The 57,062-nt window shown below is 74.7% G+C and carries 50 protein-coding genes and 1 pseudogene (1 of these 51 running past the window's edge); 20 read left to right on the top strand and 31 right to left on the bottom strand.

The window, feature by feature from the left end; genetic code table 11:
- The 5 genes from nudC to HPT28_RS17400 form a co-directional block, all read right to left on the bottom strand.
- On the bottom strand, window positions 1-799 hold the 5' portion of the coding sequence (gene nudC / locus HPT28_RS17420; RefSeq protein ID WP_219092031.1) for an NAD(+) diphosphatase. Its footprint begins 146 nt before the window's first position; 799 of the gene's 945 nt are visible here — the first part of the coding sequence; its start codon is at window positions 797-799; its stop codon lies beyond the left edge, outside the window.
- On the bottom strand, window positions 796-4,197 hold the full coding sequence (locus HPT28_RS17415; RefSeq protein ID WP_219092030.1) for an ATP-dependent DNA helicase: 3,402 nt from the start codon (window positions 4,195-4,197) through the stop codon (window positions 796-798). Before HPT28_RS17415 ends, nudC begins: the two co-directional genes overlap by 4 nt.
- A gap of 168 nt (window positions 4,198-4,365) precedes the next feature.
- Window positions 4,366-5,163, bottom strand: coding sequence for a hypothetical protein (locus tag HPT28_RS17410; protein ID WP_219092029.1), 798 nt, complete (start codon window positions 5,161-5,163; stop codon window positions 4,366-4,368).
- Between the two features lie 97 nt (window positions 5,164-5,260).
- Window positions 5,261-8,569, bottom strand: coding sequence for an ATP-dependent DNA helicase (locus tag HPT28_RS17405; protein ID WP_219092044.1), 3,309 nt, complete (start codon window positions 8,567-8,569; stop codon window positions 5,261-5,263).
- Window positions 8,570-8,784: 215 nt separating this feature from the next.
- Complete coding sequence (locus HPT28_RS17400) at window positions 8,785-9,366, bottom strand: MGMT family protein (RefSeq protein ID WP_257578798.1); 582 nt, start codon at window positions 9,364-9,366, stop codon at window positions 8,785-8,787.
- Between the two features lie 125 nt (window positions 9,367-9,491).
- On the opposite strand from HPT28_RS17400, the gene HPT28_RS17395 reads away from it, so the two are divergent.
- Window positions 9,492-12,410, top strand: a complete 2,919-nt coding sequence (locus HPT28_RS17395; protein ID WP_308119328.1) for a lysylphosphatidylglycerol synthase transmembrane domain-containing protein — start codon at window positions 9,492-9,494, stop codon at window positions 12,408-12,410.
- A gap of 105 nt (window positions 12,411-12,515) precedes the next feature.
- Window positions 12,516-14,147: an alpha/beta hydrolase gene (locus HPT28_RS17390; protein ID WP_219092027.1), complete on the top strand. Its 1,632-nt coding sequence runs from the start codon at window positions 12,516-12,518 to the stop codon at window positions 14,145-14,147.
- 126 nt (window positions 14,148-14,273) lie between these two features.
- Here HPT28_RS17390 and moeZ read toward each other — a convergent pair whose 3' ends face one another.
- The 7 genes from moeZ to HPT28_RS17355 all read right to left on the bottom strand — a co-directional run bounded on the left by moeZ (window position 14,274) and on the right by HPT28_RS17355 (window position 23,135).
- Complete coding sequence (gene moeZ / locus HPT28_RS17385) at window positions 14,274-15,452, bottom strand: adenylyltransferase/sulfurtransferase MoeZ (protein ID WP_219092026.1); 1,179 nt, start codon at window positions 15,450-15,452, stop codon at window positions 14,274-14,276.
- Between the two features lie 65 nt (window positions 15,453-15,517).
- On the bottom strand, window positions 15,518-16,327 hold the full coding sequence (locus tag HPT28_RS17380; RefSeq protein WP_308119327.1) for a spherulation-specific family 4 protein: 810 nt from the start codon (window positions 16,325-16,327) through the stop codon (window positions 15,518-15,520).
- Window positions 16,315-17,232, bottom strand: coding sequence for an NAD(P)-dependent oxidoreductase (locus HPT28_RS17375; RefSeq protein ID WP_219092025.1), 918 nt, complete (start codon window positions 17,230-17,232; stop codon window positions 16,315-16,317). Before HPT28_RS17375 ends, HPT28_RS17380 begins: the two co-directional genes overlap by 13 nt.
- 49 nt (window positions 17,233-17,281) lie before the next feature.
- A complete protein-coding gene (locus tag HPT28_RS17370) occupies window positions 17,282-18,634 on the bottom strand; it encodes a hypothetical protein (protein ID WP_219092024.1) in 1,353 nt (450 codons plus the stop codon).
- A complete protein-coding gene (locus HPT28_RS17365) occupies window positions 18,631-20,499 on the bottom strand; it encodes a DUF3492 domain-containing protein (protein WP_219092023.1) in 1,869 nt (622 codons plus the stop codon). The genes HPT28_RS17370 and HPT28_RS17365 overlap by 4 nt, the downstream gene beginning before the upstream one ends.
- 181 nt (window positions 20,500-20,680) lie before the next feature.
- Entirely contained in the window at window positions 20,681-21,700 is a 1,020-nt protein-coding gene (locus tag HPT28_RS27645) for a DUF3152 domain-containing protein (protein WP_219092022.1), read from the bottom strand.
- 403 nt (window positions 21,701-22,103) lie between these two features.
- Window positions 22,104-23,135: an alpha/beta fold hydrolase gene (locus HPT28_RS17355; RefSeq protein WP_219092021.1), complete on the bottom strand. Its 1,032-nt coding sequence runs from the start codon at window positions 23,133-23,135 to the stop codon at window positions 22,104-22,106.
- Between the two features lie 147 nt (window positions 23,136-23,282).
- On the opposite strand from HPT28_RS17355, the gene HPT28_RS17350 reads away from it, so the two are divergent.
- From HPT28_RS17350 to HPT28_RS17335, 4 genes are all read left to right on the top strand, one after another.
- Window positions 23,283-23,531, top strand: a complete 249-nt coding sequence (locus HPT28_RS17350; RefSeq protein WP_219092020.1) for a hypothetical protein — start codon at window positions 23,283-23,285, stop codon at window positions 23,529-23,531.
- Between the two features lie 187 nt (window positions 23,532-23,718).
- Window positions 23,719-24,345 (top strand): TetR/AcrR family transcriptional regulator, encoded by a 627-nt coding sequence (locus HPT28_RS17345; protein ID WP_219092019.1) that lies wholly within the window; start codon window positions 23,719-23,721, stop codon window positions 24,343-24,345.
- 185 nt (window positions 24,346-24,530) lie between these two features.
- Complete coding sequence (locus tag HPT28_RS17340) at window positions 24,531-24,758, top strand: DUF3107 domain-containing protein (protein WP_219092018.1); 228 nt, start codon at window positions 24,531-24,533, stop codon at window positions 24,756-24,758.
- Between the two features lie 161 nt (window positions 24,759-24,919).
- Window positions 24,920-25,198 (top strand): hypothetical protein, encoded by a 279-nt coding sequence (locus HPT28_RS17335; protein WP_219092017.1) that lies wholly within the window; start codon window positions 24,920-24,922, stop codon window positions 25,196-25,198.
- A gap of 241 nt (window positions 25,199-25,439) precedes the next feature.
- On the opposite strand, the gene HPT28_RS17330 is transcribed toward HPT28_RS17335, so the two are convergent.
- A complete protein-coding gene (locus HPT28_RS17330; protein ID WP_219092016.1) occupies window positions 25,440-26,177 on the bottom strand; it encodes a ferritin-like fold-containing protein in 738 nt (245 codons plus the stop codon).
- A 419-nt stretch (window positions 26,178-26,596) separates the two neighbouring features.
- On the opposite strand from HPT28_RS17330, the gene HPT28_RS17325 reads away from it, so the two are divergent.
- From HPT28_RS17325 to HPT28_RS17310, 4 genes and pseudogenes are all read left to right on the top strand, one after another.
- Window positions 26,597-28,189, top strand: a complete 1,593-nt coding sequence (locus HPT28_RS17325; RefSeq protein ID WP_219092015.1) for a DEAD/DEAH box helicase — start codon at window positions 26,597-26,599, stop codon at window positions 28,187-28,189.
- Between the two features lie 135 nt (window positions 28,190-28,324).
- Entirely contained in the window at window positions 28,325-29,173 is an 849-nt protein-coding gene (locus HPT28_RS17320; protein ID WP_219092014.1) for an alpha/beta fold hydrolase, read from the top strand.
- Between the two features lie 82 nt (window positions 29,174-29,255).
- Window positions 29,256-30,131, top strand: a complete 876-nt coding sequence (locus HPT28_RS17315) for an alpha/beta fold hydrolase (protein ID WP_219092013.1) — start codon at window positions 29,256-29,258, stop codon at window positions 30,129-30,131.
- A 4-nt stretch (window positions 30,132-30,135) separates the two neighbouring features.
- Window positions 30,136-31,308 (top strand): annotated as a pseudogene (locus HPT28_RS17310) (sulfite oxidase).
- Here HPT28_RS17310 and HPT28_RS17305 read toward each other — a convergent pair.
- From HPT28_RS17305 to HPT28_RS17290, 4 genes are all read right to left on the bottom strand, one after another.
- Window positions 31,277-31,879: a MarC family protein gene (locus HPT28_RS17305; RefSeq protein WP_219092012.1), complete on the bottom strand. Its 603-nt coding sequence runs from the start codon at window positions 31,877-31,879 to the stop codon at window positions 31,277-31,279. The pseudogene HPT28_RS17310 and the gene HPT28_RS17305 overlap by 32 nt on opposite strands.
- 140 nt (window positions 31,880-32,019) lie before the next feature.
- The gene (locus tag HPT28_RS17300) at window positions 32,020-32,865 is read right to left on the bottom strand and encodes a PHP domain-containing protein (protein ID WP_219092041.1); all 846 of its coding nucleotides are present in this window, start codon (window positions 32,863-32,865) and stop codon (window positions 32,020-32,022) included.
- 102 nt (window positions 32,866-32,967) lie between these two features.
- The gene (locus HPT28_RS17295) at window positions 32,968-33,600 is read right to left on the bottom strand and encodes a DUF6758 family protein (protein WP_219092011.1); all 633 of its coding nucleotides are present in this window, start codon (window positions 33,598-33,600) and stop codon (window positions 32,968-32,970) included.
- Window positions 33,601-33,643: 43 nt separating this feature from the next.
- Entirely contained in the window at window positions 33,644-34,282 is a 639-nt protein-coding gene (locus HPT28_RS17290; protein ID WP_219092010.1) for a suppressor of fused domain protein, read from the bottom strand.
- Window positions 34,283-34,699: 417 nt separating this feature from the next.
- Between HPT28_RS17290 and HPT28_RS17285 the strand changes: the two genes are divergently transcribed.
- The gene (locus HPT28_RS17285) at window positions 34,700-35,845 is read left to right on the top strand and encodes a magnesium and cobalt transport protein CorA (RefSeq protein ID WP_219092009.1); all 1,146 of its coding nucleotides are present in this window, start codon (window positions 34,700-34,702) and stop codon (window positions 35,843-35,845) included.
- A 94-nt stretch (window positions 35,846-35,939) separates the two neighbouring features.
- Window positions 35,940-36,497 (top strand): hypothetical protein, encoded by a 558-nt coding sequence (locus tag HPT28_RS17280; RefSeq protein ID WP_219092008.1) that lies wholly within the window; start codon window positions 35,940-35,942, stop codon window positions 36,495-36,497.
- A gap of 96 nt (window positions 36,498-36,593) precedes the next feature.
- Here the strand turns inward: HPT28_RS17280 and HPT28_RS17275 are convergent, their stop codons facing one another.
- The gene (locus tag HPT28_RS17275) at window positions 36,594-37,433 is read right to left on the bottom strand and encodes a hypothetical protein (RefSeq protein ID WP_374226977.1); all 840 of its coding nucleotides are present in this window, start codon (window positions 37,431-37,433) and stop codon (window positions 36,594-36,596) included.
- 104 nt (window positions 37,434-37,537) lie between these two features.
- Between HPT28_RS17275 and HPT28_RS17270 the strand changes: the two genes are divergently transcribed.
- Window positions 37,538-38,695 (top strand): Mrp/NBP35 family ATP-binding protein, encoded by a 1,158-nt coding sequence (locus HPT28_RS17270; protein WP_219092007.1) that lies wholly within the window; start codon window positions 37,538-37,540, stop codon window positions 38,693-38,695.
- Window positions 38,696-38,761: 66 nt separating this feature from the next.
- Here the strand turns inward: HPT28_RS17270 and HPT28_RS17265 are convergent, their stop codons facing one another.
- The 5 genes from HPT28_RS17265 to sigE form a co-directional block, all read right to left on the bottom strand.
- A complete protein-coding gene (locus HPT28_RS17265; protein ID WP_219092006.1) occupies window positions 38,762-39,424 on the bottom strand; it encodes a hypothetical protein in 663 nt (220 codons plus the stop codon).
- Between the two features lie 129 nt (window positions 39,425-39,553).
- Complete coding sequence (locus HPT28_RS17260) at window positions 39,554-40,066, bottom strand: sec-independent translocase (protein WP_219092005.1); 513 nt, start codon at window positions 40,064-40,066, stop codon at window positions 39,554-39,556.
- Window positions 40,067-40,251: 185 nt separating this feature from the next.
- The gene (locus HPT28_RS17255) at window positions 40,252-41,964 is read right to left on the bottom strand and encodes a S1C family serine protease (RefSeq protein ID WP_219092004.1); all 1,713 of its coding nucleotides are present in this window, start codon (window positions 41,962-41,964) and stop codon (window positions 40,252-40,254) included.
- Between the two features lie 158 nt (window positions 41,965-42,122).
- Window positions 42,123-42,980, bottom strand: coding sequence for an anti-sigma factor (locus HPT28_RS17250; protein ID WP_219092003.1), 858 nt, complete (start codon window positions 42,978-42,980; stop codon window positions 42,123-42,125).
- Window positions 42,977-43,753 (bottom strand): RNA polymerase sigma factor SigE, encoded by a 777-nt coding sequence (sigE, locus tag HPT28_RS17245; protein WP_219092002.1) that lies wholly within the window; start codon window positions 43,751-43,753, stop codon window positions 42,977-42,979. The genes HPT28_RS17250 and sigE overlap by 4 nt, the downstream gene beginning before the upstream one ends.
- A gap of 172 nt (window positions 43,754-43,925) precedes the next feature.
- Here sigE and HPT28_RS17240 point away from each other — a divergent pair, with 172 nt between their 5' ends.
- Complete coding sequence (locus HPT28_RS17240; RefSeq protein ID WP_374226978.1) at window positions 43,926-44,558, top strand: O-methyltransferase; 633 nt, start codon at window positions 43,926-43,928, stop codon at window positions 44,556-44,558.
- Between the two features lie 116 nt (window positions 44,559-44,674).
- On the opposite strand, the gene HPT28_RS17235 is transcribed toward HPT28_RS17240, so the two are convergent.
- Complete coding sequence (locus HPT28_RS17235) at window positions 44,675-44,842, bottom strand: DUF3117 domain-containing protein (protein WP_191210935.1); 168 nt, start codon at window positions 44,840-44,842, stop codon at window positions 44,675-44,677.
- 277 nt (window positions 44,843-45,119) lie between these two features.
- Here HPT28_RS17235 and HPT28_RS17230 point away from each other — a divergent pair, with 277 nt between their 5' ends.
- Window positions 45,120-45,908 (top strand): enoyl-CoA hydratase-related protein, encoded by a 789-nt coding sequence (locus tag HPT28_RS17230; protein ID WP_219092000.1) that lies wholly within the window; start codon window positions 45,120-45,122, stop codon window positions 45,906-45,908.
- Between the two features lie 102 nt (window positions 45,909-46,010).
- On the opposite strand, the gene HPT28_RS17225 is transcribed toward HPT28_RS17230, so the two are convergent.
- Window positions 46,011-46,586, bottom strand: coding sequence for a DNA-3-methyladenine glycosylase I (locus tag HPT28_RS17225; protein WP_219091999.1), 576 nt, complete (start codon window positions 46,584-46,586; stop codon window positions 46,011-46,013).
- Complete coding sequence (locus tag HPT28_RS17220) at window positions 46,583-47,059, bottom strand: DivIVA domain-containing protein (protein WP_219091998.1); 477 nt, start codon at window positions 47,057-47,059, stop codon at window positions 46,583-46,585. The genes HPT28_RS17225 and HPT28_RS17220 overlap by 4 nt, the downstream gene beginning before the upstream one ends.
- Before the next feature lie 225 nt (window positions 47,060-47,284).
- Between HPT28_RS17220 and folP the strand changes: the two genes are divergently transcribed.
- Window positions 47,285-48,145 carry a dihydropteroate synthase gene (gene folP, locus HPT28_RS17215; protein WP_219091997.1) on the top strand — a complete coding sequence of 287 codons (861 nt, stop codon included), beginning with the start codon at window positions 47,285-47,287 and terminating at the stop codon, window positions 48,143-48,145.
- A gap of 48 nt (window positions 48,146-48,193) precedes the next feature.
- Here the strand turns inward: folP and HPT28_RS17210 are convergent, their stop codons facing one another.
- A complete protein-coding gene (locus HPT28_RS17210; RefSeq protein WP_219091996.1) occupies window positions 48,194-48,979 on the bottom strand; it encodes a TIGR00730 family Rossman fold protein in 786 nt (261 codons plus the stop codon).
- Between the two features lie 98 nt (window positions 48,980-49,077).
- Window positions 49,078-50,154: a succinyl-diaminopimelate desuccinylase gene (gene dapE, locus HPT28_RS17205; RefSeq protein WP_219091995.1), complete on the bottom strand. Its 1,077-nt coding sequence runs from the start codon at window positions 50,152-50,154 to the stop codon at window positions 49,078-49,080.
- 57 nt (window positions 50,155-50,211) lie between these two features.
- Here dapE and HPT28_RS17200 point away from each other — a divergent pair, with 57 nt between their 5' ends.
- Together HPT28_RS17200 and HPT28_RS17195 are read left to right on the top strand one after the other, a co-directional pair.
- Window positions 50,212-51,126, top strand: a complete 915-nt coding sequence (locus tag HPT28_RS17200; RefSeq protein ID WP_257578795.1) for a heavy metal transporter — start codon at window positions 50,212-50,214, stop codon at window positions 51,124-51,126.
- Window positions 51,127-51,449: 323 nt separating this feature from the next.
- Window positions 51,450-51,890 carry an ATP-binding protein gene (locus HPT28_RS17195; protein ID WP_219091994.1) on the top strand — a complete coding sequence of 147 codons (441 nt, stop codon included), beginning with the start codon at window positions 51,450-51,452 and terminating at the stop codon, window positions 51,888-51,890.
- 118 nt (window positions 51,891-52,008) lie between these two features.
- Here HPT28_RS17195 and dapC read toward each other — a convergent pair whose 3' ends face one another.
- Both dapC and fdxA read right to left on the bottom strand, forming a co-directional pair.
- The gene (dapC, locus tag HPT28_RS17190; protein ID WP_219091993.1) at window positions 52,009-53,106 is read right to left on the bottom strand and encodes a succinyldiaminopimelate transaminase; all 1,098 of its coding nucleotides are present in this window, start codon (window positions 53,104-53,106) and stop codon (window positions 52,009-52,011) included.
- Window positions 53,107-53,290: 184 nt separating this feature from the next.
- Window positions 53,291-53,617, bottom strand: a complete 327-nt coding sequence (gene fdxA / locus HPT28_RS17185) for a ferredoxin (protein WP_211042065.1) — start codon at window positions 53,615-53,617, stop codon at window positions 53,291-53,293.
- A 113-nt stretch (window positions 53,618-53,730) separates the two neighbouring features.
- Between fdxA and HPT28_RS17180 the strand changes: the two genes are divergently transcribed.
- Together HPT28_RS17180 and HPT28_RS17175 are read left to right on the top strand one after the other, a co-directional pair.
- Window positions 53,731-54,744 carry a GNAT family N-acetyltransferase gene (locus HPT28_RS17180; RefSeq protein ID WP_219091992.1) on the top strand — a complete coding sequence of 338 codons (1,014 nt, stop codon included), beginning with the start codon at window positions 53,731-53,733 and terminating at the stop codon, window positions 54,742-54,744.
- Between the two features lie 13 nt (window positions 54,745-54,757).
- Window positions 54,758-55,645: a transglutaminase-like domain-containing protein gene (locus tag HPT28_RS17175; protein WP_219091991.1), complete on the top strand. Its 888-nt coding sequence runs from the start codon at window positions 54,758-54,760 to the stop codon at window positions 55,643-55,645.
- 42 nt (window positions 55,646-55,687) lie between these two features.
- On the opposite strand, the gene HPT28_RS17170 is transcribed toward HPT28_RS17175, so the two are convergent.
- A partial coding sequence (locus HPT28_RS17170; RefSeq protein ID WP_219091990.1) for a hypothetical protein occupies window positions 55,688-57,062 on the bottom strand: 1,375 nt, incomplete at its 5' end.

Here is a 57,062-nt window from a genome sequence, read left to right as displayed (position 1 = left end):
TCTCCTCGCCGTCCACCGTGATCGCCGGGTCCACGGCACGGGCCAAGAAGCCCAGCATGAGGCTGGTGGGGAAAGGCCACGGCTGGCTGGCGACGTACTCCACGGAGCCGACGGTGACCCCGGCCTCCTCCGCGACCTCGCGGATCACCGCGTTCTCCAGCGACTCCCCCGGCTCGACGAAACCGGCCAGGGTGGAGAAGCGGCCCTCGGGCCAGTGCACCTGGCGGCCGAGGAGCGCCCGGTCCTTCTCGTCGGTGACGAGCATGATCACGGCCGGGTCGGTGCGCGGGTAGTGCTCGGCGCCGCAGGCCGGGCAGCGGCGCACGTGTCCGGCGGCGGCGATGACGGTGCGCTCGCCGCAGCGGGAGCAGAAGCGGTGGAGGCGCTGCCAGTTCTCCAGGGCCACCGCGTGCACGAGCAGGGCCGTGTCGCGCTCGCCGAGCAGGGCGCCCGCCTCCCGCAGCCCGGCCGGGCGGGCCAGGTCGTCCATGCGGCCGGGCAGCGCGTCCTTCTGCAGGGCGAAATAGCGCACCCCCTCGGCGTCCACGCCCAGGAAGTAGCGGTGTGACTCGGTGAACGGCGCGTCGAAGGACGGCATGGTCACCAGCTCGGTGCCGCCGTCCTCGGTGTCCACGATCAGGGCCTGGCCGCCGGAGACCACGAAGCAGCGGGTGGTGGGGTGACTCCAGGCCGCCGCCAGCCACGCCTCGTCGAGCCGGTGTCCGGCCGCCCGGTCTATGCCTCCGGTGCCGGCCAGCGTGAGCGGGCGCTCGGTGTACTCCTCGGTCCAGGTCGTCACGGCGGTTCGGTGCTCCTTGTCGACGTCGACAGGTTCGGGCGCTCGGGCGTGCCTGCGAGCTTATCGGTGCCGTCGTGCGGCTGTGTCCCCCTTGCGGAGCCGTCCGCTCCCGGCGGGGTGCCGTCCAGGAGCAGCCGCTCCAGCTCGGCCCGCCCCGGCAGGGCCGCGGGCCGGACCACGCGGCCGCTGCGCACGTGCAGGAACGCCGCCCGCACCGCCTGGGGGTCCAGGCCGTGCTGCTCGGCCCAGGCCAGCCGGTAGAGCGCCAGCTGCAGCGGGTCGGCGGCCTGCCCGCGGCCGGTCTTCCAGTCGATGATCTCGAAGCCGTCCTCGTCCCGGTAGACGGCGTCGATCCGGCCCCGGACGATGCGCCCGCCCAGTTCCAGCTGGAAGGGCGCTTCGACGCGGTACGGGGTGCGCTCGGCGTAGGGGGTGCGGGAGAAGGCGGCCTTGAGGACCTCCAGCTCCCGTTCGTCGGCACGCTCGGCCGCGCCTTCCGGGCCCCCTTCCAGCCCGCCGAGCGGGCCCTCGTCGTCCTCGGCGCCGGGCAGCTCGTCCGGGCCGAGCATGGGCAGGGCCAGCTCCTCGAAGCGCGACTCGACCCAGGCGTGGAAGAGCGTGCCCCTGCGGGCCGCGGCCGGGCGGGGCGGGCGCGGCATCGGACGGGCGAGGTCACGGGCGAACTGCTCCGGGTCCGCGGCGAGGCGCATCAGCTCCGAGGCGGTCAGGCTGGCGGGCAGCGTCACTTCGCGCCGGGTGCGGCGGGCCCGGCGCAGCTCGCCGGCCAGGGCCGTCAGGTCCCGGTCCCAGGAGGCGGCCAGCCGCTCCTCCTCGGGGGTGAGCAGGGACTCCTCCTCCGGCGCCGGCTGCTGGGCGGGGACGGGTGCCTCGGGCCCGCCCAGGGAATCCAGGTGCGCCTGTACGGCCTCGGCGGCGGCGCGACGCCGGGCGAGGGACTCCTCGTCGAGCGGCAGCGGCCAGGCCCGTTCCTCCTCGGGCGCGGCCAGTGCCGGGTTCTCGGCGCCCTCGGGCGGCGCCTCGGCCCAGGACTCCACCTCGCCGTGGGCCGGGTCCGCCTCGACGTGGGCACGGACGGCGTCCAGGAAGAGCGAGGGGCCGCGGGGCTTCTTCTGGCTGGGTCCCCACCAGTGCCCGGAGGCGAGCAGCAGACCGCGGGGGCGCGTGAAGGTGACGTAGCCGAGCCGCAGCTCCTCGGTGGCCTGGTGCTCCTTGGCGGCGGCCTCGTAGGCGGTGCGCGCCCTGGCCGTCCAGCCGCCCAGTTCGGGCAGGGTGGCGGCGTCGCCGCGCAGGGGGTGCGGAAGCACCCTGGGCTGGGTGAGCCAGGAGTCCTGGCCGCGCTCGCTGGGGAACTGGCCGGCGACGAGCCCGGGGACGGCGACGACGTCCCACTCCAGGCCCTTCGACTTGTGGGCCGTCAGCACCTTCACGGTGTTCTCGCCGCCCGGCAGGGAGCTGTCCAGCCCCTTCTCGTAGCGGACGGCGGTGCGCAGGAAGCCGAGGAAGGCGAGCAGCGTCGTCTCGCCGTCGAGCGAGGCGAAGCCGGCGGCCAGGTCGAGGAAGGTGCCCAGCGTCTCCCGGCGGCGGGCGGCCAGTGCCTCGGGGGACGCGGCCAGCTCCACCTCAAGGCCGGTGACGGCGAGGACACGGTGCAGCACGTCCATCAGCGGGTCGGCCAGGGAACGGCGCAGCTCCCGGATCTCGGCCGCCAGCCGGGCGAACCGCACCCGCGCCGCGGCGGAGAACGGCAGCTCGTCCTCGTGCCCGCCGGATTCCAGGAAGGTGTCCAGGGCGTCGGCCAGCGAGACGACCTCGGCCGGGTCGGTGCCTTCCACGGCGGCGGCGAGCCGGGCGTCGGCGTCGGCCTGGTCGAGGGGTGGGGGCGCGGCCAGCAGCCGGGCGCGGCGGCCGAGCAGCGCGAGGTCCCGGGGACCGATGCGCCAGCGGGGCCCCGTCAGGAGCCGGACGAGGGCCGCGTTGGCCGTCGGGTCCTGGAGGACCTCGCAGGTGGCGACGAGGTCGGCGATCTCCGGCAGGTGCAGCAGCCCGGACAGGCCCACGACCTCGACGGGCAGGTCGCGGGCGACGAGGGCGGCGTGGATCTCGGCGAAGTCGGCCGCGCCCCGGCACAGCACCGCGATCTCGCCCGGTGGGGTGCCGGTGCGGACGAGGTGGGCGAGGGAGTCGGCCAGCCACTCCAGCTCCTGGGCGTGCGTCTCCAGCAGCGCGCACCGCACCCGCCCGGCCCGCTCCTCGCCCGGTGCGGCACGCAACGCCTCCACCCCTGCGTGCCGGGCGCGCAGCGGAGCGGCGAGGGTGTTCGCGAGCGCCAGGAGACGGCCGCCGCTGCGCCGGTTCTCGCTGAGCGCGTACCGGGCGGCGGGCGTCCCGCCGGGGCCGGCGAAGTGCCGCGGGAACTCGTCCAGGTTCGCCACCGAGGCGCCGCGCCAGCCGTAGATGGCCTGGCAGGGGTCGCCCACGGCGGTCACGGGATGGCCGGTGCCGGAGCCGAACAGCCCGGCGAGCAGCACCCGCTGGGCGACGGAGGTGTCCTGGTACTCGTCCAGCAGGACGACGGCGTACTGCTCCCGCAGCAGCCGCCCGACCTCCGGGACGTCCCGGGCCAGCCGGGCGGCGAGCGCGATCTGGTCCCCGAAGTCGACGAGGTCGCGCTCGCGCTTGCGGGCCCGGTATTCCTCGACGAGGCCGAGCAGCTCCAGCCGCCCCCGGGCCGTGTGCGGCACCTTGCGCAGAGCGGCGTTGGTCAGCTTGACGGCGCCGCCCTCAAGGTGGGCCGTCAGCTCGGTGTCGTACGCCCTCAGCCGTTCCGGCTCCACGAGATGCTCGGCCAGCTCGCCGTCCAGCGCCAGCAGGTCCTCGACGAGCGCGCCGAGGTTCTTGGTCAACGCGGTGAAGGGTCCCGGCGCCGCCCGCAGCACCGAGGCCGCCAGCTGGAACCGGGTGGCGTCCGCCAGCAGCCGTACGGTGGGCTCGACGCCGAGGCGCAGCCCGTGCTCCGTCAACAGCCGCCCGGCGAAGGCGTGATAGGTGGAGATGTCCGGCTCGCCCGGTTCCTCCTCGGGCTCGGCCGGAGCGGTGTCCAGCACACCGGCGGCCACCAGCGCCCGGCGCACCCGCTCCGCCAGCTCGCCGGCCGCCTTGTTGGTGAACGTGAGCCCCAGCACCCGGTCGGGCGCCACCTGGCCGGTGCCGACCAGCCACACGACCCGGGCCGCCATCACCGTCGTCTTGCCCGACCCGGCGCCCGCGACGATGACCTGCGGGGCGGGCGGCGCCGTGATGCACGCCAGCTGCTCCCCGGTGAAGGGGATGCCGAGCAGCTCCTTGAGCTGCTCCGGGTCGCTGAGCCGTGCCGTCACGGGGCAAGACGCTAACGCGCCCCGCCGACACCGGACGACGCCCCCACCCACGAGGCCCGCGTCACACCCCGTCCGCGAGCAGCTCCACCAGCCTGGTACCGCTTCGCGCCGGGTTCGGCACGAAGCGGTATCCCATCACGGGCCCGTCGGCCGGGGAGAGCCCGGAGGTTACGCCTCGGCACCCTCGGCCAGGGCGTTCAGGTCGACGGCGTCGGCGGGGGCGGTGACCTCGATCGGCTTGTCGAAGTCGGAGAAGGTCATCTTCTCGACCGTCCCGTCCTGGGTCTCGTTGGTCATCTCGAGGATGTAGGGCGCGTCGTCGTCGTTGGCGACCAGGCCCGTCGTCGTCTCGCCCTCTTCCTTCGTGGTGATCGGGATGACCTCGACGCCCTGGTGCTGAGTCTTCTCGCCCTTGGTCGCCGAGGGGTCGGAGCCGGCGTCCGAGGCGTCGCCCATCAGCTCGCCGAGGTCGCAGAACCCGGAGATGTCCTCGTCCTTGCCCATGTCCACCCAGCGGTCGGCGAGGAGGTCGACCATGATGTCCTCGACCTCCTGCGGCTCCTCGGAGTTGGCGCGCCAGAACTTCTCGTCGGCCTTCATGTAGCCGTGCCCCTCGACGCCGATGAACTCGAAACCGCCGGTGGGCTGGGACATGCTGCCCTCGCAGGAGCCGCCCTTGTCCAGGGCGATCTCCATCTCCGTCTCCACACCGTCGAGGTCGACGGTGCCCTTGACGCGCATGCTCTCCGACTGCGTCATGGCCTCCTCGGAGAGTCTCATGATCTCCTGGGCGGTCTTGCGCTCCAGCTCCGTGCCGACGGACTTCTCGACGGTCGGCTCCGGCTGTGGCGACGACGCGGGCGTCTGCGCGCCCCCGGCACTGGTGTCGTCGCCCTCCGACCCGCAGCCGGCGAGACCCAGCACGAGTGCGGCGACGGCCGCCGTGGCACGGATGGTGGTCTTCACGTGTTCGTTCCCCTCCCTGGTTGCCGCGCCTGGACGGCGCGAAGCGGTATCCCATCACAGCGAGGTGGCCGCCCGGCGGGCGGGCCACCGCCCGGCCTCACTCCACGACGTGGCGGCCCTCGGGGCGGGCGCTGCAGGAGGAGCGGAAGGAGCAGTTGGCGCACTGGCGGCCGGGGTTGGGCGTGAAGCGCTCGTCGAGGACGCGACCGGCGGCGGTGGCGAGGAGCTCGCCGACCCACTCGCCCTCCGGCCGTGGGGGCAGGGGCTCCTGGCGCTGGACGGCCGGGAGCGCGTCGCCGCCGTCCCGCTTGGCCGCGGGGAGGCGGAGGTGGACGAGTTCGGCGCCGCCCGCCTCCAGCGCCGGGTCGCCCTCCCGGACGGCGAGCTGGTAGACGGCGAGCTGGGGATGCCGCTCGACGTCGGCGGCCGTGGGCTTGGCCTGGCCGGTCTTGAAGTCGACGACGTAGACGCGGCCTTCGGCGTCCTGCTCCAGCCGGTCGACACTCCCCCGGACCCGGACCCGGACCTCCCCGGCGGTGAGGGTCACGTCGAACGGGTGTTCGGTGCCGATGGTCCGGCGGCCGGAGCGGTCCAGCACGTGCCAGCGAAGGAAGCGTTCTAGGGCCGCCCGGGCGTTCTCCTTCTCCTGGCGGGACTTCCAGGGCGCCTCGAAGGCGAGGGCGTCCCAGACGGAGTCGAGGCGTTCGAGCAGCACGCCCAGGTCCGCCGGCGTGGTGCCGGAGGCGACCTCGTCGGCCAGGACGTGCAGCACGTTCCCGAAGCCCTGGGCGGTGGAGGGCGGGGCGTCGGCCTTCACCTCCCGGCCCAGGAACCACTGGAGGGAGCACTGCGAGGTGAGCTGGCCGAGCGCGCTGCCGGACAGGGCGACGGGCAGTTCCGGATCGCGCAGCGGCACGGCGGAGCGGGTGGGTTCGGCCAGGCCCCACCAGCGCTGGGGGTGGGCCGCCGGAACCAGGGCGTGGCCGTCGTCGTCGCGGAGGGCTGCCAGCCGGGCGAGCCGCCGGGCGGCCGCCTCGCGCAGGGCGGGGCTCGCGGCGGGGTCGACGGTGGTGGCGCGCAGTTCCGCGACGAGTCCGGCCACGGACAGCGGGCGCGGTGGCCGTCCGCCGACGTCGCGCGGTTCGACGCCCAGTTCGGCGAGAAGCCGGGAGGGCTGGTCGGCCTCGTCGGTGGCGCCCTTGACGGCGGTGACGACGAGGCGGTCCTTCGCCCGGGTCGCGGCGACGTAGAAGAGCCGCCTCTCCTCGGCCAGGAGGGCGCCGGGCGGGAGGGGTTCGGCGAGGCCGTCCCGGCCGATGCGGTCGGCCTCCAGGAGGGAGCCGCGCCGGCGCAGGTCGGGCCAGAGCCCTTCCTGGACACCGGCGACGACGACGAGCCGCCACTCCAGCCCCTTGCTGCGGTGGGCGGTCATGAGGCTGACGGCCTCGGGGCGGGCAGCCCGCCGGGCGAGCGTGTCGGCGGCGATGTCCTGGGCGTCCAGCTCGGCGAGGAAGTTGAGCGCGCCGCGGCCGCCGGTGCGCTCCTCGGCACGGGCGGCGGCTGCGAAGAGGGCGCACACGGCGTCGAGGTCGCGGTCGGCGTTGCGGCCCGCGGCACCGCCGCGGCGGGCGGCGCGTTCGAGCCGTGCGGGCCAGGTGGTGCCGTTCCAGAGCTCCCAGAGGGCTTCTTCGGCGGTGCCGCCTCCGGCCAGCAGTTCACGCGCCTTGCGGAGCAGCAGGCCGAGGTTCTGGGCGCCGGACGCGTAGGCGGGGTCGTGGGCGACGAGGCGTTCGGGTTCGGCGAGGGCCAGGGCGAGGAGTTCGTCGGAGGAGCGGGGGACGGCATGTCCCGCGGCACGCTCCTCCTCGCGCAGGGCTCGGCCGAGGCGGCGCAGGTCGGCGCTGTCCAGGCCGCCGAGCGGGGAGGCGAGGAGGGTCAGGGCGGTCTCGGTGTCCAGCCAGGCGGGGGCTACGGACTCCCCGGCGCCATCCGCCCCGGACTCCCCGGCGCCTTCGGGGCCGGCGTCCGAGGCGTCCGAGGCGTCCGAGGCGTCCGAGGCGTCCTCCGCGGGCGCCTCGGCCGCGCTGCCCGCGACCGCGCGCAGGGCGGTGAGCAGGGGCGTGACGGCCGGTTCGCGGCGCAGCGGCAGGTCGTCGCCGGAGACGTCGACGGGGACCCCGGCCGAGGTGAGGGCCCGGCGCAGCACGGGCAGCGAGGCGCCCGCGCGGACGAGGACCGCCATCTCCGTCCAGGGCACGCCGTCCTCCAGATGGGCGCGGCGCAGCAGGTCGGCGATGTTGTCGGTCTCGGCCCCGGCCGTGGGATACGTGTACGCCTCGACGCGCCCTCCGGGGCGCTCGGCCGTCGGTTCGCGGTGGGCCCGGACGGCGTCCGCGGGCAGCTTGGGCAGCGGCATCCGGCGGGTGAGCAGGCGGGTGGCGGTGAGCAGGGCGGCGCCGGAGCGGCGGTTGGCGCGCAGGACGGCGGTGCGCGCGCCCGGGAAGATCTCGGGGAAGTCGAGGATGCCGTTCACGTCGGCGCCCCGGAAGGCGTAGATGGACTGGTCGGGGTCGCCGAAGGCCACCATGGTCCGCCGGGCGGCGGGCGGCCCGGCGAGGGCCCGCAGGAGGCGCACCTGGGCCGGGTCGGTGTCCTGGTACTCGTCGATGTAGACGGCGTCGTAGGCCCCGGCCAGGAACTCGGCGGCGCCCTCGGGCCCGGGGCGCTCGGCGAGGAGGACGGCGCGGTGGACGAGCTCGGCGTAGTCGAGCACGCCCTGGAGGTCCAGGACGTCGAGGTACTCGGCGAGGAACGCGGCGGCGGCCGACCAGTCGGGGCGCCCGGTGCGGGCGGCGAAGGAGGCCAGCTCCTCGGGGGCGAGCCCGAGCTCCCGGGTGCGGGCGAGCACGGCGCGCAGTTCGTCGGCGAAGCCGCGGGTGGTGAGACAGGCGCGCAGCTCGTGGGGCCAGTCGAGGTTCGGAGCGGCGCCTTCCGCATGTCCCCGCAGGAGGTCACGGATGTGAAGGTCCTGTTCGGGACCGGAGAGCAGCCGGATGGGCCGGGCGAAGAGTTCGGCATCCTGGTGGGCGCGCACGAGTGCGTAGCAGTACGAGTGGAACGTGGTCGCCTGGGGGGCGGCCCCGCCCATTCTGGCGGCCATGCGGTCCCGCAGCTCGACGGCCGCCTTACGGCTGAAGGTCACGACGAGGACGCGCTCCGGGTCCGCGCCCCGGCGCACCCTCTCGGCGACGGCCTCGACCAGCGTCGTCGTCTTACCGGTGCCAGGCCCGGCGAGGACGAGCAGGGGGCCCCGGACATGGTCAACCACAGCCCGCTGCCCTGCGTCCAAGGCAGGGAGACTCGCCCGATCCGGCGGCGTGCGCACCAACCGGTAGCCATCGGACATCTGGGGGGAACTCACGTGGATCGCCGGTCCTGGGGTCTGTGCTGGGTGGTGCAGACGGTACGCGACGGGCCTGCCGGGCCGCAGGGCGTCTCAGCGGTACCCCGGACGGCGCGCTCGCCTCTGGAGACGGCGAACGATGACGGAAGCTGGTAAGTGTGAACGGCCTGGAGCACCGCAACCGCGGAACGGCTTGGTACGGCGCCCGCAGCGCCCCGCTAGCGGGAAGCGCCCGGATGGGGGACGCGCGCTGGCGCCCCGGAGTCCTCCGGATGGACGCCCGCGCTGCCGTGCCCGGTGCCGCGTGCGGTGCCGTGCCCGGCGTCGGCTCCCGGGCCGTCGCCCCCCGAGCCGTCCCAGCGGGCACGGGAGAGGTCCAGCCGGGGCGGCCCGCCGGTGGCGGGCTCCCGCAGCGGCGTTCCCTCCGCCCTGTAGTGCGCGAGGGCGCGCTGCTCGTGGCCCGGCAGCAGGGCGCCGTCCGCTCGCACGACACGCCACCACGGGACGCCGCCGCCGTACAGGGCCATCACGCGGCCGACCTGGCGGGGCCCGCCGGTACCCCGGGAACGGGCGGGGCGGGATATCGCGGGGCCCCGGAAGCCGGGGTCCGCGCCGCCGCCCCACGGCTCGGCCGCCGGGCGGGCACGCGCCGCGCCCGGCTCCTCGGCGTCCAGCTCGGCGTCCTCCTCGCGCAGCCACCGCGCCACGTCCCCGTAGGTCAGGACGCGCCCGGGCGGGATCAGCTCGGCGACCTCCAGCACCCGTTCCGCGTATTCAGGCAGCTCTCCCATGGGGGTCATGGTGCCGTACGCCTCGGACACTCCCCGGGTCCCGGATGTCGGGAAGCTCACAGGTCTGCCCGCACCTGCGCCCTGATGCACGCGGCCGAGGCCCGCGCATGCCACCATCATCCGGGCGGTGACGCGTGATACGGGACAGAGACCAGCAGTCGGAGCAGCAGCAGCCGGGTGGGCCCTCCACGGAGAAGGAGGGCGGCCGGGCTGACGTCGCACACCCGCCGGCGGCCCCCGCGCGGGACGACGTGGCCGAAGCCCCCGCCCCGCGGCGGAAACCCGCCCTCCCCACGACCCGCACGACCGGCACCGGCAGCACGAGCAGCACCGAAACCAGCACCGGCACCGGCACCGGCACCAGCACCGGCCACGTCAACGGCACCGCCCGGGCGATGCAGTCCGGCCCCGCGGCCGGGCTGCGGCATCTGCTGCGCCGGGCGGCGGGCTGGCCCCCGCACCCCGAGGGTGACGGCTCCGACCGGCTCGAGAGCGACGAACCGCTGTTGTCGGCGCGGGTGCACCGCCCCTCCGACCTGATGCGGCTGCTGCTCGGCACGGTGGGCATCGCCGTCGTCCTGGCCATCGCCTACTTCGCACATGCGACGACGGCGGGGATCGAGCAGGACATCGACAAGGGTGCGGGCCAGGCTCCCCCCCTGGTCATCAGCATCCTGGGCGTGGTCTCCAGCATCGCGGTGCTGATCGTTCCGGTGGCCTTCGCCATCGAACGGCTGATCAAACGCGACGGGCTGCGGATCGCCGACGGTGTGCTGGCCGCCGTGCTCGCGCACGGGGTCTCGCTCACCGCCGCGCTGTGGATCGCCGAGGCGGCGCCCCTCCCGATCCAGGAGGCCTTCACCAAGCCCGCGCCCGGCGGCGGGATGACCGATCCGGTGCACAACTACCTGGGGCCGGTCATCGCCTACATGACGGCGGTCGGGATGGCCCGCAGGCCGCGCTGGCGGGTGCTGCTGTGGGTGGTGCTACTGGCCGACGCGCTGTCCGTGCTGATCAGCGGCTACACCACGTCGATGGCGATCGTGCTGACGGTACTGATCGGCTGGAGCGTGGCCTACGGCACCGTGTACGCCGTCGGCTCCCCCAACGTGCGTCCGACCGGGCAGAACCTGCTGGCGGGGCTGCGGCGGGTCGGCTTCAGCCCGGTCACGGCGCTGCGCGCGGAGGACGGGTACGGCGACCACGACCGGGGCCGCCGCTACGTCGTCACGATGGAGGAGGGCCCGCCCCTCGACGTCACCATCGTGGATCGCGAGCAGCAGGCTCACGGCTACTTCTACCGGGCCTGGCGGCGGCTGGTCCTGCGCGGCATCGGCCAGCGCCGCAGCCTGCAGTCGCTGCGGCAGGCTCTGGAGCAGGAGGCGCTGCTGGCGTACGCCGCGATCGCGGCCGGGGCCAACGCGCCGAAGCTCATCGCGACCTCGGAGCTGGGCCCGGACGCCGTCATGCTCGTCTACGAGCACATCGGCGGCCGTCCACTCGACGCGCTGCCGGACGACGAGGTCACCGACACCCTCATGGAGGCGTCCTGGCGGCAGGTGCGGGCGCTGCAGTCCCGGCGCATCGCCCACCGCCGGCTCAGCGGGGACGCCCTGCTGGTGGATCGTTCCGGCGCCGTCTTCCTGACCGACCTGCGGGTCGGCGAGATCGCCGCGGGCGACATCAGCCTCCGCATGGACGTGTCCCAGCTGCTGACCACCTTCGGCCTGCGGGTGGGGGCCCAGCGGGCCGTCCGCGCCGCCGTGAACGTCCTCGGGCCGGACACGGTGGCCGACAGCCTGCCGCTGCTCCAGCCGCTCGCCCTAAGCCGCAGCACCCGGCACACCCTGCGCAGGCTCGCCAAGGAGCGGGCCGAGCGGGAGCGGGAGCGGGTGCTGGAGGTCGCGAAGGCGCACCGCGAGGCCCGGGAGGCGCGGTCGAAGGACTCGGGCGAGCCGCAGCTGCCCGAGGAGGCGGCCCGTTCGGAGGCCGCCGAGCACGATCGAGCGGAGGCGGAAGCCGTCGACCGGGCGGTGGAGGAGACCCGGGAGGAGGACCTCCTCTCCCAGATCCGGCAGGAGGTCCTGCTCATAAGGCCGCAGGCCCCGGTGGTCCCCGTCCAGCTCGAACGCATCCGGCCCCGCACCCTGGTGAGCTTCATCGCGGGCGCGCTGGCGGCCTACTTCCTGCTCACGCAGCTCACCCACGGCAGCTTCACCGATCTGGTCTCCGACGCTCACTGGGGCTGGGTGGCGTTCGCCGTCGCCGCCTCGGCCATGAGCTATGTGGGCGCGGCGCTGAGCCTGCTCGGCTTCGTACCGGAGAAGGTGCCGTTCCCGCGCACGGTCGCCGCGCAGGTCGCGGGCTCGTTCGTGAAGCTGGTGGCGCCCGCGGCGATCGGCGGTGTCGCGCTCAACACTCGCTTCCTCCAGCGGGCGGGCGTGCGCCCCGGCTACGCGGTGGCGAGCGTCGGCGCGTCGCAGCTGTTCGCGCTCAGCGTGCACGTCCTCCTGCTGCTGAGCTTCGGCTACATCACCGGCAAGGAGCAGGCGCCGTCCATCCCGCCGTCCCGCACGGTGATCGCCGGTCTGCTGACGGCGGCGGTGCTGGTGCTTGTCGTCTCGGCGATCCCGCCGCTGCGCCGCTTCGTCGTCACCCGGCTGCGGGTGCTGTTCGCGGGCGTGGTGCCGCGCATGCTCGACGTCGTCCAGCGGCCCACGAAGCTGGCCAGCGGCATCGGCGGCATGCTCCTGCTGACCGTGGCCTTCGTGCTGTGCCTGGACGCCTCGGTGCGGGCCTTCGGCGGCGAGGTGAGCTTCGCGATGGTCGCCGTGGTGTTCCTCGCGGGGAACGCACTCGGCTCGGCCGCCCCCACCCCCGGCGGTCTGGGGGCCGTGGAGGGCGCGCTCATCTTCGGCCTCACCACGCTCGGCGGCCTGGGCGAGGGGACGGCGATCTCCGCCGTGCTCCTCTTCCGGCTGCTCACGTTCTGGCTGCCCGTCCTGCCCGGCTGGCTGGCGTTCACCCGGTTGACGGCCCGCAAGGCGCTGTGACGTCCCCGGGTACGGCGGCGCGTCCGCTCACCCGGACGGTCCCGTACAGCAGGCGGGAGCTGCGGTGACGCGCTGACGATGGCATCCCCGACCGAGGGAGCCGCCATGACAGCACGCGTCCGCCGGGGATCGACCGTCGCCGCCGCCATCCTCCTCACCGCCGGCCTGGCCGGCACGTCCGGCTGCGGGGGCGGCTCCGGGGCGCCCGACGGGCGTTCGACGCCGCAGGCCGCCGGGCAGTCGCCGAGTCCGCCGCCGGCTCCGGAGCTGCCGTCCTCCCTGACCGGGCAGCATCTGGACTGGCGGGCGTGCCCGCCCGCCCCGGCGTACGGCGGCGGTGCGGAACCGCGGGAGCCCGAGCCGCTGCCCGACGGCACGGAGTGGCGGTGCGCTTCGATGAAGGCGCCGCTGGACTACGACGACCCCGACGGGGAGACGATCGAGGTCGCCCTGGTCCGGGCCGCCGCCGCGGCCGAGGGTGAGGACCGGATCGGCTCGCTGATCTTCAACTTCGGAGGCCCGGGCGGCTCCGGCGTGGTCACGCTGCCCGTCTCCGGAGCGGAGTTCGCACGGCTCCACGAGCGCTACGACCTGGTGAGCTTCGACCCGCGCGGCGTCGCCCGCACCGCCGGCGTGCGCTGCCTGTCGGACGCGGAGCTGGACGCCTACCACCAGGAGGCCACGCTCCCCACCGGCCCGTCCGAGGAGGAGACGTACCTCGACCAGCAGGCGGACTACGCGCGAGCCTGCGAGAAGAACTCCGGGCCGATCCTGGACCACCTGCGCACGACGGACACCGCCCGCGACCTGGATCTGATGCGGCAGGTCCTCGGGGACGACCGGCTGTACTACTTCGGCATCTCCTACGGCACCGAGCTGGGCGGCGTCTACGCGCACCTGTACCCGCGGAACGTGGGCCGTGCCGTCTTCGACTCCGTCGTGGACCCGACGCTGGACCCGGCCGAGTCCGCGCTGAACCAGACGAAGGGCTTCCAGCTGGCCCTGACCAACTATCTCAAGGCCTGCGACCAGACCGGCGAGTGTCCGGTCGGGGAGACGCCCGCCCAGGGCGAGCAGGAGATCGTGGACCTGCTGGACCAGCTGGAGAAGGACCCGTTGCCGACCAACGACCCCGACGGGCGCGCGCTGAACAGCTCCCTCGCCTCGGCGGGGATCGCACTCTCCCTGTATTCGCAGGAGTTCTGGCCCGTCCTGACCGAAGGGCTGGAGGACGCGCTCAACGACGGCGACGGAACCCTGCTGCTGCGGCTGAGCGATCTGCTGAACGGCCGCCGCGAGGACGGCACGTACGACAACAGCCAGGCGGCGCTGACGGCCATCAGCTGCGCCGACACCAAGCCGCGCTACACCCTGGAGGACGTGCGCGAACGGCTGCCGGAGTTCACGGAGGCCTCACCGGTGTTCGGTGCCTACTCGGCCTGGGGGCTGGTCTCCTGCCACGAGTGGCCGGTGGACGGCGCGTGGGAGCACCCGACGGTGAGCGCCCCGGACGCGGCTCCCATCGTGCTGGTCGGCATCACCGGTGACCCGGCGACCCCGTACGAGGGCGCGGCGCGGATGGCCGACCAGCTGGGCGGGGACGCGGTCGTGCTGACCTACCGGGGCGAGGGGCACGGCGCCTACAACAGCGGCGACCCGTGTGTGCAGCGGCGGGTGAACGAGTACCTGCTGGAGGGCAAGGTGCCGGAGGACGGCGCCGAGTGCGGCGGGGAGTAGGCGCGGCGTGAGGGCCCCGCGCCCCGCCCGGCGGCCACCGGGCGGGGCGGAACGGACGGGGCCGCACGGACGGGCGCGCCCGGGCCGGATCGGTCCGGCACGGGCGCGTTCCGCCAAGCGCCGTGCTCAGTAGACGGGCTTCTCCGGCTCGATCTGGTTCACCCAGCCGATGACGCCGCTGCCGACGTGGACGGCGTCGGAGAACCCGGCGTTCTTCAGCACCGCGAGGACTTCCGCGGACCGGACACCCGTCTTGCAGTGCAAGACGATCTTCTTGTCCTGCGGAAGGTCCTGGAGGGCGTTGCCCATGAGGAAGTCGTTCTTCGGGACGAGCCGGGCGCCCGGGATCGAGACGATCTCGTACTCGTTCGGCTCGCGCACGTCGATGATGTCGATGCTCTCGCCCTCGTCGATCCAGGCCTTGAGCTGCTTCGGCGTGATCGTCGAACCGGCCGCGGCCTCCTGGGCCTCGTCGGAGACGACACCGCAGAACGCCTCGTAGTCGATCAGCTCGGTGACGGTCGGGTTCTCACCGCACACCGCGCAGTCCGGGTCCTTGCGAACCTTGACCTGGCGGTAGGTCATCTCCAGGGCGTCATAGATCATCAGCCGACCGACCAGCGGGTCGCCGATGCCGGCGAGCAGCTTGATGGCCTCGTTGACCTGGATCGAACCGATGGAGGCGCACAGCACGCCCAGCACGCCGCCCTCGGCGCAGGAGGGGACCATGCCCGGCGGCGGGGGCTCGGGGTAGAGGCAGCGGTAGCACGGGCCGTGCTCGCTCCAGAACACCGACGCCTGGCCGTCGAAGCGGTAGATCGAGCCCCACACGTACGGCTTGTTCAGCAGCACGCAGGCGTCGTTGACCAGGTAGCGGGTGGCGAAGTTGTCGGTGCCGTCGACGATCAGGTCGTACTGGGCGAACAGCTCCATGACGTTCGTCGAGTCGAGCCGCTCCTTGTGCAGGTTGACCTGCACGTGGGGGTTGATCCCGAGCACCGTGTCCTTGGCGGACTCGGCCTTGGAGCGGCCGATGTCGGCCTGGCTGTGGATGATCTGGCGCTGGAGGTTCGACTCGTCGACCTCGTCGAACTCCACGATGCCCAGCGTGCCCACGCCCGCGGCGGCGAGGTACATCAGGGCGGGCGAGCCGAGACCGCCGGCGCCCACGCACAGCACCTTGGCGTTCTTCAGCCGCTTCTGCCCCTCCATCCCGACGTCCGGGATGATCAGATGGCGGGAGTACCGGCGGACCTCGTCGACGGTGAGCTCGGCAGCCGGCTCGACCAGCGGTGGCAGCGACACGGAGACCTCAGCTTGGGTGGTCGGAACGTACGGTTGTTCTGTCCGTAACACTGCCACGCGCGATCTCATTCCGAGATGGCTGTTCCGGTCCGCGAGATGATTTCGTCCCAGTAGCCGGGCAGCGTCTCGAACGGGTCAGTGCCGGAGCTCCTGGATCCGGACGATACGCCGGGAATCGGACGCCGTGGCCGATCCGTGGCGTCCGTCACGTAGACGGTCCCGGCGCCCTGCCAGCGCGCGATCCGCAGCGCCTCCTCCAGATGCCCGCGCGGCACCCCGTGGACGAGATGGCAGAAGCGCGACGGCGGGTGGTCCGCCGTCCACGCCGCCGCCTCGGACCAGCGGTATTCGGCCCAGGACCCCCGGAAGGCGACGAGCTGCTCGACGAGGTCCAGATAGCCAGGGTGCGGATAGGCGTCCGTGCCCAGCACCACGTGGAGCGGCGGGTGGCCGTGCTCGGCGGCGACCGAGCGCAGCGCGCCGACGGCGGCGGCGGTCGCCGGGAGCGCGGCGAGGGCGGCCGGGGCGCGGTCGACGTAGAAGCCGCCGACCCCGTACCAGTCCAGGAACCGGCCCGCCTCCGTCAGCAACTCCGCGCCCGGACGGCTGCCGCGCCGGAAGTCGAGATGGCCCAGGAGCGGCACCCCGGCCGAGCGCAGCCGCGCCGCCGCCGTCAGGCAGTACGGGTCGGGACGCGCCCCGGCACCGCCGGTCACCGGCACCTTGAGGACCGCCCAGTGCACCGGCGCGCCCGGCCGGGCCAACTCCGCCCACTCCACCGGGGCGACCATCGGGTGCGCGTACCCCGGCACCCCGACGCCGAGCCGGCCCGCACAGCGGCCCGGGGGCGCCGGGACCGGTCTCAGATCCGACACGCCGCCTCCATCCAGATGTCGGCCAGCGACTCCTCCAGCCCGATGCGGGGACGCCAGCCGAGCCGGTCCCGCGCGGTGCGCACGTCGGCCTGCTGCCACGCGCCGCAGCCGTCGGGGTAGGGGGGCTGCGCGTGCCCGGGACCCAGGTGCGGCTCGTCCAGCTCCAGGACGGAGCCGGTGTACCCGGCCACCCGCACGAGCGTCCCGGCGGCCTCCCGCAGCCGTACCGCCCGCCCGGTACCGATGTTGACGATGCCCTGGGCGGCCGACAGCGAGGCCGCGTGCACGGCCCGGGCGACGTCCCGGACGTCCACGAAATCCCGCTGGACGCCGAGCCCCGCCAGCTTGAACTCGTGGTCGCCGTGCTGCATGGCCCGGCGCATCGCCTCGGCCAGGCGGCCGAGCGGCGAGCCCGCCGGGGTGCCCGGTCCGGCCGGGGAGAAGACGCGCAGCACGATGGCGTCCAGGCCCGAGCCGAGGACCAGTTCCGTCGCGGCGAGCTTGCTGACGCCGTAGTGGCCGCCCGGCCGCGGCACGGCGTCCTCGGCCGTGGACGAGCCGGACGGGGACGGCCCGTACTCGGCGGCACAGCCCACGTGCACCAGCCGGGCGGTGCAGCCGCTGCGCCGCAGCGCCTCGCACACGGTGGCGGTGCCGACGGTGTTGTGGCGCAGCAGGTCGCGGGCGGTGCCCCGGATGGCTCCGGCGCAGTTGATGACGACGCCGGGGTGGACGGCGTCCAGGAAGCGGGTGAGCGCGCCCGGGCTGCCGTTGGACAGGTCGAAGCGGACGTCGGAGTCGTCCCGGCGGCCGAGCGCCGTGAGCTGCACGGCCGGGTCGGCGAGGAGTCGGTCGGCCACGAAACGGCCGAGGAAGCCGTTGGCCCCGAGCAGCAGCACCCTCATCGTGCTTCCTCCCCCGGGAGGCGGAAGACGCCGGCGGCGTACGACACGGTCATCGGTTGGGCTCCTTGCTGGTGCTGGTGGTGAGCGGGTGGTGGGCGGGAGCAGACGGATGGTGGCCCGGAGACGGCATCCGGCCGGCGGCGGGCCGCGCGTGGCCCGGTGGCCCGGGGACGACGAACCCGGGCGCGCCCCCCGCCGAGGCGGGTCGGTGAGCGGAGGCGCCGGTCAGGGCGGTGGCGGCATAGCCGAGCAGGGCCAGGCAGGCCAGGGCGCAGGCGAGCGCCGGGACCGTGGCGGGCCCGGGCCCTGCGACGACCCACCGCAGCGGTGCCGCCATCGCGTCGAGCCCGGGCAGTCGGGCTGCGGCGGCGATGCCGAGGGTCAGGCACTCGACGGCGCAGGCGGCGCCGAGCCCCAGGGCGGCGACGCGCGGGAAACCGTGCGCGGCCAGCAGCAGCACGGCGAGGAAGAGCAGCCCGAGCGCGGTGACGGCCGCGACCCGCGCGTCCAGCGCGCCCGGGCCGACGGGGACGCCGGTGAGGGCGGACCGCGCTCCGGCCTGGACGGCGAGGAGGGCGAGGGCGCACAGGGCGACGGAGGCGGCCAGGGCGGGGCGGACGCGGGCCGCGAAGTCGCCCAGGCTGCGGCTGGCGGCGAGCCGGCGCCGGGCCGAGGAGGCGAACCGCTGGGCGCACCCGGCCGCCGGGGCGACGGCGCAGGCCAGGGACAGCGCGACCCAGGCCGGGGCCGGCCCCGGCCTGGTGCCGGGTTCGAGGAGGGCGCGCAGGAGCCCGTCGCCGAAGAGGGCGTAGCCGGTGAGCCAGCAGCCGGTCAGCACGGTGGGCGCCCCGAGCGGCACGCGGCGCAGGCACAGCCGCAGGGCACCGGCGCAGAGCAGCGCCCCGGCGAGGAGGACGAGCCAGCGCGGGGCCGCGGGCACGGGCACGGTGAGGACCAGGGCGGCCAGGAGGCCGGGCAGCAGCCAGGGCAGCCCGCGCACAGCCGCGCGGGTCCGCTCGGGCGGGGAACCGGCAGGACGTCGGCCGTCCGCCGCCCCGTCCGCGTCCCCGTCCGGGCCGGCGGCCCCGGGGGCGCGGGCGAACATCTCCTCCGCGAGCGCGAAGACGTCCCGGTGCCGGTAGCGGGCGGCCGCGCGGTCGTTGATGCCGTGGGCCTCCAGAGCGGCGGCGATTTCCAGGGGGTGGACGGCCCGTTCGCACAGTTTCCGGTGCTGGTGGAGCAGGGCTCGCACCGGGTCGGCGGGCCCGTGTCGGGCCGGGGCCGGTCTGCTCCTGTCCCGCTGCGGCGCGGCGGCCGCGGTGCCGCGCAGGGCGGCCGACGAGCGGTCGTCCCAGGCTCCGGGGCTGCGGGGGGCACGCGGCTCGTACTCCACGGCGCTCACCCCCCGTTCTCCGGCTCGGCGATACCGGCCACGACGGGCACCGCGGTACACGCCGGCACCGGGCCACGCTCCGGCACCGGCTCGCGGCCGGGCACCGGCTCGCCCGCGGCGCGGGCCCAACTCGGGACCTGGGCCTGGCCCTGAGACTGGACCTGCGCGTGGGCCGGGGACGTCGGGGACGTCGGGGACGTCGGGGAGGCCGGGGGCGCGGGACGTGCCGGAGCGCGGCGGCCCGCCGCCCAACGGCCCGGCACCTGCCCTTCCGCCGTCCGCCCGAAGGGATGGGCCGAGGGGGCGGCGAGCGGTTCCCCGGCGCGGCGGCCCGCGATCAGCTCCAGGTACATGCCGTGGAAGGCCTGCAGGTTCTGTTCGACGGTGAACAGCTCCAGCGCCCGGGCCCGGCCCGCCGCTCCGAGCCGGGCCCGGCGGGCGGGGTCGCGCAGGAGTTGCAGGCACGCCTCGGCCAGGGCCCGCGGGTTGCGCGGCGGGACGATGAGACCGGTGCCGCCGATGACCTCGCAGACGGCGCCCGCGTCCGTGGAGACGGTGGCCCGACCGCTGAACATCGCCTCGACGAGCGAGACCGGGAAGCCCTCGACCACGCTGGACAGGACGACGACGGTGGCCCCCGCGTAGGCGTCGGCCGGCCGGGGCACGGCGGGGCTGCCCACCTCCGTGAAGGTGACGGGGTTCGAGCCGACGCTGCGCGGGTCGGCGGCCTCGTCGGGGAAGAGCTGAGCGGCCAGGGCCCGGCAGTGTGCGGCGTAGCCCTCGTCGGCCCGCCCGCCGGTGTCGACGAGGAGCAGCCGGGCGCGCGGTTCGGCGCGGCGGACCTCCGCGAACGCGTGCAGCAGGGCCACGAGGTCCTTCGCCGGTGCGAGGGGCCCGGTCCACACGAGCGTCGGGTCCGGGTCGGGTGCGCCGTCGTCCTCGTCGACGGCGGCGAAGGGGTGGGCGTCCATGCCCGGGTAGACGGTGCGCTGGCGGTCACGGTCGGCGCCGCAGCGCTCCTGCCAACGCCGGGCGTGGGCGTTGCCCGGGGTGATGATCTCGGCACACCGGTAGGCCTCGCCCGCCAGCCGGGTCTGGAAGGAGGCGAGCAGGGCCCGCACGGGTGCCGCCGCAGCGGCGGGCGCCACGGCGCGCGCGGCTCCGCCGAGGAACTGCTCACGCACGCGGACGCCGTACTCGGTCAGCAGGAGCGGCACGCCGAAGCGTCGCCGGGCGAGGAGTCCGGGCAGCACGCCGGGACCGCCGCCGACGGCGTGGCACAGGTCGGCGGTGGACAGGCCGGGGTCGCCCTCGCCGCCGTCGGCCGGCGCGTCGTACCAGTCGAACGACAGCGGTCGCAGGGCACGTTCGAGGCGCTCCATGACGGCGAGCAGGTCGGCGACGCTCGCCGAGCGGACGGCCCGCAGTGCTTCCGGCGCCCGGCAGGCGGCCTCCAGGACGCGGACGGCCCGCTCGGAGCACAGAGCGGCGGAGAGTCGCCCCGGTTCGGTCCCGGCGAGGTCGGCGAGGCCGTAGAGCCCGTTGGCGAAACGGTCCGCCTGTGGCGCCTCGGCGCAGACCGCGCCCGTCAACTCGGCGAAGTGCTCCTCGAACAGCGCCCGGACCCGGCGGCCGTAGCCACGGCGTTCGCCCGGCCCGCCGCCGTCCGGCGGCCCCCACAGCCGGGCGGTGCGCACACCGCGCACCTGTGGGGGCAGCGCGAGCCGCTCTCCCTCGGCCTGCCGACGGCTGCGGCTGAGCGCGTACACGGTGAACTCGTGACCGGCCAGCCCGTGAACCAGCCGTTCGCACCAGTGGACGGACTCGCCCCGGACGTACGGATATCCGCCCTCGGTGAGGAGTGCGATCCGCACGGCGTCACCCCCGATCTTCTCCTGTTCCGGCGCAACGGGATGACGCTATGCGGGGGATACGGGGGGATGATGGACGGTTGTCCGCTCTACCACCGGAAGGGGTGAACTACCGTGACCTTCCGCTCCCTTCGGCGTTCCGCTCGGGTAGGACACGGGCGGGAGCGGCCGGCGGGCGCCCGGCTCACGCCCCGGGGTGCGGCCAGGCGTTGGGACGGCAGGTGCGGTCGCCCGTGGTGAGGGTCTTCGTCTGCTGCATCATGACCGGGGCGAGCGCGCCGTCCTCCGGGCAGAACTCGTGCCCGAGCCCGATGCGGTGCCCGACCTCGTGGTTGATCAGCATCTCCCGGTACTGGCGGATCAGATCGGGCCCGAACGTCGGGGAGCCGTGGCCCCAGCGGTAGGCGTTGATCATGATGCGCTCCGTCGCCGCCGAGTCGCACGAGACGTTGTCGACCGTCGTGTCCAGGCCGGACTTGGCGCACCACTCCGCCGTCGTCACCGGGCTGGCCAGCGTCAGCACGAAGTCGGCGGGCCCGGAGTCGACCCGCTCGAAGCTGTAGGCGTTGTCGTGACTCCAACTGCGTTCGTCACTCAGGGTGGTGTGGACGGCCCGCGCGAACTTCGCGGCGTCCACGCCGACCTCGTCCTCGACCTCGACCCGGTAGGTCAGGCGGGTGGCGCCCTCGCCCCCTCCGCCCTGCCGGCCGGGGACGACGGTGAAGGTTCCGGGCCCGTCCAGATCCGGGTCGACGTCCTGGGCGGCCGCCAGCCACTCCGCGTAGGTCGGTTCCGGCTCCTCGGAGTCCGGCGGACTCTCCGACAGCTCCGACGCGGGCGGCTCCTCCCCGGACGGGGCTTCGCCGCCGGGCTGTTCGCCGGCCCCGGCCAGGTCCTCGGTGCCACCGCCGACCGTGGCGCCCTGGCCGACGACCAGCAGCGTCAGTCCGGCGGTGACGGCCGCCGCGCAGAGCCCGGTGAAGAGGCGCAGCCGCCCGCCCGGTCCCCCGCCCGGCCCGGCCTCGGGAGCCCGGTCGCCGGGGACGTCACCTCCGTCCGGGCCGGAGTCCGGCGCCGCCTGAGGCGTTCCCCCGGGCGGCGGGACCGGCGGGTCCGACGGGCCGTCGAAGGCGCTCAGGTACTCGGGGTGCGGCCCGTTGGGCGCGTCGGGGGTGCGGGGCCGCGGTACGGCCGCCGGTGACACGGGGCCCGGAGGTCCGGGCCTCGGCGTCCCCTGGCCGTACCCCGGCGGCCGACCGTGACCGGGCGGCGGGGGCTGGCCGTGACCGGGCCGCGGGCGCGGGTCCTGGCCGGGCCGCGCGGGCTGCCCCTGCCCGGGAACGGGGCGTGCCCCCTGGACGGGACCGCGCGGCCGACCCTGCCCACGAGCGGGCGCCGGGCCCTCGGCACGGCCCGGCGGCGGACCCTGGACGGAACCCGGCGGCGGGCCGTCGGCTCCGCCCTGAGACGGCCGGCCCTCGGCACCGGTCGGAAGCTGGTCGGCGGAGGAGCGCGGCTGCGGGACGTCCGGCCGGGCGGGCGGCGGGGTGGACGTCGCCCCGCCGAGCGGGGCACGTCGGGGTCGGCTGTGACGTCCCACGTTCCCCTCAGCTCCCGTTCGGCTCGACTGCGTTCTCCCCGGCGTCTCCGCCGGCGCTCCGCGCGCGCTCCCCGCTCTCGGCCAGCAGCCGGCGGAAGGCCGCCGCCACCTCCCGCGGATACTCCATCATGGCCACGTGCCCGGCCTCGGGCAGGGTCACCAGCCGGGAGTCGCGGAAGGCTCGGCTCGCCCTGCGCGACATGCGGTAGGAGACGAGCTGGTCACGACGGCCGTAGATCAGCAGTGTCGGCGCGAGGACGCGTTCGGCCTGCCGCCACAACGAGTGCTGCCCGCCGAGCGTGTAGGCGTCGACGACCCCGCGCGCGGATCGGGCGAGGCTATCCCAGAAGTGCGGCAGCCGCAGCCGCCGCTCGAATTCGAGAGCCGCCTCGGCCAGGCTCTCCTCCGTGACCCGGCTCGGGTCGCCGTAGCAGAGCTTCAGCAGTGCGCGGGTGTGCTGCTCCCCCGTCATACCCCGGGCCAGCCTGCGGTACGCCTGGACGACGCCGGGAACCGCGAGCAGGGCCGTGGGCAGCGCGGTGCGCTGCGGGAGCAGTTCCGGCAGGGCCGGGGAGACGAGCGTCAGGGTGCGCACGAGGTCGGGCCGGGCGGCGGCTACCCGGGTGGTGACGGCACCGCCGAGGGAGTTGCCGAAGAGGTGCACCGGACCGCGCCGGGCGGAGTCGAGGTGCCGGATGACGGCACGGGCGTGCGCGGCGACCGTGTACCGCCCGTCCTCGGGGGGAGGCGACCAGCCGAAGCCCGGGAGGTCGAGCGCCTCGCCGTCCACCGCGTCCGACAGCTCCTCCATCAGGGCCGTCCAGTTCAGCGAGGAGCCGCCCAGGCCGTGGACGAAGAGCGCGGGCGGCGCACCGTCCGGCACCCGCCCCGGCATGTCGCGGACGGCCAGGGTGAGACCGGGCAGGGACACCGTGCGCGGGGGGTGCAGCAGGGGGCTGCCACCGGCCGCGGGCGCGGATTCCGACGGCCCACGGCGCTGTGCTGCGGTCCGCACGTGGGGAGGGTCGGTAGAAGCCATGCCTGGCATGTTACGGCTTGATCACGCGGGCGATCACGGGAGCGCTCGCGTGTTCGGGGTCACACACCACCTCGCGCGCCGATGCGGCGGCCCATAGGCTCGTGTGAGGAGGCGGGCGTCTGGGTAAGGGGTGGCGTTATGCCCGTCATGCCAGGAGATCAGACCGATCCGGACACCTTCGAGGAGATCGTGAACGACGACAAGCGGCGCCCCGCCGCCGAGGAACCGGGAACAGAGACGCCGGAGGCCCCCGAGGCCGACGTGGCGGAACAGCACACCGAGCTCGTGGAGCCGCAGGAGGAGGCCCTGCCCGGCCCGACCCGGGACGATGTCGACCCCGCCGACGCGGCGGACCAGGCGCGCGTCGTGGAGATGAACGAGGACGAGTACCGGTGACGACCGGAGGTGCGTCCGGCATACCCGCCGCACACCCGGCACCGGGCCCGGACAGAACGCCACGAGCCGGGCGTCACGCTGTCCGGAAAGTGAAAAACTGCGGCCGGAGCGCGCGGGTACCGGTTACCCGAAAGTACGATGACGGGTGCGGCGCACCTTCGCGCCCGGAACGAACCAGGGAGGCGGCGTGACAGCCATCGAGCAGACCGAGGCACGTCCGCGGGGCACGCGCCTGCCGCGGCGGGCGCGGCGCAACCAGTTGCTGGGAGCCGCGCAGGAGGTCTTCGTAGCCCAGGGCTACCACGCGGCGGCGATGGACGACATCGCCGACCGGGCAGGCGTCAGCAAGCCGGTGCTCTACCAGCACTTCCCGGGGAAGCTCGACCTCTACATGGCCCTGCTCGACCAGCACTGCGAGGCGCTCCTCCAGGCCGTGCGCACGGCTCTGGAGACGACGACCGACAACAAGCAGCGCGTGGCGGCCACGATGGACGCCTACTTCCGGTTCGTGGAGAACGAGGGCGGCGCCTTCCGGCTCGTCTTCGAGTCGGATCTGACGAACGAGCCGGCTGTCCGTGAGCGGGTGGACAAGGTGAGCCTGGAGTGCGCGGAGGCGGTCAGCGCCGTCATCGCCGAGGACACCAAGCAGCCGCAGGAGCAGTCGATGCTGCTGGCCGTCGGGCTGTGCGGCCTGGCCCAGATCACCGCGCGCTACTGGCTGGGAGCGGGCCAGCCCATCCCCAAGGACGCGGCCGCCTCCCTGATCTCCTCCCTCGCCTGGCGCGGGATCGCCGGCTTCCCGCTGCACGACTGACGAGCCGGTACGCCACTCCCCCGGAGTCGGGGGCGCCGCGCCCGCGCCCGCCACGCGGCCCGCGTGTTCGCCACGGGCGTGGCGGGCGGGCGGATGGGGGCACTCCGGCCGGGCTAGGGTGAGGACACAGTGCGCGGTCGACCGCGCAGTCAGTGAGCGTGTCGGAAGGGTCGAAGGGACATAGCGTGGAGGTCAGGATCGGCGTGCTGCACACGCCTCGCGAGATCACCCTGGAGAGCCGGCAGAGCGCGGAGGAGATCGAGAGCACCGTGGCGGACGCGCTGGCCGGCAAGTCGGGGCTGCTGAGCCTGGAGGACGAGCACGGCCGCAAGGTGCTGGTGCCGTCCGACCGGCTCGCGTACGTGGACATCGGTGACCCGTCGGCCCGTCGCGTGGGCTTCGGCGCCGTCTGAGCCACCGCGGAGCGCCGTTCGGGTGAACCCCGAGCACGGCGCCCACGGGGTAGGACGCATACGGCGGCGGTCGGGGGAGTTCCTCCCGGCCGCCGTTTGACGTGTGCCGCCTCCCGGGTAGGAAGCGGACGGTCCCGTTCGCCACCGGCTCGGAGGTACTCATGCTCGGGGAAGCGCTCGGCTCCGCTCTACTCGGTCTCGCCGTCGCCTGTGCGGCTCTGTGGTCGTTCCCCAGCCGGTTCGGGAACCCACCGCTCGTCCTGGCGACCGGCACGATCGCCGCCGCCCTGGGCGGCCTCGTCACCCGCGCCGTCCTCGGCCCGGGCCATCTGGGCGTCTCGCTCCTGCTGGCGGTCGCGGTCGCCTCGGCGCTGGTGTCCCTGCTGCTCGACGGCCGCCGCCGCGCCTACTCCCGGCCCTCCTGGGGCCACCACCGCTAAGGGGTCCGCCGGGGCACACCGAACGACGCCGGGGGGCCGTGCGGCCGGGCCCTGGTGCGTGGTCGGACTCGCCCCGGCGGCCGGACGAAAGCGGCGGCCGCGCACGGCACCGGGGAACCTGCCAGCGGCCACACGGAAGAGGCGAGAGTCCGGCCGCGACGGCACGGAACCACGGCGGCGAGAGCCGGCCACAGCCCCGGCCACCCCCGGCCGCGCGTGCGGCTGACCGGCCGGAAAGGCCCTAGGCGGCCAGGCCGAGAGCGGCCATCCGCTTCGTGTGCGCCTCCGTGATCCGGGAGAACATCCGGCCCACCTCCGCCAGGTCGAAGCCCTCGGCGACCCCGCCGACCAGCATGGTCGAGAGCGAGTCGCGCTCGGCCACGACCCGCTGGGCCTGCGAGAGCGCCTCGCCCATCAGCCGCCGCGCCCACAGGGCCAGCCGGCCGCTCACCCGCTGGTCGGCCTCGATGGCGGCTCGCACCCGCTCCACGGCGAAGCTGGAGTGGCCCGTGTCGTCCAGCACTCCGAGGACGAGGGCCCGGGTGTCGGAGTCCAGCCGGACGGCGACCTCCCGGTAGAAGTCGGAGGCGATCGAGTCTCCGACGTACGCCTTGATGAGGCCCTCCAGCCAGTCCGAGGGCGCGGTGAGGCGGTGGAACTCGTCCAGGGAGGAGACGAACGGCGCCATGGCCTCCGTCGGGTCCGCGTCGATGTGGGTCAGCCGCTCGCGCAGGGTGTCGAAGTGGTGGAACTCGGCCGCGGCCATGGCGGCCAGCCTGCCTTTGTCCTCAAGGGTCGGAGCCAGCTTGGCGTCCTCGGCGAGCCGCTCGAAGGCGGCCAGCTCGCCGTAGGCCAGCGCCCCCAGCAGGTCGACGACGGCCGCCCGGTACTGGGGATCGGCGGATGCCTGCGCCCAGTCCTGCGCGGCGATACCGGTCTCGGGTTGCGGAGAGGTGGCAGAGGTCTCAGACGTTCCCATGCGGGGCACAATAGCCCTCCCGACCTGCTGCGCAGGCGGCCAGGGCACATCGCGTCCGAGGTCCGGACGACCGTCCCCGGAGATCGGGCCGGTGCGGATGCGCGGTTTGGCTGTACAGTGATACGGAGCCCGCCGAGTATTCGACGGGCGCATGCATGAGCGCACACGTGCCCGACGGTGGGCCACGGCCTGTGAGACGGTCCGTGTGAGAGCTCGTGTGAACGTTTATGTGTGAACAACGCATGATCCGGGAAGCTCCCGGAAAGCGGATGCCCGGTCGGTAGCACGATCGGCTCCGACCAGACCGCCCTCCGCACAGTGAGGGACCGCTCGCGCGAGACGAGCGCTTGAGCGAGAGCTCGTGGTCCCGCGCCGCGCGCGATCAACGACGTGCACGCGGTACGACCCGCCTCGCCGCCTTGTGTCGCGTCTCATGGAAGAGGCACACCCTGTCCACCACGACTTTCCGCGAACTCGGCATCCTGGCCGAGACGGCCGAGGCCCTGGAGGCCGTCGGCATCGTCAATCCCTTCCCCATCCAGGAGATGACCCTTCCCGTCGCCCTCTCCGGCGGTGACGTCATCGGCCAGGCCAAGACCGGCACCGGCAAGACCCTGGGCTTCGGTCTGCCGCTCCTGGAGACCGTCACCGTCCCCGCCGACGTCGAGGCGGGCCGGGCCACGGCCGAGCAGCTCACCGACGCGCCGCAGGCGCTCGTGGTCGTCCCGACCCGCGAGCTCTGCCAGCAGGTGACCAACGACCTGCTCACCGCCGGCAAGGTGCGCAACGTGCGCGTCCTGTCCATCTACGGCGGCCGGGCCTACGAGCCTCAGGTCGAGGCCCTGCGCAAGGGCGTCGACATCGTGGTCGGCACCCCCGGCCGGCTGCTGGACCTGGCCGGGCAGCGCAAGCTCGACCTGAAGCAGGTGCGGGCCCTCGTCCTGGACGAGGCCGACGAGATGCTGGACCTGGGCTTCCTGCCCGACGTCGAGAAGATCATCCAGCAGCTCCCGGTGAAGCGGCAGACCATGCTCTTCTCCGCCACGATGCCGGGGCAGGTCATCTCGCTGGCCCGCCGCTACATGTCGCAGCCCACGCACATCCGCGCCACCGCGCCGGACGACGAGGGCGCCACCGTGGCGAACACCACGCAGCACGTCTTCCGGGCCCACTCCATGGACAAGGTGGAGATGGTGGCCCGCATCCTCCAGGCCGAGGGCCGCGGGCTGGCGATGATCTTCACCCGGACGAAGCGCACCGCGGCCGACGTCTCCGAGCAGCTCACCCGCCGCGGCTTCGCCGCCGGAGCCGTCCACGGCGACCTCGGCCAGGGCGCCCGCGAGCAGGCGCTGCGCGCCTTCCGCAACGGCAAGGTGGACGTGCTCGTCTGCACCGACGTGGCCGCGCGCGGCATCGATGTCGAGGGTGTGACGCACGTCATCAACTACCAGACGCCCGAGGACGAGAAGACCTACCTGCACCGCATCGGCCGCACCGGCCGCGCGGGCGCCTCCGGCACGGCCGTCACCCTCGTCGACTGGGACGACATCCCGCGCTGGCAGCTGATCAACAAGGCGCTGGAGCTGAGCTTCCCGGACCCGCAGGAGACGTACTCCACGTCGCCGCACCTCTACGAGTCGCTGGGCATCCCGGAGGGCACGAAGGGCGTCCTGCCGCGGGCCGAGCGCACGCGCGCCGGGCTGGCCGCCGAGGAGGTCGAGGACCTGGGCGAGCCGGGCGGACGCCGCGGTCGCGGGGCGAAGGCCGCCGCGCCCACGGAGGAGCGCCCGCGCCGGACCCGCACCCGCACCCGTCGCCGCACCCGCGGCGGTGTCTCCGTGGAGGGCTCCACCGCGGACGCGACCTCCGGCTCCGCCGCCGGTTCGGCCGCCGGGAAGCCCGAGTCGGGTGACGCGGCGGCTCCCGCCGCCACGGAGGGCACGGCGGCCCGCAAGCCGCGCCGTCGTCGCCGTCGCACGCGCTCGTCCGCGGCGGAGTCGAAGGCGGAGTGACGCGCGGGGGTCCGCCCCCGCTCCCCAGGAGCCGCGGACCACGGCACCGGAGCACCGGCTCCGCTGTCGCGGTCCGCGGCTCCTGTCGTCTGCCCCGGTCGCCGCGTCCACCACGGCGGACGCTAGCGTCGGCGCATGAGCAAGCCGCCGTTCCTGAAGCTGCCGCCCGGAGGCCGCGCGTACCGGCTCCACACCTCCCGGGGCGCGTTCGCCGTCCACGACGCGGGGACGCCCCGGCTGGGTACCGCCCTGCTGCTGCCCGGCTTCACCGGGAGCAAGGAGGACTTCGTCGCGCTGCTCGGCCCACTCGCCGACGCCGGCTTCCGGGTCGTCGCGGTGGACGGCCGGGGCCAGTACGAGTCCGACGGCCCGGACGACGAGGACGCCTACACCCTGTCGGAGCTGGCCGCGGACGTCCTGGCCCAGACCGAGGCGCTCGGCGCCGGCCCCCTGCATCTCCTCGGCCACTCGCTCGGCGGCCTCATCGCCCGGGCCGCCGTGCTGCGCGACGCCGCGCCCTTCCGCTCGCTCACGCTCATGAGCAGCGGCCCCGAGGCCACCTCGCCCCTCCAGCAGGACCGGATCAGGATGCTGACCGAGGCGCTGCGGACGTTCACGATGGCGGAGGTCTGGGAACACATGCGCGCCCTGGACCCACCGGAGGCCGCCGACGCCGCCACCCCGCCTGAGGTGGAGGAGTTCCTGCGCGACCGCTGGCTCACCACCGTCCCCGCCCAGCTCGTCGCCACCGGCCGCATCCTGACCGGCGAGCCCGACCGCGTCGCGGAGCTGGCGGCCGTCCCGCTGCCCCGGCACGTCGTGTCCGGCGCCACCGACTACGCCTGGCCGGTCCCGCTGATGGCCGAGATGGCCCGTCGGCTCGACGCCCCGCACACCGTCATCGACGGCGCCGACCACTCCCCCAACGCCGACCGGCCCACGGAGACGGCCGCCGCCCTCGTGAGGTTCTGGGCGGCCCACTGACGCCCCGCTGACGGTCTTCGCACCCCCGGCCGAGGCGCCGCCGAACCCGGACCTCACTACGCTGGTGAGTGCGAGGACGACCATGTCCGTGACCGTGCGCACCGTGACGCTCCCCGGGGGTCTGACCCTCCCGTACGCCGAGCGGGGGCGACGCGACGGGATACCCGTCGTCCTCGTGCACGGCTACGTGGACTCGTGGCGGGCGTTCGAGCCGCTGCTGCACCGCCTTCCCCTCTCGCTGCACGCGTTCGCGCCCACGCAGCGCGGCCACGGTGACGCCGGCAAGCCGCCCGGTGGCTACCTACCCCGGGACTTCGCGGCGGACCTCTCCGCCTTCCTGGACCGCCTGGAGCTCGAGCACGCCGTGCTCGTCGGCGGCTCCAGCGGCGGCGTCCAGGCCCGGATGGCGGCGGCGCGGCTCCCCCACCGGGTGACCGGGCTGGTGCTGCTCGGCGTCCCGGCCGCTCTCGCGGACAAACCGGGGGCCGAGGAGCTGTGGGCGACGGTGGCGGAGCTGCGGGACCCGATCGCCCCGGACTTCGTCGAGCGGTTCGCCAGCGGATTGACCGCGGCGCCCCTCGACCCCGCCTTCCTGCGGACCGTGGTGCGGGAGAACCTCAAGGCCCCCGCCCGGGTGTGGCGGGACACCCTGCGCGGGCTGCTGGACACGGACCTGCGGGCGACGCTCCCGCACGTCCGGGTGCCGACGCTGGTGGTGTGGGGGGACCGCGACACCGTCCTCAGCCGCGCGGACCAGGAGTCGATCGTCGACGCGGTGCCGGACGCCCGGCTGGTCGTGTACGAGGGGGCCGGGCACGTCGTGTACTGGGACAGCCCGGAGCGCGCGGCGCGGGACGTCGCCGAGTTCGCCGAGCGGGTCACCGCCTCCCACGCCGCGCGGGAGGCGGGGGCCCGCTCCCGCCCGGGTGGTGGGCCGGGCCGCCCCGCAGGACCATGAGCCCATGGGGCGACGACTTGCGGACATCAGCACCCCGGCGCGGCTGGCGGACGCGGGCGAGGGGATCAGCCACGCGGAGCTCGGGCTGGCCACGCGCAACCACGGGCTTCCGCTGGAGGCTCTGCGCTACGACGTCACCCCGCCCGGGCTGCACTACGTGCTCGTCCACTACGACATCCCCGCGGCGGACGACGCCGGGTGGGAGGTGACGGTCGGCGGCCTGGTGCGCCGCCCGCTGCGGCTGACCGTGGCCGGCCTCCGCTCCCGTCCCGCCGTCACCCGGCGCGTGACGATGGAGTGCGCGGGCAACGGGCGGGCACTGCTGACCCCGCGACCGGTCAGCCAGCCCTGGCTCGTCGAGGCCGTCGGGACCGCGGACTGGACGGGCGTCCCGCTGCGGACGCTGCTCGCCGAGGCGGGCGTGGAACCCGGTGCCGTGGACGTCGTGTTCACCGGTGCGGACCACGGCGTCGAGCGCGGGGTCGAGCAGGACTACCAGCGCGGCCTGCCCCTGGCGGTGGCCCGGGGCGAGGACCCCGAGGTGCTGGTGGCCTACGCGATGAACGGGGGTCCGCTGCCGCCGCAGCACGGCCACCCGGTGCGGCTGGTCGTGCCCGGCTGGTACGGGATGGCCCAGGTGAAGTGGCTGCGCGACATCACCGTCGTGGACGCCGCGTTCACCGGCTTCCAGCAGACGGTCGCCTACCGCCTGCGGCAGGACGCCGAGGAGGAGGGCGAGCCCGTCACCCGGATCGCTCCGCGGGCCCTGCTGATCCCGCCCGGCTTCCCGGACTTCCTCTCCCGCACGCGGGTCGTCCGCCCTGGCCCGGTGCGGCTGGAGGGCCGCGCCTGGTCGGGGCGGGCACCGGTGCGGGGCGTCTAGGTCAGCACGGACGACGGGGCGACCTGGGGCCGGGCCGAGCTGGACCCCGCACCCGGCGACGCGGCGGGCCGCTGGGCCTGGCGGCGCTGGCGGTACACGTGGCACGCCGAGCCCGGCGGCCACGTGCTCGGTGCGCGGGCGAGCGACGCGGAGGGCGGCGCGCAGCCGTTGCACCAGCCCTGGAACCTCGGCGGCTTCGCGAACAACGCGGTGCAGCGGGTGCCGGTCCTGTGCACGGACGAGGCGGCCGGGCCGGGACCGCTCAGCCCTGGATCACCTGGCGGACGCCGTTGATGATCTGCTGGACGGCGATGGCGGAGAGCAGCATGCCGGACAGCCGGGTCACGAGGACGACGCCGCCCTCCCGGATCAGCCGGACGATCCCCAACGAGTAGCGCATGGTCAGCCAGAGCACCACGTGCATGGCCACGATCGCGCTCCACACCGACACCTGGCCCCCGAGCCCGTCCGCGCGCTGGACGGCGATGATCACGGCGACGATGGCGCCGGGGCCGGCGAGCAGCGGCATCCCGAGCGGCACGAGGGCGACGTTGACCTCCTTCGTCTGCTGCGGCTCGTCCGTCTTGCCGGTCAGCAGATCCAGCGCGACGAGGAGCAGCAGCAGCCCTCCCGCGATCATCAGCGCGGGCGTGGAGACGTGCAGGTAGTCGAGGATCTGCCGGCCGCAGAGGCCGAAGACGGTGATGACGGCGAGCGCGACGGCCGCGGCCTGCCAGGCCATCCTGCGCTGGACCTTGACCGGGCGCCCGGAGGTGAGCGCGAGGAAGATCGGCGTGATGCCGGGCGGGTCCATGATGACGAAGAGGGTGAGGAAGAGGGAGCCGAAGACTGCGGCGTCGAACATGGGGGTGCCTCGGAACGGGTCGTACGGGAGGGAGGGGGGAGGGGAAGGTCAGGGAAGCGGAGAGGGGCCCGTCTGCCCGGGAGCTCGGGAGCCGGCTCGGCCGGACCGGGCGCGCCGCCCCGCCGGCCGACGCCGAGGGGTCAGGCCGTGACCGGCCGGGCTCCGGAGCCGCGGTCGGCGATCTCGGCGTAGACGTCGGGGGCCGTCAGGTGCTCACCGAGGCGGCAGGTCTTGCGGCTGCCGTGGTAGTCGCTGGAGCCGGTGGCGAGCAGACCGAGATCGGCGGCGAGGCCGTGCAGGCGGGCCCGGGTGGCCGGGTCGTGGTCCATGTGGTCGGCCTCGATCCCGTCGAGACCGGCGGCGGCGAGCTCGGCGATGGCGCTCTCCGGGACGCACTGGCCGCGTTTGAGGGCGAGCGGGTGGGCGAAGACGGCGACGCCGCCCGCTCCCTTGACGAGGCGGATCGCCTCGAAGGGGTCCAGCTCGTGCTTCTCCACGTAGGCCCGGCCGTCGTTCGCGAGCCAGTCGGAGGTGAAGGCCGCCGACACGTCGGGCACGACGCCGAGTTCCACGAGGGCCGACGCGATGTGCGGGCGGCCGACGGCGCCGTCGCCCGCGATCCGGCCGACCTGCTCCCAGGTGACGGGGACGCCCAGCTCCTGGAGCTTCGCGACCATGGCCCGGGCGCGCGGCACGCGGTCGTCGCGGACCAGTTCGCGCTCCCGGGCCAGCTCGGGTTCGCGGGGGTCGAAGAGGTAGGCCAGCATGTGCAGGCTCACACCGTCGAGGCGGCAGGACAGCTCGGCCCCGGTGACCAGGGTCAGCCCGGCGGGCAGGGCCGCGGTGGCCTCCGCGTGCCCGGCGACCGTGTCGTGGTCGGTGAGGGCGACGACGTCGAGCCCGGCCCGGGCGGCGTTGCGTACCAGCTCGGCCGGGGTGTCCGTGCCGTCGGACGCGGTGGAGTGGGTGTGCAGGTCGATCCGCACAGGCACGCTCCAACGCTCGACGGGACGGGGTCGGCACCAGTCTAGCGGCGTGCCGCCGGCGCCCGGGCCGCCGCGTCGGTCGAGCGTGGTCGGTCGAGCGCGTCAGTCGAGGAGGCGCGGGGAGAGCGCCCCGCAGGGCACCATCTCCACCTCGGCTCCGACGTCCCGCATGTCGGCGAGGACGAGGTCGTCGTAGAGGAGCATGCCCGCCTGTTCCGGCCAGCCGACGACCCACAGCCACAGCCCGCGGGCCTCACCGGCGAACACCGCGCGGTCGTCCGGGGTCTGGGCGACGTGCCACAGCGGGGTGGGCCGCCCGGCGGCCACGACCTTGGCCTGCGGGGGCCCGGAGACGTCCAGCCCCGGATCGAGACCGGGGACTTTGGCGTAGCGGGCGCCGAGGCCGAGCCCCAGATCCTCGGCGACGAGGACGATCTCGCCGACCCCGCCCACGGGGCCGGGGCCGGTGCAGGCGACGGCGGTGGCCCGCCCGCCGCTGCGGTCGTCACCGGCGCTGGCGACGCCGGTGAACAACCAGCCGAGCGGCAGCGGCCAGGGCATCCACACCGGGACCTGGGCCCGTTTGATCGCGACGCTGAGCGCTTCGACGCTGGGTGGGACCACGGGCTGGACCGGCTGTACGGCGCCGTGCGCGTCGCACTGCCAGGAGTCGGAGAAGAGACCGGGTGCCCTCACGCGGCCACCACACTTCGGGCAACTGGGTTCGCCCCTCATGGGCATCCACGGTGCTCCCCCCGACGGGCTTCGTCAAGGACGATCACCCGGTCAGGGGTACCGCGCGGCGCAGCGGGTCGCGCAGGTCCGTGCCGTGCTCGAGCCAGCGTTCCCGGAGGGCCTGGGCGCCGTGCACGCGCTTCCAGGCCGCCTCGGTCGGCGTCATGGGCAGCAGCGGCAGGAAGCGGACGGGCTCGCGCGGCGCGTCGAGCTCCAGGTCCTCGACGAGGCCGCCCGGCTCGGCCACCAGCACGGAGCTGAAGGGCGCGCCGGGCCACAGCGGCTCGCCGACGTCGAGCGAGGCGCCGGGCGCCACGACGACACCCTCGACCTGGGGGGACGCGGCGAGCACGGCGAGCGGGCGCAGCACCTTGTCGGTGTCGACGATCCCGGCCCTGACCGAGAGCAGCAGCTCGGCGCGCGGCCCGCGCTCGGGGTCGGCGAGGGCGGCGGTCGGGTCGCTCATGGGCGCCGCCGACATGCCGAGGGTCGCGTAGCGGACCACCGGCGCCCGGGTGTCGCCCGTGGCCGGGCCGTCGTCCGGGGTGGGTCCGCCGACCGGGTCGACGAAGCGCAGGACCGTGATCCGGTCGGTTCCGAGAAAGGTGATCGCCGCGCGGGCGTCCGGTTCGCCGAGCGCCGAGCACAGCCGTGCCTCGACCAGTTCGAGAAGATCGGTCATGCGGCGAGTTTAGGGCGCGTGTTGATTGGGAAAAGAAGCGGCGCTTTTCAGCCTCTCGAACCGGGGAAGTGGCCCGCCGGATGCTACCGTTGTGCCGCCCGTCGCCGCCTGTTTCCGCCCTTCAGGGCCCGGCGGCCGGGGCATCCAGCGATTCCCCCCAGGGGGCCGACCGGAGGAGGTGGGCGGACGTGGATCCCAGTCGACCGTGCAGTTGCAGCCCGTCTCCCCTCCGCCAGCGGCCCTGCTGACGCTCACTCCAGGCACTCCACGGCTTTGGGAACGCCCTCCCCGCCTTCCCCGCTCCGCCGTACCCGCTGCCCGGCCCTCCCGGCCGGACCGTCGTGCCCGTGGTGGCCAGCCGAAGACGACAGCGCCGCTGACGGCTCGTTGCGCGTGACACCCGCGAAGGAGCCCAGCATGTCGATGATCCGTGACCTGCGTGCCGCCGTACGGCCCGCCCGCCGCCCCTTCCGCCGCGGCCTGGTGGTCGGCTCCTACGAGCCGGGCCCGGGGCCCGCGCCGTCCAGCGCCGTGATCGACTGCGCCGTCTACCAGGACGGCCGCCGTCGCGCCGACAGCCTGACGCCCGCCGAGGCGCTCGCGGCCGTCCGCGGCGGGGTCCGGCCCGACGGCGCCCGAGGCTTCGTGTGGATCGGGCTGCACGAGCCGACGGAGGAGGAGTTCGCCGGGCTCGCACAGGTCTTCGGGCTGCACCCGCTCGCGGTGGAGGACGCCGTCCACGCCCACCAGCGCCCCAAGCTGGAGCGCTACGACGACTCGCTGTTCACCGTCATCAAGACGATCCACTACCGCCCGCGCGCCGAGCGCTCCGCCGGCAGCCAGGTCGTGGAGACCGGCGAGGTCATGTGCTTCACCGGCGCCGACTACATCATCACCGTCCGGCACGGCGCCGAGGGCTCGCTGCGCTCCCTGAGGCACCGGCTGGAGGACGACCCGGAGCTGCTGGCCAAGGGGCCGTCGGCCGTCCTGCACGCCATCGCCGACCAGGCGGTCGACGGCTATCTGGCCGTCTCGGACGCGGTGCAGGTCGAGATCGACGACGTGGAGATCGACGTCTTCTCGCAGCAGACCGGCGGCAACCGCGCCAAGCAGCGGGCCGGGGGCGAGGCGGGCCGCATCTACCAGCTCAAGCGGGAGGTGCTGGGCCTCAAGCGGGCGGTGTCCCCGCTGCTGCGCCCCATGCAGCAGCTCAGCGAGCGGCCGATGCGCGTCATCGACCCGGACATCCAGAAGTACTTCCGGGACGTCGCCGACCACCTCGCCCGGGTGAGCGAGCAGGTGCTCGCCTTCGACGACCTGCTCAACTCGATCCTTCAGGCCAATCTGGCGCAGGCCACCGTGGCGCAGAACGAGGACATGCGCAAGATCACCTCCTGGGCGGCGATCTTCGCGGTGCCGACGATGATCGCCGGTGTCTACGGCATGAACTTCTCCTATATGCCCGAGACCGACTGGAAGTACGGCTACCCGGCCGTCATGCTCCTGATCACCGGCATCTGCTTCGCCATGCACCGCGGGTTCAAGCGAAACGGCTGGTTGTAGCCGTGCGCCGCGTGTTCTCGCCCCGCGTGGGGCCCGTCCTCCCGGCCTCCCCGCGGCGCCACGGCGCCCGCCGCACGCACGGTAGGGTCGGGGCATGACCGAGACCACAGCCCCCGACGGCGCTGGGGCCCTGTTCGGACGGGCCCTCGTGGAGGAAGCCGCGAAGAAGTCCGCCCTCGTGTGGGTGCGCGGTCCGCAGGGCGGCCCGGCGCGGGCGCTGTGGCACGTGTGGCACGAGGGCGCGGTCTGCGTCGTCGGCGACGGTCCCGGCGAACAGCCCCTGGCGGGCCTCGGGCTGACGGACGGCGCCACCACCACGGTCAGCGTCCGCAGCAAGGACAAGGGCGGCCGGCTCGTCGTCTGGCCCGCCCGGGTCGTCACGCTGCGGCCGGACGGCGAGGCGTGGCCGGCCACGGCCGAGGAACTCAAGGGCAAGCGCCTGAACGCCCCCGACGCCGACACCCTCCTGGACCGCTGGGCGCGTGAGTGCCGGGTGCTGCGGCTGGAGCCCGCCGGAGAGCCGGTGGAGCAGCCGGGCGCGATGCCCTCGGGCACGACCGCCGCGCCCCCGGTGGAGTCCCCGGCCACGACGCGGCACCCCGTTCCGGCCGGTCTGCCCCGGCTGATGTTCCGCAGGCGCCGCGACGGCTGAGGTCCCGGCGCCGGGCGGGCCACGGGCCCCCACCACGCCGCCGCGCCGGGCGTCCGCCCCGGCCAGGCCGCTCACGCCGGGGATGCGGAGCCGGCGTCACCCCTCGGATCCGGAGTCCGACCCGGCCTCCTGCTCGGCGAAGATGTCCTTGCCGTAGTCCAGGACCTGCTCCTCCTTGGGGGCGCGCAGCGAGAACCGCTTGTCCCAGTCGGACATCGTGATCACGCCCGCGTCCCCGGCCCGCTCCAGCCGCAGCGGGTACGGGGTGTCGATGAGCGAGACGTCCATCACACCCCCCGCGCCGCCCGCCGCGGTGACCCGGATCGTGCGGACGCCGTCCACCTCGCCGCGCTCACCGGTGGCCCGCTTCCCGTCCATGGCGAGAACGCCGTCCAGCAGGACGTCCATGGTCGTGAAGCCGCTGAGCTGGTCGTAGGCCGGGTCCTCGGCCGGGACCTTCACGTACTTGCCGTCGAGCTTCCCCGCGGCCTCGCGGTCGGCCTCGGTCGGCTCCTCACCGCCGTGCTCCTGGTGGACCCAGAACTCCGCGTCGGCCTTCAGGAAAAGCTGCTCGCCGACGCGCAGCAGCTCGAAGCGGTTGCCGCCCTGCGCGGAGACCTCGCCGATCCCGCCGTCGTCCTTCAGCCGCATGTCGAGCCGGTAGGTGCGGCCCTTGGTCACGAGCGTGCCGGTCAGCCGGACGGCGTCCGCCGCGTCCGCCGCGTCCCTGGCCTTCTTCTCGATGCGCTCGGCGGTGAGCTTGCCGACGCCGTTGGTGCCCGCGTCCGGGTCCTTCTTCTCCTCCGCGCAGCCCGTGAGCCCGGTGGCGAGCCCCGCAGCGAGGCCGATCGCGAGCACCGCCCGCAGCCCGGGACCGGCGGCCCCCCGCGGTGTCCTCCTGCCGATGCGGAACCATGCGGGGCGTGCTGCGGACACTGCGGCTCTTCCTCCGGTGACGTCGGCGTGGGGAACCGCACACTACCCGCATCGGCGCCACCTGGCGGTGACGGTCCGGCGGAGGGCGCCGTACCATCGGGCGTATGGCTACCGACACGTACGGAGCGGCTCCCACCGACGAGGCGGTGCGCGCCGCCCTCGCCACGGTGAACGACCCGGAGATCAACCGTCCGATCACCGACCTGGGCATGGTCAAGTCCGTCGACATCGCCGCTGACGGCTCGGTGGCCGTCGCCGTCTATCTCACCGTCTCGGGCTGTCCGATGCGTGAGACGATCATCGCGCGGGTGACCGACGCGGTGCGCGGCGTCGCGGGCGTCACGGACGTCCAGGTCGAGCTGGACGTGATGAGCGACGAGCAGCGCCGCGAACTGGCGGAGAACCTGCGCGGCGGCAAGGCCGAGCGCGAGGTGCCGTTCGCCCAGCCGAACTCGCTGACCCGCGTGTACTGCGTGGCCTCCGGCAAGGGCGGCGTCGGCAAGTCCTCGGTGACGGTGAACCTCGCCGCCGCCATGGCCGCGGACGGGCTGAAGGTCGGCGTCGTGGACGCGGACATCTACGGCCACTCCGTGCCGCGCATGCTCGGCGCCGAGGGGCGTCCCACCCAGGTCGAGGACATGATCATGCCGCCCGCGGCGCATGGCGTGAAGGTCATCTCGATCGGCATGTTCACCCCGGGCAACGCCCCCGTCGTCTGGCGCGGGCCGATGCTGCACCGCGCGCTGCAGCAGTTCCTCGCCGACGTCTACTGGGGCGACCTGGACGTGCTGCTCCTGGACCTGCCCCCGGGCACCGGCGACATCGCCATCTCGGTCGCGCAGCTCGTCCCGAACGCGGAGATCCTCGTCGTCACCACCCCGCAGCAGGCCGCCGCCGAGGTGGCCGAGCGGGCGGGGTCGATCGCGGTCCAGACGCACCAGAAGATCGTCGGCGTGGTGGAGAACATGTCCGGGCTGCCCTGCCCGCACTGCGACGAGATGGTGGACGTCTTCGGCACCGGCGGCGGCGAGCGGGTCGCCGAGGGCCTGTCGCGGACGACGGGCACGACGGTGCCGGTGCTCGGCTCCATCCCCATCGACGTGCGGCTGCGCGAGGGCGGGGACGAGGGCAGGCCCGTGGTGCTGAGCGACCCGGACTCCCCCGCCGGGGCGGCGATCCGCTCCGTGGCGGGCAAGCTGGGCGGCCGGCAGCGCGGCCTGGCCGGGATGTCGCTGGGCATCACGCCCCGCAACAAGTTCTGAGACGCACCGGCACACAGGGGCGGGTCCGGCTGCCGGGCCCGCCCTGTGCGTTGCCGCGCGCGGCACTCAGGAGCCGTCGGAGGCGGCCCGGTAGCCGGTGATGTCCTGGATGACGCTGAAGCCGAGGCCGTAGGCGCTCATGCCGCGGCCGTAGGCGCCGATGTGGACGTCGTTGCCCGCGGTTCCGGCCAGCACCCAGCCGTACTCGGAGTCCCGGTAGTGGAACGGCGTGGGCACACCGTCGACGGGCAGGTTGAGCGTGGCCCAGCCCTCCCCGCCGAGGTGGTCGGCCAGGTCCCAGGCGATGGCGGTCTGCTGGTCCAGCCAGTCCTGCCGCAGCGCCCGCTCCATGTGCGTGGGCCAGGTGCACGACAGCAGCCCCGAACCGGCCAGCCAGGCGGCCGAGGACACGGAGGTGGCCTCCAGCATCCCCGTACCGTCCGCGCTGCGCCGCAGCGGACGGCTCGCCACGGTGACGACGACGGCGAACCGCTGCTCGTCCGGGCTGGTCTCCACCCGCAGTGACGGCTCGTCGCCGTGCCCGGTGGACCCGTGCTCGACGGTGCCGTCGGCCGCCGCCCCGACCTGCATCAGCCAGCGCGGGCCGGTGAACGCCTCGTCCAGCCCGTACCAGGGAAACGCGGCCATCAGGTATCCGTCCACGCTGCGGTGCGCGGCCCGAGCCGGGGCGAACACGGATGACTGGACCGCCCGTCTGGTGCTCTCCATCTGCGCGAAGCCTCCTCGCCGGTGACACCCGGGCTTACTGCCCCGGACACAGGGAGGATAACGACCGGGACGCGCCGTGTCCGATCAGGGGATCAGTTGATCAGGTGATGAATCCGACGTGTACTGCTTTCACGTGGCGTCCGCGTCGAAGGGCGTCGGTGTCCCTCCGGAGCCCACGTCCTTCTTCCGCAGCAGGTCAGGGACGGTGGAGGCGGATTCGGAACCGGCCGCTCCGGCCGCCGGGGCGGTGACCCCCGCGTCCGTCGCCCGGACCGGGCCCGGCGTGCCGCGGCCGTTGATCAGGTCCGTGGTCTCCGTGAGTTCCTTGCGGACGTCCAGGGCACGCAGGTCCTCTCGCACGTCCAGGCTCTCGCGCAGCTCCTTCAGGCCCAAGGCGTCGTCGTCACTCATCAGATGCTTCTGGGCGAAGCGCTTGGGGTGCAGGTCCTGGAACTCGAAGTCCTGGTACTCGGGGCCCAGTTCCTTGCGGATGTCGTCCCTGGCGCTGTCGGAGAACTGCCGGACCTTGCGGATGAAACCAGCGGCGTCCTGGATCAGCCTGGGCAGCTTGTCCGGACCGAAGATCAGCACCGCGAGGATGAACAGCACCGCGAACTCGAGGGCCCCTATGTCCATGAACACTGTGCCACTCCTCCAAGGCTGCGACGGTCCGGGCTTCCGGTCCCTCGGTCACGGTACCCGCCCGGGGGTACGCGACGGGAGTCGGTCGGCGCCGACACGTCACGGTTAGGGGCCGCCCGTGCCGTGCACCGCCGCGGCCGCTCCCCGGCTCACGGCGGCGTCCGGCTCGGCCCGCGGGACGCACCTCAGTCGCCGCGGGCCGTGTCCAGGGTCACGACGACGGTGTCCTCCTCGCCGTCCCGTCGGACCGTCAGCTCCAACTCGTCGCCCGGGCGGTGGCTGCGGATCTTCACGATCAGCTCCTCGCCGGTGCGGACGACGTCACCGTCGACGGCCGTGATGACGTCGCCCTCCTGGATGCCCGCCCGGTCGGCCGGACCGTCCTCGACGACCGCCGGGCGCCCCTCCTCGGCCACCCCGACCAGGGCGCCGTCACCGCTGTAGGACATGTCCACCCGCACCCCGATCACCGGGTGCGTGGCGTGGCCGGTGTTGATCAGCTCCTCGGCGACCCGCTTGGCCTGGTTGATCGGTATGGCGAAGCCGAGGCCGATCGAGCCGCCCTGGCTCTCCCCCACCGCGCCCTCGGCGGAGCGGATGGCGCTGTTGACGCCGATCACCCGGCCCTCGACGTCCACCAGTGGGCCGCCGGAGTTGCCCGGGTTGATGGGCGCGTCGGTCTGCAGGGCGTCGACGTAGCTGATGTCGCTCGCGTCCTCGCCGCCGGCCGTGATGGGCCGCTCCTTGGCGCTGATGATGCCCGACGTGACCGTCCCGGCCAGGTCGAACGGGGCGCCGATCGCCACGACCGGGTCACCCACCTGCACCGAGTCGGAGTTGCCGAGCGGCAGTGGCCTGAGGTTCTGAACGCCGTCGACCTTCACCACGGCCAGGTCGTAGCCGCCGTCGCCGCCGACGAGCCGGGCGCTGGCCGTGTGCCCGCTGCTGAACGTCACCTGTATCCGGCCGTCCTGCCCGGCGGGGCTGACCACGTGGTGGTTGGTGAGGATGTGCCCGCGGTCGTCGAGGACGAAGCCGGTGCCGGTGCCCTGGGCTCCGCCACCGCGGACGTGGATGGTCACCACCCCGGGCAGCGTGGCCGCGGCGATCCCCGCGACGCTGTCCGCCGGACGCTCGGGGCCGCCCGGCGGGGACTGCGGCAGCGTCACCGAGCCGAAGTCCCCGTTGCGCTCCAGATACGCGCCCGCGAAGCCGCCCGCCACAGCGGCGACCAGCACACAGGCGAGGACGGCGGCGAGGAGCCGGCCGCGCCGCCCGCCCCCGGGCTTCGGCCGCTCGGGCTGAGCGGGGCCGCTCGGGGAAGGCTGCGACCACGGGTCGTAGCCGCGCCAGCCGACCTCCGGAGCGGCGCCGGTGGCGGGTGCGGCCGTACCGGTGGACGGAGCGGGGGCGTGCCCGCCGGTCTCGGCGTAGGCGTCGGCCGGGGCGGGAGCCACAGCTGCCGCCGGCACCGGGGTTCCGGCGGCCGGAGTGCCGCCCGGGGCCGTCCCGGCGATGGCGGTCCCGGCCGCGGGAGTGGTACGCGCGGGGGTGCCCGCAGCGGGGGTGGCGCCCGCCGGGGCGCTCGCCACGGCCGTGCCGGCGGGTGGGGTGGGTGCCGAGGGTGCTGTGGGCTGCGACGGCGCGAGCGGGGTGCCGCCGGGCGGTGTCGCGCCCGGGTGCTGGACCAGCGGGGCGGGAGACCACGGGCCGGGGCCACCGTAGGGCGGGGTTGAGTACGGGTCCTCGCCGTGCCGCGGCACCGGCCCGGCCTCCTCGGCCGTCCCCCGGCCGCCCTGCCGCCCGGCCCCCTCCGTGCGGCGGGCCTGCGGAGCGGGCACCGGGCTCGGGCGGCTCCACCACTGCGGCGTCGTCCGGGATTCCCTCGCCTCGTCCATCTGATCCCCACTCACCTCGTCCCGCCCGGCGGGACCGACTCCGGCGGTCACCCTACGTCGTCACGGCGACGCTCGACCCCGACGGGCCGGAAATCCTACAAGATCAGACGCCCGTGGCCGGGCGCGCCCACGCGAGCGCTCCCGGCCGGGGGGCGCCGTCAACGCCCGGAGACCGCCAGGGGCGCCGCACCGGGTGCGGGCACGGGCGCGGGCCGCTCCAGGTGCGGCGCGCGCAACGACGGCGGCGGCATGGCGACGTAGGGGACGCCGGGTGCGTGCACCCACGGCGTCTCCGGGGAGCGGGAGGGCAGACCGCCGCTGCGCACGGTGGGCGTCGGCCGCGGTGCCGCCGCCGCGGCGGAGGGCTCACCGGAGGCCGCCAGGCCCCGGAAGCCCTGCCGGATGGGCGTGACGGCCTGGCCCGCCTCCTCGTTGCGGCGTTCCGCCGGGCGCTCCACGGCGGACGTCGGCCGCGGCGGGGCCGTTCCGGTGCCGCTGGACGAGGCGGTGGGCCCGCCGGAGGGCCCGGACGAGGCGAAGGCGCCGCTCAGGGCCACGGCTGCCAGCGAGAAGGCCCCGGCGGCGGCGAACGCGAACCGGCGACGCCCACGGCCGGCCGAACCCCGAACGGACTGGACGGGCCGGTGCACGGGGAAGCCGCCCCGCGGGTCGAGCAGCGAGGCGGCGTTGCTCCCTCCGGCCAGGAGGGAGAAGGAGGGGGAGGCCGCCCCCGCCCCACCGGGGGGCGGGGGGTCGTCGTCGGCTTCGCTCTCCACGCTGACGGGCAGCCCCTGGAGGCGGGCCAGCAGCCCGGCGGAGGGCGGCGGCGGAGCCGTGTCCGCGAACACGCTCTTCAGCTGCCGCTGGGCGTCGGCCTCGGCCTTACAGCCGTGGCACGTGGCCAGGTGCGCGAGGACCCGCTCCCGGGCGTCGTGCCCCAGCTCGCCGTCGACGAGCGCCGCCAGGCTGTCCCCGAGGTGGTGTTCGGCCCGCGTGGGCCCGGGGGTTTCGCTCATCCGGCGCCCCCCTCCGCTCCGACGGGGATCGCGGCCGCGCGGCGGGCGCCGCGCCGCGTGGGCGAGCGGTGGTGCAGCGCCTTGCGCAGGTGGGAGCGGCCCCGGTGGATGCGGCTGCGCACGGTGCCGAGCTTCACGCCGAGCGTCGCGGCGATCTCCTCGTAGGACAACCCCTCAATGTCGCACAGGACGACGGCGGCGCGGAACTCGGGCGCCAGGGTGTCGAGCGCGTGCTGCACGTCCGCGTCGAAGTGGGTGTCGTTGAAGTGCTGCTGGGGTGAGGGCTCCCGGCTCGGGAGGCGCTCGGCGGCGTCGTCCGCCAGGGCGTCGAAGCGGATGCGCTGCTTGCGCCGCACCATGTCCAGGAACAGGTTGGTGGTGATGCGGTGCAGCCAGCCCTCGAAGGTGCCCGGGGTGTACGTCGACAGCGAGCGGAAGACGCGGACGAAGACCTCCTGCGTCAGGTCCTCCGCGTCGTGCTGGTTGCCGGTGAGGCGGTAGGCGAGGCGGTACACCCGTGCGCTGTGGGTGCTGACGATCTCCTCCCAGGAAGGGGGAGCCCATGCCTGGCTGTCCGCGTCGGTGGCGAACGTGGCCCGGGCGGCGGGCGCCGCGGCCGGTGCGGAGTCGGGAGCCTGGCGGTGGTCAGCGGTGTCGGTCACGGATGGTGGCTCGGCGGTGGACCGTCGGAAGTACCGCAGCACCCCGCGGTCACGGCGATGAGCCGCACCTCCCCTTGTGGCTCTGGTGGTGTCCAGTGGAGCCCCTACCATAGCCACCTCGCCCGTTAGCTCCGGATAAACATCTTTGCCCGGCTTATCTCGCCGGCGCTCCCTGTCATCCCCCTCAACGTGTGGTCCCATCAGCGGGTTCCCGGAGCAACGGATACAGTCGCCGTTGGGTGATTCACGGGGACAGGAGACGGCAATTACCGGCAACCGGCTGATGAGCTGGGCGTTCGCCGATGCGTATGGCGGTGAGCCCGCCGACAGCACGGTGCACGTCGCGCTGTCCTGGGCCCGGGACCGGGCCGAGGACGCCGGGCTGCGGCCGGTATCCGACGGTACGGGCGCGGCGCTGCGGCTACTGGCTGCCGCGACCGACGCCAAGGCGGTCGCGGAGATCGGTACCGGAACCGGCGTCTCCGGCATCCACCTGCTGCACGGCATGCGGCCCGACGGCGTGCTGACGACGGTCGACATCGAGCCGGAGCGGCAGCAGTTCGCGCGCGAGGCGTTCCGCGCGGCCGGCTTCGCGGGAAACCGGGCCCGCTTCATCCCCGGGCGGGCCCTGGACGTCCTGCCCCGGCTGGCGGACGGCGGCTACGACCTCGTCTTCTGCGACGGCGACCGCACCGAGTACCCCCGGTATCTGGACGAGTCGTTGCGGCTGCTGCGGCACGGTGGGCTGATCTGCTTCGAGGGCGTCTTCGCCGACGGCCGCACCGTCGACTCCGGCGCTCAGCCGCAGGAGGTGCTGGCCGTACGGGAGCTGCTCCGCGACGTGCGGGACAGCAGCGCGCTGCTGCCCTCGCTGCTTCCGGTGGGCGACGGCCTCCTGTGCGCCGTGCGCCGGTGAGCCGCCGACCCGCGCCGGCCGGGCCCCGGGCGAAGCCCCCAGCGACGGCCGCCGCCCCCTGCCACGCGGCGGCGTGGCAGGGGGCGGCGGAAGATCAAGCGGTGCCGGAGCCGAGGTCAGTCGCAGACCTTCTTCAGTTCCTCGCCGAGAGCGACCGCTTCGTCCGGGGTCAGTTCGACGACGAGTCGCCCACCGCCCTCGAGCGGAACGCGCATGATGATGCCCCGCCCCTCCTTGGTCACCTCGAGCGGGCCATCGCCCGTCCGCGGCTTCATGGCCGCCATGCTCGTTCCCCTTCCTGAAACCAGCTCATCGTCAGCCGACGGCCCGGCATAGGCACGTGTCACCGGCATCGAACACATTGCTTCCCGGCCATTATCCCGCATCTCAGGACCCGATGACCAACATCGGTGAACAACTCCTCGGCATCGCCCCGGCGCAAAACCCCCCAATGTGGCGATCACTCCGCAATCCCGCGCGCATGACCCCGGCGGCCGGTTTGACGCAGGTCACACCCGAGTCCATATGTCGGAGCCGGATGATCTCCGCCATGCTGTGCGCATGGCCGACACCGTGCTCTATGACATGTCCGAGGGTCTCGCGACGATCACCCTGAACCGCCCCGACGCGATGAACGCTCTCGATACCGAACTGAAGAACGCCCTGCGGGACGCGCTGCGCCAGGCCGCGGACGACGCCGACGTACGGGCGGTCCTGCTCACCGGCGAGGGCCGGGCCTTCTGTGTGGGCCAGGACCTCAAGGAGCACGTGAGCGCGCTCGACGAGCACGGCGGCGAGGCGCTCACCACGGTCGAGGAGCACTACAACCCGATCACCCTGGCGATCGCGTCCATGCCGAAGCCGGTGGTCGTGGCCGTCAACGGCGTGGCCGCGGGCGCCGGAGCCGGATTCGCCTTCGCCGGCGACTACCGGATGCTCGCCGACACCGCGGCCTTCAACACCTCCTTCGCCGGGGTCGCGCTGTCCACCGACTCGGGCATGGCCTGGACACTGCCCCGGCTCGTGGGCCCCGGCCGCGCGACCGAGCTGCTGCTCTTTCCCCGGACCGTGAAGGCCGAAGAGGCCCTGGAGCTCGGCCTCGCCCACCGCGTCGTCCCGGCCGACGAGCTCGCTGCCGAGGCCGCGTCCGTCGCCCGCCGGCTGGCGGACGGGCCCACCCTCGCCTACGCGGCGATGAAGGAGGCCATGGCCTTCGGGGCGGCCCACTCGCTGGCCGAGACCCTCGACAAGGAGGCGGAGCTCCAGCTCCGGGCCGGGGGCTCCGCGGACCACCGCATCGCCGTCGACGCGTTCGTGAACAAGGAGCGGCCGCGCTTCACGGGCCGCTGACCCCCCCGCTCCGGAAGGGCCGGGAGGCCGCCCCACCCGAACGCCGGGGGCGGCCTGCCTGCGCCTTCCGCCGGCCCGCGTGAGCCGTCCTGCCGGCCCGCCTCAGCCGTCCCTGCGGAAGGCGCAGCCCCGCAGGTGGTCGTTGACGAGGCCGCAGGCCTGCATGGCCGCGTACGCCGTCGTCGGACCGACGAAACGCAGGCCGCGCCGCTTGAGCTCCCTGGCCAGCGCCGTGGACTGCGGGGTGCTGGCCGGGACGTCGGCGAGGGTGGCCGGGGCAGGGCGGGGCGCGGGGGCGAAGGACCACAGGAGCGTGTCCAGCTCACCCGGCGCCCAGCCGGCCAGCACCCGGGCGTTGGCCAGCGTGGCATCGATCTTGGCGCGGTTGCGGATGATGCCGGCGTCGGCGAGCAGCCGCTCCCGGTCGGCCTCGGTGAACCGGGCCACCTCGGCGATGCGGAACCCGGCGAAGGCCTGACGGAAGCCCTCCCGGCGGCGCAGGATCGTCAGCCAGGACAGCCCGGACTGGAAGGCCTCCAGACACAGCCGCTCGAACAGGGCGTCGTCCCCGTGCACCGGGCGGCCCCACTCCTCGTCGTGGTAGGCCGTGTAGTCCTCCGGCTTCGCGCCCCACGGGCAGCGCGGCCGGCCGTCCGGCCCGGCGATCGCGTCCGTCATCGGCTCTCCCCCTCGTCCCCCTCGCCGCCCGGGCCACCCGGCTTGCCGGGGCCGCCCGGGCCTCCCGCCTCCTGGCCGAGGCCCGCCCCCGCGTCCGGCCCGCCGAGCCCGTCCGGCCCGCCGGGGCCGTCGAACAGCTCCGTGCCGCTGAGCGCGGTGGCCTGGGTACCGGCCAGCGCGGACTCCAGCTCGGCGATCCGCGCGTCCCGCTCGGCCAGCTCCGCCCCGAGGCGGTCCAGGACGTCGTCCACCTCGGCCATGCGGTAGCCGCGCACCGCGAGTGGCAGCCGCAGCCCCGTCACGTCCGCCCGGCCCAGCGGACGGTCGTGGGGCAGCGGCACGGGCAGCCGGTCCGGCGCCGGGTCCGTCAGCCCGCCGCGCACCGTGTGCCCCGTGCCGTCCGCGCCCCCGACGACGGCGAGGGTGACCGTGCCGACGACCACGAGCATGGCGAGCAGCAGAAACCAGAACACGCGATCTCCCGGACCGTCGGAAAGCCTTCGGGACCGATCGTGCCATGCCCGTGTGACACCCCGGTCCCGGCGGGGAGATCCCGGCCGGGCGCTTCCCGGCGTGACCTGCCCCCAGCGGTCGGCCGGAGGCGGCGTCGGGCCGCGCCGCCGTGGCCTAGGGTCTGGGTGGACGTCGGTGATCGGGGAAGCCCCGCTGGTCGGGAGAGTTCGGAAAGGGGAGGCCGGATGCTGCGGCTGGGACGGCGGGAGTTCGGGGAGCGCGAACCGGTGATCATGGCGATCGTCAACCGGACGCCCGACTCGTTCTACGACCAGGGGGCCACCTTCCGCGACGAACCGGCTCTGGCCCGCGTGGAGCAGGCCGTGGCCGAGGGCGCCGCCATCGTGGACATCGGCGGGGTCAAGGCCGGGCCGGGCGAGGAGGTCGGGGTCGAGGAGGAGATCCGGCGTACGGCCTCCTTCGTCGCCGAGGTCCGCAGGCGGTATCCCGACGTGGTGATCAGCGTGGACACCTGGCGCCACGAGGTGGGCGAAGCCGTGTGCGAGGCGGGGGCCGACCTCCTGAACGACGCCTGGGGCGGGGTGGACCCGGCCCTCGCCGAGGTCGCCGCCCGCCACGGCGCGGGGCTGGTGTGCACGCACGCGGGCGGAGCCCGGCCGCGGACCCGGCCGCACCGGGTCGCCTACGAGGACGTGATGGCCGACATCCTCCGCACCACGGTGGGCCTCGCCGAGCGGGCCGTCTCGCTCGGCGTCCCCCGGGAGGGCGTCCTCATCGACCCGGGCCACGACTTCGGGAAGAACACCCGGCACTCGCTGGAGGCCACCCGGCGGCTGGACGAGATGGCGGCGACGGGCTGGCCGGTCCTGGTGTCGCTGTCCAACAAGGACTTCGTGGGCGAGACGCTGGACCGGCCGGTGAAGGAGCGGCTCCTCGGCACGCTGGCCACGACGGCGGTGTCGGCGTGGCTCGGCGCCCGGGTGTACCGCGTGCACGAGGTGGCGGAGACGCGGCAGGTGCTGGACATGGTGGCCGCCATCGCCGGACACCGTCAGCCCGCCGTGGCCCGCCGCGGCCTGGCGTGACGCCCCCGAGATCGTCGGCCGGCCCCGGCACGGCGGGCTCCCGCGCGGCTACTGCGTGACGAGGGTGACGACTTCCTCGACGTCGTCCGTCAGGTGGATCAGGTCGAGGTCCCCGGCCGAGACCTTGCCCTCGCCGACGACGCGTTCGCGCAGCCAGCCGAGCAGGCCCTCCCAGTACGCCGAGCCGTACAGCACGATCGGGAAGCGCGTCACCTTGCGCGTCTGGACGAGGGTGAGGGCCTCGAACAGCTCGTCCAGCGTGCCCATGCCGCCGGGCAGGACGACGAAGCCCTGGGAGTACTTGACGAAGCAGGTCTTGCGGACGAAGAAGTACCGGAAGTTGACGCCGAGGTCCACGTACGGGTTGAGGCCCTGCTCGAAGGGCAGTTCGATGCCGAGGCCGACGGAGGTGCCGCCCGCCTCGGAGGCGCCGCGGTTGGCCGCCTCCATGGCGCCCGGGCCGCCGCCGGTGATCACCGCGTAGCCGGCCTGGGCCAGGGCCCGGCCGATGGCCTGGCCGGCGGCGTACTCGGGCGATCCCTCGTGTGTGCGGGCGGAGCCGAAGACGCTGATGCCGGGACCGATCTCGGCCAGCGCGCCGAAGCCCTCCACGAACTCCGACTGGATCCGCAGGACCCGCCAGGAGTCGCGGTGGATGAAGTCGGTGGGCCCGCCCGACTCCAGGAGCCGCTGGTCCGTCGTCCCGGTGAGCGTCTGTCCACGGCGGCGCACCACGGGGCCGAGGTGCTGCTCGCGGGCTTCGGGGCGCCCGTTCGACCGCCGCTGCCCCGCTCCGCCGGGCTGCGGGCCGCGCTCCTCCGCCGCTTCCGTCATGTCGTGCTCCCTCCGGGTGTGCTCAAGAACGTGAGAGTAGGCAGGCGCAGATGACGTGCGCCGGAATACCGGGCGTACGGGCCCCCACGTGTGGGCGCTCAGGCGAGCCAGGCGCGCAGCCGCTCCTCGCAGCGCAGGATCAGGGCCTCCTCGACGCGTTCGTCGACCTTGTGGGCCAGATTGGGCTCGCCCGGGCCGTAGTTGACGGCCGGGACGCCCAGGGCGCTGAACCGCGAGACGTCCGTCCAGCCGAACTTGGGGCGCGGGGCGCCGCCCACGGCCGCGACGAAGGCCGCGGCGGCCGGGTGGGAGAGCCCGGGGAGGGCGCCGCCGGAGTGGTCGTCGACGAGGAGTTCGGCGATGTCGCAGCCCTCGAACACCTCGCGCACGTGGGCGAGGGCCTCCTCCTCGGTGAGGTCGGGCGCGTAACGGTAGTTGACGGTGACGGTGCACGCGTCGGGGATCACGTTGCCCGCGACCCCGCCCTCGACGGCGACGGCGTTGAGCCCCTCGCGGTACTCCAGTCCGTCGATCTCGACGCGCCGCGGCTCGTAGGCGGCGAGCCGGGCGAGGATCGGGGCGGCGCGGTGGATCGCGTTGTCGCCGAGCCAGCCGCGGGCCGAGTGCGCGCGGGTGCCGGAGGTGCGCAGTTTCACCCGCAGCGTGCCCTGGCAGCCGCCCTCGACCTGGCCGCTGGACGGTTCGAGGAGGACGGCGAAGTCCCCCGCGAGCCAGTCGGGGTGGGCCTCGGCGACGTGCCCGAGGCCGTTGAGGTGGGCGGCGACCTCCTCGTTGTCGTAGAAGACGAAGGTGAGGTCCCGGTTGGGTTCGGGCACGGTCGCGGCGATCCTGAGCTGGACGGCCACGCCGGACTTCATGTCGGAGGTGCCGCAGCCCCACAGGAAGCCGTCCTCGTCCCGCCGCGAGGGCAGGTTGTCCGCGACGGGCACGGTGTCGATGTGCCCGGCCAGCACGACGCGTTCGGGACGGCCGAGGTGCGTGCGCGCCACGATGTTGTTGCCGTGACGGTCGACCGTGAGGTGGCCGAGGCCGGACAGGGCCTGCTCGATCGCGTCGGCGAGCGCCTTCTCGTCCCCGCTCACGGAGGGGAAGTCGACGAGTTGCGCGGTCAGCCGCGCCGCGTCCTGGTGCAGGTCCAGCTTCGATACGGCCATGGCCCGACCCTACCGTTGCCCGGGAGCGCCGCGGATACGCCCGTTAGGCTGACGCCCATGGGCGAGGCCGGAGGGGTTCGACGACGTGAGGGCAGGCGGTGGCCGCGGACGGCCGCCGCCGCTCTGGTGCTGCTCGCCGTGGCGGGGTACGCGATCGTGCAGTACGTGTCGACGGGCGGGGGCGCGCCCCGCTGCGTCGTACGCGGCGCGCAGGGCGAGGAGTCCTTCGAGCTGGACCCGGAGATGGCCCGCAACGCGGCGACGATCTCCGCGGTGGCCACGGCCCGCGGGCTGCCCGAGCGGGCGGTGACGATAGGGCTGGCCACGGCCATGCAGGAGTCCGGGCTGCGCAACATCGACTACGGCGACCGGGATTCGGTCGGCCTGTTCCAGCAGCGGCCCTCGCAGGGCTGGGGCGACGCGGAGCAGATCATGGACCCGGTGTACGCGGCCGGGAAGTTCTACGACCACCTGGTCGAGGTGCCCGGCTACACCGAGCTGCCGCTCACGGTGGCCGCGCAGCGGGTGCAGCGCAGCGCCTACCCGGACGCGTACGCCAAGCACGAGCCGCGGGCCGGGCGGCTCACGGAGGCGCTGACCGGGAAGCGCGCGGCGGCCCTGTACTGCACGGGCATCGCCGCGACGAAGGCGGGGGACGCGGGCGCGGTGCGGAGCAAGCTCCTCAGGGAGTTCGGCCCCGACGCGGCGGTCCCGGTGGACACCGGCGGCGGCCGCAGCGCCCCGGCCGGGCAGGTCGTGCTGCCGGTGCCGGAGGGTTCGCGGCGCGGCTGGGAGTTGGCGCACTGGGCGCTCGCGAACGCCGCGGAGCTCGGCGTCGAGCGGGTGGCCCACGGGGGCCGGGTGTGGGACGTGGCGGAGTCCGGCGAGGGCTGGCGGAGCACTGACGCCCCCGGCGTCCACGCGGACGAGGTCCGTATCACGCTCGTCCCCGGCGCCGCGGACGCGGGCTGAGCGCCCGACGGGCTCACCCGGACGGGTCAGCCACGGAGTACGTCGGCTGACGGCCGGGCGGGCTCGGCCGTCAGAGGGCTCGCGGTCGGCGCAGCCCGGGCGTCAGGCGGTGATCTCCGTGGGTCGGGCGTGTCAACGGGTCGGCACGGCAGGGGTATTGCCCGGTTTGCCCCACCCATATGATGCGACGCATTGCCAATCCTTTACCCGGGCCGACCGCAACCAAAAGCGCGGCGGAGGCGATAGGCACAGCGTCCACCGGGGCAGCCCGGCGGACCACTGAGCACGAGCCCGAAGACCATCACCTCCGTCAAAGGAGCATCATGTCCCTCACGCGCCGGATCGCCCAGAGCGCACTGCTGACGGCCGCGGGCGCGGCCTCCGTCGTCGGTGCCGCCGCCGGCTCGGCCCAGGCCGTCTCACTGCCCGGCACGCCCGACCTCGGGACGCTGAGCAACCTCGACAGCCTGGATGGCCAGGACCTCGGCGGCGGAGTCGACGGGGCGGCGCGCAATGTCACCGAGCTGGCCGGTGCCGCCGGCAGCGAGGCCGTGGAGGAGGGTGTCCCGGCCGCCGGGCGCACCGTCGGCTCCCTCGGCAAGTCGGTGCTGCCGGCCGCCGACGACGTGGCCACCGAGGGCCCGGTCGGCCGCTCCGTCACCTCCGTCGCCGAGGGCGGGCTGCCGACCGACGGACTGCCGACCGACCAGCTCACCAGCGGGCTTCCGCTCGGCAAGGGCTCCCTGGCGGGCCTCCCCCTCTGAGCCCCCTTCAGGCTCCTCCCGCACCCCGGTGAAAGGCCCGGGGGCCACGGACCTCTCCCGAGGTTCACGTGGCCCCCGGGCCTCGCCGCGTCCGGCCGGCGCCGCGGCGCGCGGGATGTCAGGAGGAGAGACGGCGGACGGCCTCGGCGACCCGTTCGTCGGTGGCGGTGAACGCCACCCGCACGAACCGCTCCCCGGCCGGCCCGTAGAACGCGCCGGGGGCCACGAGGACGCCGCGCCCGGCCAGCGCCGCGACCGTGTCCCAGCAGGGCTCGTCGCGGGTGGCCCACAGGTACAGCGACGCCTCGCTGTGCTCGACGCGGAAGCCGGACCGCTCCAGAGCCCCGCGCAGGGCGGCCCGGCGGGCGGCGTACCGCTCCCGCTGCTCGGCCACGTGCGCGTCGTCGCCGAGCGCCGCCACGGTGGCGGCCTGCACCGGAGCGGGCACCATCATGCCCCCGTGCTTGCGGATCTGGAGCAGCTCGCCCAGCACCGCCGCGTCCCCGGCGAGGAACGCGGCCCGGTACCCGGCGAGGTTCGAACGCTTGGAGAGCGAGTGCACGGCGACCACGCCCGCGTGCGTGTCACCGCAGACGTCGGGGCGCAGGACCGAGACGGGCTCGGCCTCCCAGCCCAGCTCGAGGTAGCACTCGTCGCTCAGCACCAGCACGCCGTGCTCCCGGGCCCAGGCGACGGTCGCGCGCAGCTCCTCGGCGTCCAGCACCCGTCCGGTGGGGTTGGACGGCGAGTTCAGCCACAGCAGCCTGAGCCCCTCGGGATCGAGCTCGCGGGGGTCGTCGTAGGCGACCGGTTCGGCGCCCGCCATCCGGGCGCCGACCTCGTAGGTCGGGTAGGCGAGCCGCGGGAACGCCACCCGGTCCCCGGGCCCGAGGCCCAGCTGGACGGGCAGCCAGGCCACCAGCTCCTTGGAGCCGACGACCGGCAGCACGCCCTCGTGGCCGAGCCCGCGCGCCCCGAGCCGACGCTCGCACCAGCCGGTGATCGCGTCCCGCAGCGCGGCCGTCCCCCACACCGTCGGGTAGCCGGGGCGGTCGCTCGCGTCGGCGAGGGCCCGCTGGATCACCCGGGGTACGGGGTCGACGGGGGTCCCGACCGACAGGTCGACGATCCCCCCGGGGTGGGCGGCGGCTGTGGCCTTGTAGGGCTCCAGACGGTCCCAGGGGAAGACCGGCAGCCGGGACGACAGGGTGGGCACGTGCGGGGCTCTCTTTCTCTACGGGCGGGTACGGCACGTACCGGGGCGCCGCGCCGGCACTCCGGTACGACGCACGCCGCGGTCCCGTACGGCGGGTGCCGTACGGGACCGCGGCGTGCGGGGCGCGCCCGGGCGCGCTGGGGCACCCGTCACGCGGAGCGGGCGCCCGGCGCACCCCGTCGTTTCACTCGTCGTGTTCCTGCGGCGGCAGGGCGGCGATGACCGGGTGGTCCCGGTCGATCAGGCCGAGCTTGCTGGCGCCGCCGGGCGAACCGAGCTCGTCGAAGAACTCGACGTTCGCCTTGTAGAAGTCCTGCCACTCCTCCGGGGTGTCGTCCTCGTAGAAGATCGCCTCCACCGGGCAGACCGGCTCACAGGCCCCGCAGTCGACGCATTCGTCCGGGTGGATGTACAAGGACCGCTTGCCCTCGTAGATGCAGTCGACGGGGCACTCCTCGATGCACGCCTTGTCCTTCAGGTCGACACAAGGCTGCGCGATGACGTAGGTCACGCTGTCGTTCCTCCTCGATAGGGCCATATCGCGCGGGAGCGCGGCGTCGTCGATGCCCGCATCTAGTATCGCCGTTCCCGGGCAGGAGACGAACAAGAGGGTCTGAGAGAGCAGTGGAATTCACCATGAGCGGACGTCTCGAAGTGCGCATTACACCAGATGACGTGGGAAAACGCGTCTCGGTGCGCAGCGTGGCGGACCCCGGGGAACGGGCGGGAACCCTGACCGACACCGTCGGTGTTCTCACTTCCTGGACGGCTGAAGTGGTACACATCACACGCCGCGACGGCGAAACCGTCCGCATCCCGGAGGGGCGGATCGTGGCGGCGAAAGTCGTGCCGGCCGCCCCCGCACGCCGTCGCGGGCTTCCGGCCGCCGGTTTCACCGAGCTGGCGCGGGCCGCCGCCCGCGGGTGGCCGCCGGTGGAGAGCGCCCGACTGGGCGACTGGGAGCTGCGCGCGTCGGGCGGCTTCACCCGCCGCGCCAACTCCGTCCTGCCCCTCGGCGACCCCGGGCTGCCGCTCGACGCCGCCCTGGAGCACGTCGTCGACTGGTACACGCGCCGCGGGCTGCCCCCTTTCATGCAGGTGTCCACGGGCGCCGAGGGCACCGACGAGCAGCTCGCCGCCGCCCTGGACGAGCGGGGGTGGCGCCGGGAGGTGTCGGCCGAGGTGTGGATCGCGGGGCTCGCCCCCGCCGCCGACGCGGCCGAGCAGGCGGCCGTCCCGGCCGCGGTGACGCTCGACCGCGCACCGGGCCCGGCCTGGCTGCGCCGCTACGGGCGAGCCGGGGACCCGGTGCCGGACGCCGTCAAGGTGCTGGCCGGCGGGCCCTCGGTGTGGTTCGCGACGGTGGCGGGCGAGGACGACGTCCCCGCCGCCATCGGCCGCTGCGCGGTCGACGGCCGCTGGGCCGGCTTCACCTGTGTGGAGGTGGCCCCGGAGCGCCGCCGCGAGGGTCTGGCCACCGCCGTCATGGCCGCCCTCGCCCAGCGCGCGCTCGACGAGGGCGCCTCGGCGGCCTACCTCCAGGTCGAGAGCGACAACGCCGCCGCCCTCACGCTCTACGACCGGCTGGGCTTCGCCCGGCACCACGGCTACCACCACTACCGGGCCCCCCGGGGCTGAGGGGACGGCCGCGATGGACCCGATCGTGCGGGAGCGGTTCGCCGAGGCGGCCCGCTCCGAGCGCCCCGACCTGGCGACGCTGTGTCTCCTCGTCGACGCGGCGGCCGAGCCGGAGGCCACCGCGGCCTCCTCCGAGGCGCGCGAGAGCCTGCTGCTCTCCACGCCCGAGGGCCGGGTGGACGCCGTCGTGGACGGCGGGCAGATCGAGCTCGACAGGCTGGCCGGCGCGCTGCCCTACGCCCCCCGGCGCACGCCCGCGCAGTGGGCCCGCGACCTGGCCGGGCTGCTGGGCGCGCGGGAGGGCTACCACGGCACCGACCGCGACTACGAGCGGCTGGAGTCCTCCCTGCTGGGGCACGTCCTGCGGCGTCGGCGGGGGCTCCCGATCCTGCTGTCGGTGGTGTGGCTGGAGGTGGCCCGCCGCGCCGGGGCACCGGTGCACGGGGTGGCGCTGCCGGGCCACTTCGTCGTCGGCTTCGGCGCCCCCGACAGCGGCGATCAGGTCCTCGCCGACCCCTTCGCCGGGGGCGAGCCGCTGTCCCTCGAGGACGCGGGGGCGCTGGTCGCCGGGGCGACCGGCGGACCGCTGTCGCCGTCCATGCTGCGCCCGGCCGACCCGCTGGACATCGTGCTGCGGATCCTGGGCAACATCCGAGTCTGGGCGGCCGCCCGGCCCGAGCGCAGCGGAGTGCGGCTGTGGGCCGTGGAGTTGTCGCTCCTGCTGCCCCACCATCCGGCCCAGCTGCGGCACGAGCGGGCCCGACTGCTGGTCGAACGCGGAGACTTCCCCGGCGGCGCCGCCGCGTTGGAGGAGTACGCCGCACTGGTCTCCGAGGTCGAACCGGAGCGGGCGCAGGAGGTGCTCCGCGAGGCGCACGCGGCCCGGGCCAGGCTCAACTGAGCCCGCCCGGGCGCGTCGCCCCGCCGGCACCGCCGGCCCCGGCTACTCCGCGTTCAGCTCGATGACGCCGACCCGCTTGGCCGGGTCCGTCTCCAGCAGCGCGGTGCGCAGCGCCCCGGCCACGTCCTGCGGCGTCACCGGCGTCCGGCTGCCGTCGCCCCGGGCGACGAGGACGCCGTCGAAGAAGCCGCCGTACAGCTCCTCCAGGGCCTCCAGGTCGTAGTGGTCGACGAGCTTGCCGCTCGGGTTGGCCCGCATCGACAGGAACTTGGGCAGCGAACGCTCCGGGCTGAAGCTGATCTCCTTGGCACCCGCCCGGACCGTCACGAGCCCGGACATCGCGGGCTCGGCGAACTCCTTCAGCGCCCGGTCGAACTCCGCGTCCGTGACCTTGGGCTGCTGCTCCCCGACCGGCAGGCTGATCACCTGGTCCGTCCCGCCGGCCGCCCGCTCACGGTAGGCCGCCTCGACGGTCTTGGCCGCCGAGGCCGCGTCCACGGCCTGCCGCGGCTCACCCTTGACGACGACGGGCTTGCCGCCCTCGAAGGTGATCATGCCGTCCTGGGACGTCCCGCCCTCGCCGCCGAGGTCCGCGAGCACGGCCCGCAGCTTCTCCTCGTCCACGGTGAACACCGGCTCCGCCGGGTGCTCGCCCCCGAAGAGGGAGCCGATGACGGACACCGGGTTGTACTCCCGCCCGGAGGCGTTGCCCACCGTCGTCTCGGTGTCGAACGAGAGCCCCGCGACGCTCGGCTTCAACGCGTGCTCGGTACCGCCGATCTCCACGGTCAGCGGTGCCGTGGCCCGGTCGCCGATCTCCTTCTCCAGCGCGGCGACGGCCTCCTCCCGGGTCGCGCCGCCGATGTCGACTCCGAGCACCGTGGTGCCGTTGGGGATGTCGGCGTGGTTCATCAGCAGCCCGGCGCCGTACGCGACGCCGATGACACCCGCGGCGGCGACGCCGAGCAGAGTGAGCTTCGAGCGCCCCTTCTTCGCGGGCGCCTTGGGCGCGGGCTTCGGCGCCGGCGACTCCGCCCTCGGGGCGGGCGGTTCCGGGTCGCCCAACGGCTCGTCCGGGGAGCCCGACCGCGGCGGTACGGCGGGGATGCCGCCGGGTGTGGTGTCGCCGATGCCGGAACGCGGGCCGCCACCGGACACCGGAGCGCCGGGGCCGGGCCGCCCGGGCTCGGAGTGACCCCCGTACTGGGCCCCGGGCGGCGGGGCCAGCACGGAGGGCGGGCCGGGCGGCTGCGGCGACTCGTTGTCCATCCGGAACTCGGGGGGCAACAGCGGCATCTCGCCGGTGGCGTCGGTCGTGGGCCCGGCCGGCTGACCGGGCGCGCCACCGGCCGGAGGCTGCGCCGCGCCGCCCCGCGGGCCGACGCCACCCTGCGGGGCCGGGCCACCCGGTGCCGTC

This window comes from Streptomyces sp. JJ38 (assembly GCF_019303475.1).
Classification (GTDB): domain Bacteria; phylum Actinomycetota; class Actinomycetes; order Streptomycetales; family Streptomycetaceae; genus Streptomyces.
The sequence above is the reverse complement of the archived record's forward strand: the minus strand, read 5'-3'. Positions and strand labels throughout refer to the sequence as shown.

Bases quoted from the DNA above. Each gene is read 5' to 3' on its own strand.
- HPT28_RS17375 (WP_219092025.1), bottom strand. From the start codon at position 17,232: ATGAGGGTGCTGCTGCTCGGGGCCAACGGCTTCCTCGGCCGTTTCGTG.
- HPT28_RS17240 (WP_374226978.1), top strand. From the start codon at position 43,926: ATGAGCTGGGCGTTCGCCGATGCGTATGGCGGTGAGCCCGCCGACAGC.
- HPT28_RS17305 (WP_219092012.1), bottom strand. From the start codon at position 31,879: ATGTTCGACGCCGCAGTCTTCGGCTCCCTCTTCCTCACCCTCTTCGTC.
- HPT28_RS17235 (WP_191210935.1), bottom strand. From the start codon at position 44,842: ATGGCGGCCATGAAGCCGCGGACGGGCGATGGCCCGCTCGAGGTGACC.
- HPT28_RS17230 (WP_219092000.1), top strand. From the start codon at position 45,120: ATGGCCGACACCGTGCTCTATGACATGTCCGAGGGTCTCGCGACGATC.
- HPT28_RS17175 (WP_219091991.1), top strand. From the start codon at position 54,758: ATGGACCCGATCGTGCGGGAGCGGTTCGCCGAGGCGGCCCGCTCCGAG.
- HPT28_RS17405 (WP_219092044.1), bottom strand. From the start codon at position 8,569: ATGTCCGATGGCTACCGGTTGGTGCGCACGCCGCCGGATCGGGCGAGT.
- sigE (WP_219092002.1), bottom strand. From the start codon at position 43,753: ATGGTAGGGGCTCCACTGGACACCACCAGAGCCACAAGGGGAGGTGCG.
- HPT28_RS17295 (WP_219092011.1), bottom strand. From the start codon at position 33,600: ATGAGGGGCGAACCCAGTTGCCCGAAGTGTGGTGGCCGCGTGAGGGCA.
- HPT28_RS17350 (WP_219092020.1), top strand. From the start codon at position 23,283: ATGCCAGGAGATCAGACCGATCCGGACACCTTCGAGGAGATCGTGAAC.
- HPT28_RS17390 (WP_219092027.1), top strand. From the start codon at position 12,516: ATGACAGCACGCGTCCGCCGGGGATCGACCGTCGCCGCCGCCATCCTC.
- HPT28_RS17355 (WP_219092021.1), bottom strand. From the start codon at position 23,135: ATGGCTTCTACCGACCCTCCCCACGTGCGGACCGCAGCACAGCGCCGT.
- HPT28_RS17210 (WP_219091996.1), bottom strand. From the start codon at position 48,979: ATGACGGAAGCGGCGGAGGAGCGCGGCCCGCAGCCCGGCGGAGCGGGG.
- HPT28_RS17200 (WP_257578795.1), top strand. From the start codon at position 50,212: ATGGGCGAGGCCGGAGGGGTTCGACGACGTGAGGGCAGGCGGTGGCCG.
- HPT28_RS17225 (WP_219091999.1), bottom strand. From the start codon at position 46,586: ATGACGGACGCGATCGCCGGGCCGGACGGCCGGCCGCGCTGCCCGTGG.
- HPT28_RS17290 (WP_219092010.1), bottom strand. From the start codon at position 34,282: ATGACCGATCTTCTCGAACTGGTCGAGGCACGGCTGTGCTCGGCGCTC.
- HPT28_RS17320 (WP_219092014.1), top strand. From the start codon at position 28,325: ATGAGCAAGCCGCCGTTCCTGAAGCTGCCGCCCGGAGGCCGCGCGTAC.
- HPT28_RS17195 (WP_219091994.1), top strand. From the start codon at position 51,450: ATGTCCCTCACGCGCCGGATCGCCCAGAGCGCACTGCTGACGGCCGCG.
- HPT28_RS17265 (WP_219092006.1), bottom strand. From the start codon at position 39,424: ATGGAGAGCACCAGACGGGCGGTCCAGTCATCCGTGTTCGCCCCGGCT.
- HPT28_RS17270 (WP_219092007.1), top strand. From the start codon at position 37,538: ATGGCTACCGACACGTACGGAGCGGCTCCCACCGACGAGGCGGTGCGC.
- HPT28_RS17255 (WP_219092004.1), bottom strand. From the start codon at position 41,964: ATGGACGAGGCGAGGGAATCCCGGACGACGCCGCAGTGGTGGAGCCGC.
- HPT28_RS17280 (WP_219092008.1), top strand. From the start codon at position 35,940: ATGACCGAGACCACAGCCCCCGACGGCGCTGGGGCCCTGTTCGGACGG.
- HPT28_RS17330 (WP_219092016.1), bottom strand. From the start codon at position 26,177: ATGGGAACGTCTGAGACCTCTGCCACCTCTCCGCAACCCGAGACCGGT.
- HPT28_RS17250 (WP_219092003.1), bottom strand. From the start codon at position 42,980: ATGAGCGAAACCCCCGGGCCCACGCGGGCCGAACACCACCTCGGGGAC.
- HPT28_RS17400 (WP_257578798.1), bottom strand. From the start codon at position 9,366: ATGACCCCCATGGGAGAGCTGCCTGAATACGCGGAACGGGTGCTGGAG.
- HPT28_RS17285 (WP_219092009.1), top strand. From the start codon at position 34,700: ATGTCGATGATCCGTGACCTGCGTGCCGCCGTACGGCCCGCCCGCCGC.
- folP (WP_219091997.1), top strand. From the start codon at position 47,285: ATGCTGCGGCTGGGACGGCGGGAGTTCGGGGAGCGCGAACCGGTGATC.
- HPT28_RS17335 (WP_219092017.1), top strand. From the start codon at position 24,920: ATGCTCGGGGAAGCGCTCGGCTCCGCTCTACTCGGTCTCGCCGTCGCC.
- dapE (WP_219091995.1), bottom strand. From the start codon at position 50,154: ATGGCCGTATCGAAGCTGGACCTGCACCAGGACGCGGCGCGGCTGACC.
- HPT28_RS17315 (WP_219092013.1), top strand. From the start codon at position 29,256: ATGTCCGTGACCGTGCGCACCGTGACGCTCCCCGGGGGTCTGACCCTC.